At 65.8% G+C, this 51,167-nt stretch carries 47 protein-coding genes and 3 pseudogenes (1 of these 50 running past the window's edge); 28 read left to right on the forward strand and 22 right to left on the reverse strand.

The annotated features are described in order from the left end of the window. Both C7453_RS11085 and C7453_RS11090 read right to left on the reverse strand, forming a co-directional pair. Window positions 1-628 carry the 5' portion of a flavin reductase family protein gene (locus C7453_RS11085; RefSeq protein ID WP_114727590.1) on the reverse strand. Its footprint begins 41 nt before the window's first position, so only the first 628 of its 669 coding nucleotides appear in the window; its start codon is at window positions 626-628; its stop codon lies beyond the left edge, outside the window. A 54-nt stretch (window positions 629-682) separates the two neighbouring features. Then, window positions 683-2,032 carry a cytochrome P450 gene (locus C7453_RS11090; RefSeq protein WP_114727591.1) on the reverse strand — a complete coding sequence of 450 codons (1,350 nt, stop codon included), beginning with the start codon at window positions 2,030-2,032 and terminating at the stop codon, window positions 683-685. Window positions 2,033-2,397: 365 nt separating this feature from the next. On the opposite strand from C7453_RS11090, the gene C7453_RS11095 reads away from it, so the two are divergent. Further along, the gene (locus tag C7453_RS11095; protein WP_245948982.1) at window positions 2,398-3,525 is read left to right on the forward strand and encodes a polyamine ABC transporter substrate-binding protein; all 1,128 of its coding nucleotides are present in this window, start codon (window positions 2,398-2,400) and stop codon (window positions 3,523-3,525) included. After that, window positions 3,512-5,149, forward strand: coding sequence for a GGDEF domain-containing protein (locus C7453_RS11100; RefSeq protein WP_114727593.1), 1,638 nt, complete (start codon window positions 3,512-3,514; stop codon window positions 5,147-5,149). Before C7453_RS11095 ends, C7453_RS11100 begins: the two co-directional genes overlap by 14 nt. Here C7453_RS11100 and C7453_RS11105 read toward each other — a convergent pair. The 4 genes from C7453_RS11105 to C7453_RS11120 form a co-directional block, all read right to left on the reverse strand. Beyond that, window positions 5,082-5,558, reverse strand: coding sequence for a GAF domain-containing protein (locus tag C7453_RS11105; RefSeq protein ID WP_114727594.1), 477 nt, complete (start codon window positions 5,556-5,558; stop codon window positions 5,082-5,084). The genes C7453_RS11100 and C7453_RS11105 overlap by 68 nt on opposite strands. 242 nt (window positions 5,559-5,800) lie before the next feature. Beyond that, window positions 5,801-6,085: a SelT/SelW/SelH family protein gene (locus C7453_RS11110; RefSeq protein WP_114727595.1), complete on the reverse strand. Its 285-nt coding sequence runs from the start codon at window positions 6,083-6,085 to the stop codon at window positions 5,801-5,803. A 126-nt stretch (window positions 6,086-6,211) separates the two neighbouring features. Next, window positions 6,212-6,481 carry an HU family DNA-binding protein gene (locus tag C7453_RS11115; protein ID WP_114727596.1) on the reverse strand — a complete coding sequence of 90 codons (270 nt, stop codon included), beginning with the start codon at window positions 6,479-6,481 and terminating at the stop codon, window positions 6,212-6,214. 162 nt (window positions 6,482-6,643) lie between these two features. Continuing rightward, a complete protein-coding gene (locus tag C7453_RS11120; RefSeq protein ID WP_114727597.1) occupies window positions 6,644-7,411 on the reverse strand; it encodes a glucose 1-dehydrogenase in 768 nt (255 codons plus the stop codon). Window positions 7,412-7,775: 364 nt separating this feature from the next. Here C7453_RS11120 and C7453_RS11125 point away from each other — a divergent pair, with 364 nt between their 5' ends. Then, on the forward strand, window positions 7,776-9,581 hold the full coding sequence (locus C7453_RS11125) for a HAMP domain-containing methyl-accepting chemotaxis protein (RefSeq protein ID WP_220791217.1): 1,806 nt from the start codon (window positions 7,776-7,778) through the stop codon (window positions 9,579-9,581). A gap of 219 nt (window positions 9,582-9,800) precedes the next feature. Here the strand turns inward: C7453_RS11125 and C7453_RS11130 are convergent, their stop codons facing one another. After that, the gene (locus C7453_RS11130) at window positions 9,801-10,370 is read right to left on the reverse strand and encodes an HNH endonuclease (RefSeq protein ID WP_174787979.1); all 570 of its coding nucleotides are present in this window, start codon (window positions 10,368-10,370) and stop codon (window positions 9,801-9,803) included. Between the two features lie 177 nt (window positions 10,371-10,547). Between C7453_RS11130 and gluQRS the strand changes: the two genes are divergently transcribed. From gluQRS to C7453_RS11145, 3 genes are all read left to right on the forward strand, one after another. Further along, window positions 10,548-11,468 (forward strand): tRNA glutamyl-Q(34) synthetase GluQRS, encoded by a 921-nt coding sequence (gene gluQRS / locus C7453_RS11135; protein WP_114727599.1) that lies wholly within the window; start codon window positions 10,548-10,550, stop codon window positions 11,466-11,468. A 122-nt stretch (window positions 11,469-11,590) separates the two neighbouring features. Continuing rightward, complete coding sequence (locus tag C7453_RS11140; RefSeq protein ID WP_114727600.1) at window positions 11,591-12,793, forward strand: pyridoxal phosphate-dependent aminotransferase; 1,203 nt, start codon at window positions 11,591-11,593, stop codon at window positions 12,791-12,793. Window positions 12,794-12,804: 11 nt separating this feature from the next. Beyond that, window positions 12,805-14,019 carry a pyridoxal phosphate-dependent aminotransferase gene (locus C7453_RS11145; protein ID WP_114727601.1) on the forward strand — a complete coding sequence of 405 codons (1,215 nt, stop codon included), beginning with the start codon at window positions 12,805-12,807 and terminating at the stop codon, window positions 14,017-14,019. Window positions 14,020-14,115: 96 nt separating this feature from the next. Here the strand turns inward: C7453_RS11145 and C7453_RS11150 are convergent, their stop codons facing one another. Beyond that, on the reverse strand, window positions 14,116-14,991 hold the full coding sequence (locus C7453_RS11150; protein ID WP_245948983.1) for a peptidylprolyl isomerase: 876 nt from the start codon (window positions 14,989-14,991) through the stop codon (window positions 14,116-14,118). Between the two features lie 311 nt (window positions 14,992-15,302). On the opposite strand from C7453_RS11150, the gene C7453_RS11155 reads away from it, so the two are divergent. After that, entirely contained in the window at window positions 15,303-17,669 is a 2,367-nt protein-coding gene (locus C7453_RS11155) for a TonB-dependent receptor (RefSeq protein WP_114727602.1), read from the forward strand. Window positions 17,670-17,687: 18 nt separating this feature from the next. On the opposite strand, the gene C7453_RS11160 is transcribed toward C7453_RS11155, so the two are convergent. Further along, on the reverse strand, window positions 17,688-18,683 hold the full coding sequence (locus tag C7453_RS11160) for a DMT family transporter (protein WP_245948984.1): 996 nt from the start codon (window positions 18,681-18,683) through the stop codon (window positions 17,688-17,690). Between the two features lie 91 nt (window positions 18,684-18,774). Here C7453_RS11160 and C7453_RS11165 point away from each other — a divergent pair, with 91 nt between their 5' ends. Continuing rightward, complete coding sequence (locus C7453_RS11165; protein ID WP_114727603.1) at window positions 18,775-19,257, forward strand: Lrp/AsnC family transcriptional regulator; 483 nt, start codon at window positions 18,775-18,777, stop codon at window positions 19,255-19,257. 43 nt (window positions 19,258-19,300) lie between these two features. Here C7453_RS11165 and C7453_RS11170 read toward each other — a convergent pair whose 3' ends face one another. The 3 genes from C7453_RS11170 to mtnK form a co-directional block, all read right to left on the reverse strand. After that, window positions 19,301-20,923: an ABC-F family ATP-binding cassette domain-containing protein gene (locus C7453_RS11170; RefSeq protein ID WP_114727604.1), complete on the reverse strand. Its 1,623-nt coding sequence runs from the start codon at window positions 20,921-20,923 to the stop codon at window positions 19,301-19,303. Window positions 20,924-21,021: 98 nt separating this feature from the next. After that, complete coding sequence (locus C7453_RS11175; protein ID WP_141288945.1) at window positions 21,022-21,615, reverse strand: hypothetical protein; 594 nt, start codon at window positions 21,613-21,615, stop codon at window positions 21,022-21,024. A gap of 37 nt (window positions 21,616-21,652) precedes the next feature. Further along, window positions 21,653-22,897 carry an S-methyl-5-thioribose kinase gene (mtnK, locus tag C7453_RS11180; RefSeq protein ID WP_114727606.1) on the reverse strand — a complete coding sequence of 415 codons (1,245 nt, stop codon included), beginning with the start codon at window positions 22,895-22,897 and terminating at the stop codon, window positions 21,653-21,655. A gap of 160 nt (window positions 22,898-23,057) precedes the next feature. Between mtnK and C7453_RS11185 the strand changes: the two genes are divergently transcribed. The 10 genes and pseudogenes from C7453_RS11185 to C7453_RS11230 all read left to right on the forward strand — a co-directional run bounded on the left by C7453_RS11185 (window position 23,058) and on the right by C7453_RS11230 (window position 33,407). Further along, window positions 23,058-24,461: an aminotransferase-like domain-containing protein gene (locus C7453_RS11185; RefSeq protein WP_114727607.1), complete on the forward strand. Its 1,404-nt coding sequence runs from the start codon at window positions 23,058-23,060 to the stop codon at window positions 24,459-24,461. A 325-nt stretch (window positions 24,462-24,786) separates the two neighbouring features. Then, the gene (locus C7453_RS11190; RefSeq protein ID WP_114727608.1) at window positions 24,787-25,269 is read left to right on the forward strand and encodes an MSMEG_0572/Sll0783 family nitrogen starvation response protein; all 483 of its coding nucleotides are present in this window, start codon (window positions 24,787-24,789) and stop codon (window positions 25,267-25,269) included. Window positions 25,270-25,296: 27 nt separating this feature from the next. After that, window positions 25,297-26,265 (forward strand): Nit6803 family nitrilase, encoded by a 969-nt coding sequence (locus C7453_RS11195; RefSeq protein WP_114727609.1) that lies wholly within the window; start codon window positions 25,297-25,299, stop codon window positions 26,263-26,265. Beyond that, on the forward strand, window positions 26,262-27,371 hold the full coding sequence (locus C7453_RS11200; RefSeq protein ID WP_114727610.1) for an MSMEG_0568 family radical SAM protein: 1,110 nt from the start codon (window positions 26,262-26,264) through the stop codon (window positions 27,369-27,371). The genes C7453_RS11195 and C7453_RS11200 overlap by 4 nt, the downstream gene beginning before the upstream one ends. A gap of 9 nt (window positions 27,372-27,380) precedes the next feature. Beyond that, window positions 27,381-27,932, forward strand: coding sequence for an MSMEG_0567/Sll0786 family nitrogen starvation N-acetyltransferase (locus C7453_RS11205; RefSeq protein ID WP_114727611.1), 552 nt, complete (start codon window positions 27,381-27,383; stop codon window positions 27,930-27,932). A gap of 2 nt (window positions 27,933-27,934) precedes the next feature. Then, window positions 27,935-28,904: pseudogene (locus C7453_RS11210) on the forward strand (sll0787 family AIR synthase-like protein). Then, window positions 28,901-30,072 (forward strand): annotated as a pseudogene (locus tag C7453_RS11215) (MSMEG_0565 family glycosyltransferase). The pseudogenes C7453_RS11210 and C7453_RS11215 overlap by 4 nt, the downstream one beginning before the upstream one ends. Continuing rightward, entirely contained in the window at window positions 30,065-30,349 is a 285-nt protein-coding gene (locus C7453_RS11220; protein WP_114727612.1) for an MSMEG_0570 family nitrogen starvation response protein, read from the forward strand. Before C7453_RS11215 ends, C7453_RS11220 begins: the two are co-directional and overlap by 8 nt. Window positions 30,350-30,371: 22 nt before the next feature. Beyond that, on the forward strand, window positions 30,372-31,619 hold the full coding sequence (locus C7453_RS11225; RefSeq protein WP_114727613.1) for an MSMEG_0569 family flavin-dependent oxidoreductase: 1,248 nt from the start codon (window positions 30,372-30,374) through the stop codon (window positions 31,617-31,619). Between the two features lie 15 nt (window positions 31,620-31,634). Continuing rightward, entirely contained in the window at window positions 31,635-33,407 is a 1,773-nt protein-coding gene (locus C7453_RS11230) for an AMP-binding protein (protein WP_114727614.1), read from the forward strand. A gap of 31 nt (window positions 33,408-33,438) precedes the next feature. On the opposite strand, the gene C7453_RS11235 is transcribed toward C7453_RS11230, so the two are convergent. The 5 genes from C7453_RS11235 to pip form a co-directional block, all read right to left on the reverse strand. Then, on the reverse strand, window positions 33,439-33,921 hold the full coding sequence (locus C7453_RS11235; protein WP_245948985.1) for a hypothetical protein: 483 nt from the start codon (window positions 33,919-33,921) through the stop codon (window positions 33,439-33,441). Between the two features lie 64 nt (window positions 33,922-33,985). Then, complete coding sequence (locus C7453_RS11240; RefSeq protein WP_114727615.1) at window positions 33,986-34,651, reverse strand: hypothetical protein; 666 nt, start codon at window positions 34,649-34,651, stop codon at window positions 33,986-33,988. Window positions 34,652-35,416: 765 nt separating this feature from the next. Then, window positions 35,417-35,992, reverse strand: a complete 576-nt coding sequence (locus C7453_RS11245; protein ID WP_114727616.1) for a cob(I)yrinic acid a,c-diamide adenosyltransferase — start codon at window positions 35,990-35,992, stop codon at window positions 35,417-35,419. Window positions 35,993-36,004: 12 nt separating this feature from the next. Then, entirely contained in the window at window positions 36,005-36,556 is a 552-nt protein-coding gene (locus C7453_RS11250) for a DUF4142 domain-containing protein (protein WP_114727617.1), read from the reverse strand. Window positions 36,557-36,628: 72 nt separating this feature from the next. Continuing rightward, complete coding sequence (gene pip / locus C7453_RS11255) at window positions 36,629-37,576, reverse strand: prolyl aminopeptidase (RefSeq protein WP_114727618.1); 948 nt, start codon at window positions 37,574-37,576, stop codon at window positions 36,629-36,631. Between the two features lie 54 nt (window positions 37,577-37,630). On the opposite strand from pip, the gene C7453_RS11260 reads away from it, so the two are divergent. Further along, on the forward strand, window positions 37,631-38,032 hold the full coding sequence (locus C7453_RS11260) for a DUF423 domain-containing protein (protein WP_307723116.1): 402 nt from the start codon (window positions 37,631-37,633) through the stop codon (window positions 38,030-38,032). A gap of 8 nt (window positions 38,033-38,040) precedes the next feature. Further along, the gene (locus tag C7453_RS11265; RefSeq protein ID WP_408871602.1) at window positions 38,041-39,021 is read left to right on the forward strand and encodes an SAM-dependent methyltransferase; all 981 of its coding nucleotides are present in this window, start codon (window positions 38,041-38,043) and stop codon (window positions 39,019-39,021) included. Here C7453_RS11265 and C7453_RS11270 read toward each other — a convergent pair. After that, on the reverse strand, window positions 39,007-39,321 hold the full coding sequence (locus tag C7453_RS11270; protein ID WP_114727621.1) for a hypothetical protein: 315 nt from the start codon (window positions 39,319-39,321) through the stop codon (window positions 39,007-39,009). The genes C7453_RS11265 and C7453_RS11270 overlap by 15 nt on opposite strands. 113 nt (window positions 39,322-39,434) lie before the next feature. Between C7453_RS11270 and C7453_RS11275 the strand changes: the two genes are divergently transcribed. Next, window positions 39,435-39,947, forward strand: coding sequence for a thioredoxin family protein (locus C7453_RS11275; RefSeq protein ID WP_114727622.1), 513 nt, complete (start codon window positions 39,435-39,437; stop codon window positions 39,945-39,947). Between the two features lie 44 nt (window positions 39,948-39,991). Here the strand turns inward: C7453_RS11275 and C7453_RS11280 are convergent, their stop codons facing one another. From C7453_RS11280 to C7453_RS11295, 4 genes are all read right to left on the reverse strand, one after another. Further along, window positions 39,992-41,668 (reverse strand): M3 family oligoendopeptidase, encoded by a 1,677-nt coding sequence (locus tag C7453_RS11280; protein WP_114727623.1) that lies wholly within the window; start codon window positions 41,666-41,668, stop codon window positions 39,992-39,994. Window positions 41,669-41,718: 50 nt separating this feature from the next. Beyond that, window positions 41,719-42,714, reverse strand: coding sequence for an LLM class flavin-dependent oxidoreductase (locus tag C7453_RS11285; protein ID WP_114727624.1), 996 nt, complete (start codon window positions 42,712-42,714; stop codon window positions 41,719-41,721). Between the two features lie 105 nt (window positions 42,715-42,819). Beyond that, window positions 42,820-44,763 carry an OPT family oligopeptide transporter gene (locus tag C7453_RS11290; protein ID WP_170143200.1) on the reverse strand — a complete coding sequence of 648 codons (1,944 nt, stop codon included), beginning with the start codon at window positions 44,761-44,763 and terminating at the stop codon, window positions 42,820-42,822. Between the two features lie 109 nt (window positions 44,764-44,872). Continuing rightward, complete coding sequence (locus tag C7453_RS11295; RefSeq protein ID WP_245948986.1) at window positions 44,873-45,469, reverse strand: hypothetical protein; 597 nt, start codon at window positions 45,467-45,469, stop codon at window positions 44,873-44,875. 243 nt (window positions 45,470-45,712) lie between these two features. On the opposite strand from C7453_RS11295, the gene ispH reads away from it, so the two are divergent. The 7 genes and pseudogenes from ispH to pstC form a co-directional block, all read left to right on the forward strand. Beyond that, window positions 45,713-46,726 carry a 4-hydroxy-3-methylbut-2-enyl diphosphate reductase gene (gene ispH, locus C7453_RS11300; RefSeq protein ID WP_114727664.1) on the forward strand — a complete coding sequence of 338 codons (1,014 nt, stop codon included), beginning with the start codon at window positions 45,713-45,715 and terminating at the stop codon, window positions 46,724-46,726. Between the two features lie 15 nt (window positions 46,727-46,741). Then, a complete protein-coding gene (locus C7453_RS11305) occupies window positions 46,742-47,707 on the forward strand; it encodes a homoserine kinase (RefSeq protein WP_114727626.1) in 966 nt (321 codons plus the stop codon). Then, a complete protein-coding gene (gene rnhA / locus C7453_RS11310) occupies window positions 47,697-48,224 on the forward strand; it encodes a ribonuclease HI (protein WP_114727627.1) in 528 nt (175 codons plus the stop codon). The genes C7453_RS11305 and rnhA overlap by 11 nt, the downstream gene beginning before the upstream one ends. Continuing rightward, the gene (locus C7453_RS11315; RefSeq protein WP_114727628.1) at window positions 48,221-48,952 is read left to right on the forward strand and encodes an ABC transporter ATP-binding protein; all 732 of its coding nucleotides are present in this window, start codon (window positions 48,221-48,223) and stop codon (window positions 48,950-48,952) included. The genes rnhA and C7453_RS11315 overlap by 4 nt, the downstream gene beginning before the upstream one ends. Further along, a complete protein-coding gene (locus tag C7453_RS11320; protein WP_114727629.1) occupies window positions 48,949-49,719 on the forward strand; it encodes an ABC transporter permease in 771 nt (256 codons plus the stop codon). The genes C7453_RS11315 and C7453_RS11320 overlap by 4 nt, the downstream gene beginning before the upstream one ends. A gap of 12 nt (window positions 49,720-49,731) precedes the next feature. Next, window positions 49,732-50,685, forward strand: a complete 954-nt coding sequence (locus tag C7453_RS11325; protein ID WP_114727630.1) for a nucleoside hydrolase — start codon at window positions 49,732-49,734, stop codon at window positions 50,683-50,685. Between the two features lie 132 nt (window positions 50,686-50,817). After that, window positions 50,818-51,167: pseudogene (gene pstC / locus C7453_RS11330) on the forward strand (phosphate ABC transporter permease PstC); the annotation flags it as partial.

The following is a 51,167-nucleotide window of genomic DNA, read 5'->3' on the forward strand; positions in this document are numbered from 1 at the left end:
TGGGGCGGCCCATCTCGAACATCGCGTCGCGCCGGATCGCGGCGTAGTCGCCGGAGCCGCCGGCGCGCAGGATGGGCTGCGCCCCGGCGGTGTCGTAACTGCCTTCGGCCAGCAGGGTGCGGCGGATATGCACCGCTACCACTTCGCCGAAGACCATCCAGCTTTCCAGATCCTCGCCCCCGACGGTGCGCAGTTGCAGCATCTGGGTCAGGCGGCATTCGAAATGCACCGGACTGTCCGCCACCCGTGGCGGGCGGACCTGCGTGGAAGGCAGGCGGGCCAGGTTGGCGAGGTCGAATTCGCAGACATCGTGCGGGACGGCGGCGGAGCTCAGATTCATCGAACCGGCCAGGGGCAGGGTGGCGAGGTTCCACACGAATTCGCCCGTGGCCTGGATGTTGGCCACCGTGTCTTTCCAGCCGATGCTGGAAAAGCCGATGATCGGCGGCTGGTAGTTGAAGGCGTTGAAGAAGCTGTAGGGCGCGAGATTGGCCCGGCCTGCCGCGTCGATCGAGGAAATCCAGCCGATCGGGCGTGGCCCCACGATGGCGTTGAACGGGTCATGCTTCAGGCCGTGGCCGGTGGCGGGGCGGTAGGAGTGGAAGGCGTCGGACGGATTGGATGACATGGCTGGCGTCCTCGACGGAAGCTGTGGAGCGTATGGCGTGGCCGGCGCGTGAGGTCAGCGGCGGCGCAGGCGGAAGGCGGGGGCGTGGCTGGGCCGGGTCGACAGGACCCCGACCGGCAGCACCGGCCGGTGGTCGGCGAGGGTGAGCGTGAAATCCTGGAGCAGGCGGGCCAGGACCAGCACGGCCTCGGTCATGGCCAGTTGCGCGCCGATGCAGACATGCGGCCCGGCGCCGAACGGCAGGAAGCTGAAGCGCGGGGGATCGGGGCGGTCCAGAAAACGCTGGGGGTCGAATTGCGCCGGGGCGTGCCACAGGGCGGGATTGCGGTGCAGCATCCAGAAAGGCAGCAGCACCATCGCATTGTCGGGCAGGGGGTGGCCGCACAGGTCGGTTTCGCCCACGGTTTCCCGGCCGCTCATGAAGGCGGGCGGATAGAGGCGCAGGGTTTCGCGCACCACGGCCGTCGTGATGTGCAGGGAGGGTAGCGAGGAGGCCGCGCCATCTGGCGTCAGGTCCTTGTCCCGCACTTCCTGCGCGATCTCGTTCTGCCATCGGGTGGACTGGGCCAGCAGCAGGCAGGACCAGAACAGGACCGATGCCGTCGTTTCGTGCCCGGCCACGATCATGGTGGCGACTTCGTCGATCAGTTCGGACGTGGTGCCGCCGCCCTGGTCGCCGAAAGCCGTCTGCATGAGGTCGAACAGGTCGCGCGGGGCATCGGTGGGGGCCTGCGCGTGGCGCGCGGCGATGATCCGGCCGATCAATGCCACCCAGTGGCGGCGGAAACGCGCGCGGCGCCAGCCCAGCAGGGTCGGCGTGCCGGGTGGCAGCAGGAAATCGGAAGGCCGGGGCGTGCCGATGCCCGTCATGAAACGGGTGACGGAGTCACGCAAGGGCTGGTCGAACGCGCCGATCTCCAGCGAGAACATGGAAACCGCCGCGACATCCAGCGCCAGGCGCCGCATGGCTGAGAACAGGTCGACCGGGCCGCTGGTCTCCAGGTTTCGGCAGCCCCGATCGGCGCAGGCGGCGATATGTCCGGCCAGCACGGGCACCGTGCGCGGGGTGAAGGCCGGGGCCATGGCGCGGCGCTGCCGCCGCCACGTGTCGCCCTCGCTGACCAGCAGGCCGCGCCCGACGATGGGACTGAGCACGCGCTGGCCGACGCGCATGCGGCGATAATGCCCGGCATCCGACGTCAGGATCGCCTGCATGGATTCAGGGGCGGCAGCCAGCACCAACGGGCGGCCCAGTGCGCGCAGGATGACCACCGGCTGGGTGAAGCAGCGCTGTGGAAAGGCCGAATAGCCGTTGCGCCGCAGGGTCGCGAGAACGCGCAGGCCCCCGGCATGTTCCGACAGAAGAGGGGGCATCGGCGGAACGAGAGGGGATGAGTCGAGCACGCGCGGACCTTTGCTGGACGGGTGGACAGCGTAGCCAAACCGGTCGGGGCGGGAAAGCGGGGGGGGGAGGGGCCATGTGCCTGCGGCAGAGAGAAGCCGTTAATTCTCTATCGCAACAAATATCTGTCGTATGCGCGGGTGACCGTGATAGGAAATCGAAGAGAACTGGCCTTGTTTTGCCGGCGCCAGGAGCGTCGCCCGTGGAGAGTTGATTGCGAAAGCGAAATGCGTAATGGCACGTCGCCAATCCTTGGCGATGGCGGCGCGTGGTGTCTGTTGCCGGTCTTTTTTCGGTATGCTGCATGATAGGGCGACGGACATTCAGGCGACGCGGGTATGAGGACCATCGCGCCGGACAAGGCGATTTGGCGACGGATCGGGGGAACGTGCGCGCCTGTGCGAGAGGCCGCTGGAACAGGCGATCTGCCGGGCCGGGGGATAGCCCGCGTTTTCTGGCCGGGATGCTGGGGGTTGGTCTGGCCCTTCTGGCCCTGCGGCCTGTTGCCGCGCAGGCGAATGCCCTGAATTTCCTTGTCTGGGAATGGGGGATCAGCCCCGATGTGGTTCGGGCCTGGACGGCCATGACCGGCATCGCGATCAATCAGATCGTCTTTGACAATGGCGACCGGCGGGACCTGCTGATCGCGAACGTCGATGCGCCGATCGACCTGGCCGTGGTCGATAGTGCCCATGTCCAGGCATTCGGTGAGCGGGGGCTGCTGCTGGATCAGGCCGGCCTGCCCTTGCCCGAGACGTCGCGCAGCGAGGAGCGGTGGCGTGGCATGTGCGGGCGATACGGTGTGCCGTATAGCTGGGGGAATACCGGGATCGTCTATCGCGCTGACCGCATGAAGGTAGCGCCGCAATCGTGGGGTGACCTGCTGAAGCCGGACCTCGCCCTGGCCGGGCATATCGCCATGACTGACGACCAGGAGGAATTGCTGGCTGCCGCCCTGAATTTCATGGGGCGCCCGATGAACAGCGGCGATCCGGGGGATCTGCGACGGGCCTTCGAACTGCTGCGCGCGCAGTCGCCCGCCGTGCTGACCTATGGCCTGCCCTCGACGGCACAGACGCGGCGCGATGTCCGGGGGCAGATCTTTATCGGCCTGGGAGGGACGGGAGACCAGAAGACCCTGAACATGGCCGGCGCGGGGACGGAGACGTGGCGCTTCGTGACGCCGCGCGAGGGCGCGATGGTATGGACCGACTGCCTGGTGGTGCTCAGGCGCACGCGCAATCCGGGCATGGCGGAACGGTTCGTCGCGTTTCTGGCGCAGGCCGACAATGCGGCGGCGAATGCCATGTTCCTGCGCCAGCCGACGACCAACCCGCATGCGGCCGCCCTGCTGCCGGCCAGGATGCGCGAGGACCCGCAGATCTATCCGCCCGCGGATTATCCGATTCTCTATCGCGGGCCTTTCCCGACCGACAGTCTGCCGTTGCGCCGGCATATTCTCAGTGCCCTGCTGGCGATCCATGACGCTCAGTAGGCGAGCGCTCGCGGTTCTGTTCCCTATCGTCCTGCTGGGGCATATCCTGGCGGGCGGGGCGGCGTATCTGGGGTATCGCCATGCGCTGGTCACGCAGAACAGGGCCAGGCTTCAGCAGAATCTGTCGCAGCTTCAGAATGCGTATGCCGACTATGCGTCGCTGGACTCGCAACTGCTGTATGTGGTGCGCAACAGCCCGGCCTTTCTGACCTTTGTCGATGAAAGCGATGCCGAATACCGGACCAGGGTTCTGGCGATCGGTGTGCAGGACAGCCTGCAATCGCTGGTTCCCAATGACGGGACGAGCGTGTCGTGCAGCGTTTTCCAGTCGGATGGAAAGCAGATCTTCTATTTCGACAATGGCGCGGACCCGTTCCAGAGGCTGGGGACCCGCCAGTCGGCCTTTGCGCAGGCGGTGCTGAACGATGACGTGGCATCGCGTTCGGGGCTGGTGACCGAGGGAGATGGTACCACCTATCTGGCGATGGCCGCGAAGGTGCTGGCGCGCACGGGGGGCGTGGGCGTTGCGGGGCCGCAGCCGGATCAGTCGGTCGTCATGCAGGTGGCGGTGCGGCCCCGCCGGTTCGAGACGATCCGCGACACCATGGCCAGGGAGTATGGCGCGCCGGTCGCACTGACGGATTTGCCGCCGGCATCGCACGGGGAATTATCCGCCAGTATCCGGCTGGCGGCTGGTCTTTATGCGCAGGAGACGCCATCCGTCGCCTATCTGCGTGGCCCACTGACGCGCTTTGCCGCCGTGACCGGTCTGTTCGTCATCGTGCTCAGCGTGGTGTCGGTCTCGGTGCTGATGGCGCTGGTGCGCCGCTATATCATCGTGCCGGTCGAGGAACTTGACCGGCAGGTGACGGCGATTACGGAAAATCGCCGACAGGATATCGACGTGCCCGATATGGGGGAGGTCGGCCGGCTGGCGGCGAACGTGCGGCTGCTGCATGGCCAGTTGACGCGATCGCTGCGGCAGATCCGGCAGCTTTACGAGACGGATCTGGTGACGGGGATCGGCAACCGGATCTATTTCAACGACAAGCTCGACCAGTTCTATCAACTCAGCGCCACGACCGGCCGGCCGCTGACCATGCTGTTCATCGATCTGGACAATTTCAAGCAGGTCAATGACGTGCATGGGCACCGGACCGGCGATGCGTTGCTGGAGGCGGTGGCGTGTGCGCTGAGTGCCGCCGTCCGCGATGCGACCGAGGACGGGGCCGAGGCGATGGGGACCGTGGCGCGGCTGTCGGGAGACGAATTCACCGCGCTGATCATGGCCGATCCACGGAGCACGGTGGTCAGGGCGCTGATCGACGCCTTCCTGCTGAAGTTTCGTGGTGGCTTCCAGGTCGATGCGGCGTCTTACCCCGTTACAGCCAGCATCGGGGTCGCGACGGCGCCGGGCGATGCCGGTACGCCGACGCATCTGCTCTGGTGCGCGGACCATGCGATGTATCACGCCAAGGCCGCCGGTCGGAACACGGTGGCCTTTTATGCCGACCTGCCGCGCGATGAAGCGGCAGGGGGCGCGCCGGAGCGGGGCGTTATGCCGGAAGAGCGCGGACGAGCAATGCGGCCACCGCTTCCACAAGCTGCCGGTCCTGCGGTGTGAAGCGGTCGGGGATCGGGCTGTCGATATCCAGCACGCCGATCAGCCGGTCACCGGCGAGCAGCGGGACCACGATTTCCGAGGCGGAGGCGGCGTCGCAGGCGATGTGGCCGGGAAAGGCGTGGACGTCTGCCACCACGATGGTCTCGCGGCTGGTCGCGGCGGCGCCGCATACCCCCTTGCCCAGCGGGATGCGGGTGCAGGCGACCCGGCCCTGGAATGGCCCGAGAACAAGCTGGTCGTCGCGCAGGAAATAGAAGCCGGCCCAGTTGATGTGGGGCAGGGCCTCGAACAGCAGGGCGGCGACATTCGCGGCATTGGCGATCAGGTCGGGTTCGCCGGCCAGGATGGCCTCGACACTGCCCAGCAGGTCGTCCGGCGTGACACGTTGATCGGCAGGCTGGTGGCTCATGGACATGCTCCGGTCGTCGAACGTCCTCTCATACTGCGAAGCGGGACGAAGTGGAATGTGACGTCATTCTAGTGGAGGGAAAGCCTGGCTGGACATGTGGGCTGGTGAGCGAGAGTGCCGCGAAGCGGCACGGCCGTCGTGTGTTTCCGAGCACCGAAGCGGAGCGGCCTTGATGGCCGTGAGCATCGGAGCGCAGGAAACGCGCGTCGGATCGCCGCCAGCACGCATGTCCAGCCAGGCTTTTAGCGGTCGGTGTGGCCTAGGGATCTTTCGGGATCTATCCTGTCTCGCACTCTCTGCTTCAGGTCCTTGGGGCCGGGGAAGCCGCCGTCGCGGGTGCGTTCCCACAACAGGCTGTCATCCAGCATGATTTCGAAACGGCCGCCGCTGTCGTCGGGGATCAGCGCGACCTCGCCCAGCGCGGCGCCGAAGGTCGAGAGAAGTTCCTGCGCCATCCAGGCCGCGCGCAGCAGCCAGTTGCAGCGGACGCAATAGCGGATCGTCAGGCGCGGGGGCTGGGTGGGCATGGAGCGGTCTTTCCCGAGGCAGTGGCCGGGGTGGTGGCGCCCGGCCGGTTCCCGGAGGGAACGCGGGCTGCCTCGCAAAGGATGCATGGGGCGGGCGGGTTGCCCCGCCCAGGTCGGTCGGGACGATCAGACCGTTTTTTTCAGGTTCGGGCTGGCCTTGAAGCGGACGGTCTTGCCGGCCTTGACCTTGACCGGCTCGCCGGTGCGGGGATTGAGAGCCTTGCGGGCCTTTGTCTTGTGCACGGTGAACGTGCCGAAGGAGGGCAGGGTGAAGCCGCCTTCCTTGTGCAGCTCGGCCACGATCGCATCGATCAGGTCGTTCGCGGCCTTGCCGGCGGCGACACCCGTGCAGTTAAGAGAATCCTGAAGAACGGCGGCGATGAAAGCCTTGCTCATGGAGGAGCGTGTCCCAATAGTTAAAGATGCCGGGACGGTAGCAGCGGGATCGGAAAATTGTCTAATCCGATCGTAATGAAATGTGCCAGAAACGCCGTCTTTTTTGGGTAGGTGTGGACGAAAAGCTGCTTGCGGCAGGTTTTCGTCCGGTAAAATCTGCTCTTACTGGGCGGTATAGCCGCCATCGATGACCAGTTCGCTGCCGGTCATGAATTTCGATTCGTCGGAGGCTAGGTAGAGGATTCCGTAGGCGATGTCGTCGGCCTCGCCCAGATGACCGATCGGGTGCAGGGCCTCCAGCCGCTTGCGCGCGGCGACCTGGTCCGGGGTTTCGCCCGTCAGGCCCTGAACCATCGGGGTCCAGATATAGCCGGGATGGACGGAATTGACGCGGACCCGGTAGCCGGAGCGGGCGCAATGCAGGGCGGCCGACTTGGTGAACAGGCGCACGCCGCCCTTGCTGGCGTTGTAGGCGGCCAGGGTCGGGTCGCCGATCAGGCCCTCGATCGAGGACAGGTTGATGATCGAACCGCCATGGTCCTTCATCGCCGCGACGGCGGCCTTCGTGCCCAGGAACACGCCGTCGAGATTGATCGACTGCACGCGGCGCCAGTCGTTCAGGCTGGTGCTTTCCACCGTGCCGGCATAGGCGATGCCGGCATTGTTGACCGCGATGTCCAGCCGGCCGAAGCGGGCCAGGACGGCGGCGATGGCCCGCGTCCAGTCCTCTTCCCGGCTGACATCGAGCGGAACGAAGAGGGCTTCGCCGCCTGCTGCCTCGATTTCGGCGACGACGGCCTGGCCTTCATCGGCCTTCAGGTCGGCGACCGCGACCTTCGCGCCTTCCCTGGCCAGCAGCAGGGCGGTTGCCTTGCCGATGCCGAGGGCGGCGCCTGTGACGATCGCGACTTTTCCGGAAACTCGTGCCATGACGGTGCTCCATGATCAGAAATGGCGTGCACTATGGTGAGGGCGCTGAACGGGATTCCATGATCTGGGTCAAGGCGCGGATGCGGCTCTTTGGCCTTGGCAGGGCCGCGCATGGGGCGGGATGATAGGGCGGCGTGGCGGGGTTTTCCAGGAAATTGGGTGGAGCGGCACCCGTCGCGTCGTGCGCCGCCGACGGTGACGGGGAAAAGTAAATATAAACTTAATAATTCGGGCGGGGGTTCGATTGTAGGGTCGGGCGCCTCTCCCTGCCATTCCGGTTCGGGGCAGGCGCGCACCCATCGCCTGCTGCGGTGGCGAGAGAGCGAAAGGATGGCTTGTGCGATCGCCCGGTATTAAAGGATCGTTGAGTATCGTTCTGTTTTTTATCGCTCTTTCCTGTATCGTTTCGGGATTGTTTTCGATACGGGGGCTGACTTACGTCAACGAACGGGTCGAGGACATCACCAACCGGTCGCTGGCCAGCATCAAGGCGCTCTCGACCCTTCGTACAGAGATCCAGAATTTCCGGGGTATCGAGATCCGGCAGCTTACTGCGGCGTCGCAGGATGATTTCAAGAAGCTTGCCGGCGAAAGCGACGCGGCATCCGACAGGATCGCCCATGCTATCGACCGGTATGTGCCGTTTATCACGACCGATCGGGAGCAGGCGCTGTTCCATAATATTCAGGAGCAGTGGTATCAGTACAAAGACCTGCATGACGATACGTTCAAGGACTGGTTGGTTTCCCAGGACCATGCCCATGCCGTGGTGACGGCCGGCCAGGAGCTGGTTGATGCCGAGGAAACGGTATCGGAGACCCTGACCTCGTTCCTTGATGGCAGCATCAGGGATGCGGCTTCCTATGGTGTTGAGTCGGAGGGTGTTTACAGGACGACGGTTCGTTGGGTTTATGCGGCCTATGCCGTGCTGTTTGTCGTGATGCTGGCGGCTATTCTGGTGGTTCTGTACAAGATCCTGCGGCCGCTTCAGCGGATCAATGCTTCCATTACCCGGTTGGCGGCGGGAGAGACGGATCTGGTCTTTCCCATGGCCCGCCGGAGGGACGAGATCGGTGCGATTTCCCGTTCGCTTGAGGTCTTTCGTGTTGCGGCCATCGCGAAGCAGGCGCTGGAGCGGGATGCGGAGGGCCAGCGCCGCCGCGCGGAGGCCGAGCGCGTGGCCATTCAGGAGCAGGCCGAAGCCGAGGCGCGGGAACGGTTGCTTCAGGCGACCAGCGCGTTGGCCGACGGGCTGAGGCGGATGGCGGGCGGCGACCTTTCCTTTCAGATCGTCACGCCGTTTTCGGCGGAATTCGAATCCCTGCGTCGCGATTTCAACCGGTCGCTGGCGCAGCTTGGCGCGGCGTTCGGCCATATGTCGGGCGCCGTTCGCGTGATCAGCGACGGCACGCATGAGCTGGCGGGCGGCGCGGAGACGCTGGCACGGCGGACCGAGCACCAGGCTGCCGCGCTGGAAGAGACGAATACGGCTGTGGCAGGGATTGCCCGGAGCGTGGCGGATACGGCGGAACGATCGGAGACGGCCCGCGAGATCGGGGCGCGGGCGCGCCGGTCGGCCGCGACGTCGAGCACCATTACGCTGGAGACCGAAGAGGCGATGCGGCGGATCGAGCAGGGATCGGAGAAGATTGCCGCGATCGTCGACATGATCGACGGGATTGCCTTCCAGACCAATATCCTGGCGCTGAATGCCAGCGTCGAGGCGGCCAGGGCGGGGGAGGCCGGCAGGGGCTTTACCGTGGTGGCCAGCGAAGTGCGCTTGCTGGCGCAGAAAAGCGCCGATGCCGCGCGGGATGTGCGCGGCGTGATCCGCGCGACTGCCGCCGACGTGAAGGAAGGGTCCAGCCGGGTCAAGGATTGTAGCGGAACGCTGCGGACGATTTCCGATTTCATCGGCCAGATGGGGCAGCATCTGGATGCCATCGCCGTAGCGGCGAAGGAGCAGTCATCGAGCCTGTCGGAAATCAATGCCGCCATGGGGGCGCTGGACCAGACAACCCAGCAGAATACGAATGTTGCCGACACATTCAACGGAACCTCCAGGCAGTTGGCCGCCGAAGGGCGCAGGCTCAGCGGACTGGTGGAAAAATTCCGGCTGCCGGGGGAAAGTGAGCATGCGTCTCGGCTGGTCGCCATAAGCGGGCGTTAGGACTGCGCGCGTTCGCTCTTGAGAGAGAGCGCCGCCCGCGCGCATTCTCGGTCGGTCTCAGAGAGGTTGTTTGCAAAGAAGGCCTGCTGGACGAGCGTGCCGCGAAGCGGCGTGGCCGGCATGTATCTTCCCGCATCGGAGCGGCCTGCATGGCTGTGGGTACCGAAGCGCAGGAAACGCGCGCTGGATCGCCGCCCGTGCGTGTTTTCGGTCAGGCTCTCAGGTATCCAGTTCGCTGTCCCAGTAGAGATAGTCGCGCCAGCTTTCATGCAGGTAGTTCGGCGGGAAGGAGCGGCCGTTTTCCTGGAGTTCCCAGGTTGAAGGCTGGGCGGGGGTCCGGCGCGGATACATATGGAGTTCGTGCGGCATCCGCGAGCCCTTCATCAGATTGCAGGGGCTACAGGCGGTGACGACATTTTCCCAGGTGGTGCGGCCGCCCTTGCAGCGGGGCACGACGTGATCGAACGTCAGTTCGTGGGTCGGCAGGCGGTCGAGACAATATTGGCAGGCAAAATTGTCGCGCAGGAAAACATTGAAACGGGTAAAGGCCGGTCGGCGCGCGGTCGGGATGTAATCCTTCAGGGCGATGACGCTGGGTAATCGAAGCGACCGGCTGGGAGAGCGGACTTCTTCGTCATATTCACTGAGGACCGAGACCCGGTCGAGGAATACGGCCTTGATGGCATCCTGCCATGACCAGAGCGAGAGCGGGAAATAGGAAAGCGGCCTGAAATCAGCATTCAGGACCAGGGCCGGATAATGTGGACTGCCAGCAAGCAAGGGGCGCATCCTTTCGCGATGCCGCCACACCATCATCAGGCGTTGTTACTCAAAATCGGAACGCCGAATGATATGCGCCGTTGAGAACCTTCAATCCATATCGCAAATATTCGGTGTTTCCGCAAGGGAGAGCGGGGGATTCGTGCCGGTTATGCGGCATGGTGGCGTGCGAGAGGATGTGAAGGCATGACGGCATCCTGCTGTTTTCAGGATGGAAATCCGCAGGGTGGCCGTGGGTGGGTGACGCGCTTTGCGCCCAGCCCGACCGGTTTTCTGCATCTGGGGCATGCCGCTGCCGCGCTGGTGGCCTGGAATGCGGCCCGCGATTCGGGCGGGCGCTTCCTGTTGCGGATCGAGGATATTGATCCCGGCCGTTGCCGCGAGGCGTTCGAAGCGGCGATCGTTGAGGATCTTGCCTGGCTGGGCATCGTGCCGGATGGAGTGGTTCGCCGGCAGTCCGATCATATGGCGGATTATCGGGCTGTGCTGGACGAACTGGCGCGGCGCGGGCTGCTTTATCCCTGTTTCTGCACCCGTGCCGATATCAGGCGGGAGACTGCCGAGGCCGCCCATGCGCCGCATCATGCCCCCGACGGTACGCTGGCCTATGGCGGGACCTGTCGCGGCCTGTCGGCGGCGGAGCGGGCCGAACGTATCGCTGCCGGGGTGCCGCATGTGTTGCGGCTGGACATGGCGCGGGCGACCGCCGAGGTGGGCGGCGACGTGATGAACTGGCGGGAGTGGGTCGGGGGCGAGCGGCGGATGGTGTCGGCGCCGGTCGCGCCGTTTGGTGATGTGGTGCTGGCGCGCAAGGATTGCCCGGCGTCCTATCATCTCTGCGTGACGCATGACGATGCGTTGCAGGGGGTCAGTCTGGTGACGCGGGGCGAGGACCTGCGTCCCGCGACGTCGGTGCATCGGCTGTTGCAGGTGCTGATGGGCTGGCCGGCGCCGGAGTATGTCCATCATCCGCTGCTGCTGGATGACGAGGGCCGCCGGTTGGCCAAGCGCGACCGGGCGCAGACCCTGCGGGCGCTGCGGGCGGCGGGGCACGATGCGCAGGCCGTGCGCGACGCCGCGATGGGAAAAGCGGCCCTGCCGGCCTGATCTGCGGCGATCGGCAGTTTCCTCGGCCGGCGCTTCGCATTACGGTGTGCGCCCGCCGGGCCGTCTGTGGTGCCGGCGCGTTCCCCCGTTACTGGTTTCCCCGCTACTGTGGACTTGGTGTCATGGATCTTATCGCCGCCCGTCTGAACAAGGTCAGCCCCAGCCAGACCATCGCCATTTCGACCAAGGCGCGCGCCTTGAAGGCGGCTGGACAGGATATTATCAGCCTGTCGGCCGGCGAGCCCGATTTCGACACGCCGCAGAACATCAAGGACGCGGCGATCCGTGCGATCGCCGAGGGCCAGACCAAATATACCGACGTGGCCGGAACGCTGGCGCTGCGCCGGGCGGTGGCCGAACGGTTCCGCATCGATTCCGGGCTGGATTACACGGCTGACGAGATCATCGTTTCCACCGGCGGCAAGCAGGTGATCTATAACGCGATGGTCGCGACCCTGAATCCGGGGGACGAGGCGATCATTCCCGCGCCGTGCTGGGTGTCGTACCCCGATATCGTGGCGCTGGCCGACGGGGTGCCGGTGATCGTGCCGTGCCCGGCGGAGACCGGTTTCAAGCTGCGGGCCGAGGATCTGGAGGCCGCGATCACGCCGCGGACCAAGTGGTTCTTCCTCAACTCGCCCTGCAACCCGACGGGCGCGGCCTATTCGGCCGAGGATCTGCGGCCGATCTGCGATGTGCTGCTGCGGCACCCGGATGTGTGGATCTTTACCGACGATATCTATGACAAGCTGGTTTATGACGGCTTTGTGCCCGCGACCATCGTGCAGGTGGAGCCGAAGCTGCGCGACCGTACCGTGACGATGAATGGGGTGTCGAAAGCCTATGCCATGACCGGCTGGCGCATCGGTTTTTCGGGCGCGCCGGCGGTGCTGACCAAGGCGATGAACAAGTTGCAGAGCCAGTCGACCTCCGGCACCTGCTCGATCAGCCAGGCGGCGGCGGTGGAGGCCCTTTCCGGCCCGCAGGAGTTCATCGGCGAGATGGTGCGGGCCTATCAGGACCGGCGCGACCTGGTGGTGGGGATGCTCAACCAGGCCAAGGGGCTGAGCTGCCATCGGCCTGAGGGGGCGTTCTATGTCTTCCCGTCGATCGAAGGCTGTCTGGGCAAGGTGAGTGCCGGCGGGCGCACCATTGCCAATGACGAGGATTTCGTCACCGCGCTGCTGGAGGAAGAGGGGGTGGCGGCGGTGCATGGCGCGGCCTTCATGTTTGCCGGGCATTTCCGCATTTCCTACGCCACGGACACCGAGAGCCTGCGCGAAGCCTGTGCCCGTATCCAGCGCTTCTGCGCCGGCCTGCGCTGAGGGGCGGTCCGATGATCCTGGATGAACCCGGCTTTGCCGACCGCACCGGGCGGCTGGAATCGCCTGCCACCATCGCCATGGCGGTGCGGGCGCGGGCGTTGCGGGCCGAGGGGCATCAGGTGCTGTCGCTGGCGCTGGGCGAGCCGGATTTCGCGACCCCGCGCGCCGTGATCGAGGCCGCGCATCAGGCGGCGCTCGACGGGCAGACGAAATATCCGCCCGTCGATGGCACGCCGGCGCTGAAGGCGGCGATCGCGCGCAAATTCGCGCGAGAGAACGGGCTGGATTACAGGCTGTCGGAGATCATGGTCTCCAATGGCGGCAAGCAGGTGATCTTCAACGCCTTTATGGCGACGATCGATGCAGGCGACGAAGTGGTGATCCCGGCGCCGTACTGGGTCAGCTATCCGCTCGCGGCGCGGCTGTTCGGCGGGGTGCCGGTGGTGGCCGAATGCCGCGAGGAAGACGGGTTTCGGCTGACTGCGCCGGCGCTTGGGGCAGCGATGTCGTCGCGCACGCGCTGGGTGGTACTGAACTTCCCCAGCAATCCGACCGGCGCGGTGATGGGGCTGGCGGATCTGGAAGCGGTTGCCGAGGTGCTTCGCCGGTATCCGCAGGCGTGGATTCTTTCTGACGAGATCTATGAACATCTGGTTTTCGACGGGGCGCGGCATCATGCGCTGGCGGCTGTGGCGCCGGATCTGGCATCGCGTATCCTGACGGTGAACGGGGTTTCCAAATCCTATGCCATGACAGGCTGGCGCGTGGGTTATGCGGGTGGTCCTGAGCGGCTGATCCGCATGATGACGCGGATTCAGGGCAATGCGACGTCGGGCATCTGTTCGATCGCGCAGGCGGCGGCTGCGGCGGCGCTGGATGGGCCGGCATCGCTGATCGCGGAGATGCGCGATACCTATGCGCGGCGCCGTACGATGGTGGTGGAGGCCCTGCGTGCCATTCCCGGCGTGACCTGTGCGATGCCGCAGGGGGCGTTCTACGCCTATCCGGGCATTGCCGGTTGCCTGGGACGGACCAGCCAGGGTGGGCAGATGCTGCGGACGGACGAGGATTTTGCTCGTGCGCTGCTGGAAGAACAGCATGTGGCCTGTGTGCATGGCAGCGCGTTCGGGCTGGGGCCTTACCTGCGCCTTTCCTGCGCCACCAGTGACGATGTGCTGGTAGAGGCCTGCGCACGGATCGCCGATTTCGTGAGCGGTCTGCGCTAAGCTATCCGTTCAGGGATATCTTACGCTCCCAGCAAAAAGTCCCTGAACGGATAAAAGTTTTTTGGTTCTTTTTTTCAAAAAAGAACGAATACGGCCTTACGGTTTTGGCCGCACGGGCACTGGCACGTTGCACAACGCGACGCCGTTGGCGGGACGGACGAAGAACGGGTCTGTGCGGTTGGCACGGGCGTTCAGGTATTCCGTGAATGTGGGGCTGTCGGTGCGCATGACCTGAAGATGCGGCTGACTGGCGCGGGGCAGGTCGGCGGCGAGCGATATGTTCCGGATTGCGACGTTCTGATCCTTGCTGGCGTAAAAGCCTAGGGCGGCCGTGCCGCGCGGCAAGGCGCCGAAATGCTCCATGCCGGTGAGAACACGCCCTACGACGGCGAGATTGCGGTCGAGCTGGCGGGGGGCTTCGCTGTTGACGGCGTACAGTTCCTGCCCGTCGCCGGTATCGGGGGGCATGTCGCGGCCGGCGCCGACCATGCCGTAGCAATGGGGAAGCCAGACGCGGTCGCCCTCGGCGGCGATGGGCCACCCTGACCAGAAGCCGGACGACGGCGCGTAGGGATCGGGAAAGCCGAGCGGACGAATGGCGATATCCTGACGCGCGCGATCATATTCCGCTGGCGGATGGGCGACGAAGCCTGCGGGTGGCTTGGCCTTTCCGTCGCGGGTGGTCCATTGCACGACGTAATTGTCCTGCACGCGGACGATCGCGCCGCCGTCCCACCCGTGGGCGCGGGCCTGGCGCACGATATTGCCGGTGTGGACCGGTGCGAACTGGGGGGCGAGTTCGATCGTCACCTGCGCGCCGTCGGCCAGTGTCATGACCAGCAGCCGGTCCGGCGGGACATCGGCCCAGGCGGCATCCGGCGCGTGGGCCACGATTTCGGCGGGGGTGGGGTTTGGCGCTGCGGCGGCGATATTCGGCAGGAGCAGGGTGAGGATCGGCAGGAAACGGCGCATGAAGACGATCATGCCTGCTGCGAAAGGATTACGGCAAGCATGAAAACGGAGGATTGCCGCGTCTGTCCTTGATTGTCGCCGACCTGTCGTATGGTTGCCGGAGTGGACGCATTCCACGGGTGCCGTTGCCGCGCGGTGTTTCCCGCCAGTCATCGGGGCTGCGTTGCACCTGTATTATTCTGGCAACAGTTTGTGATTATATTCCATCGTATATGGATCTATGCATGGCGGTATATAGACAGGCCCGGAATGGTGGTGGCAAAAAAGACACAACTTACGGTCTTTGTTCATAATCCGGGCGCGCCAGATCCATGCATCATCGCTTTTCTCCCTTTTTCATCGCCGGAACATTTGGCGCCTTTCTGTTGACCACTTCGGCGCTGGCCGCGCCGACTGTTTCCACGCAGGGCAAGACCGGTAGCCATGCTCCCGGCAAGACGGCGGCCAAGGCGCGCGCCGCCGGAACGCGGGCTGTCAAGGCACCGGCCGGCGTGGCCCCCATTGCCGGGATACTGGATGGTTCCAACGGTGAAACGGTCACCGTCCTTGGTCATCACGCGGCGGATGGCACGGCCGCCAAATACATGAACAAGACCGTTTATCTGGGGCCGCTGGGCAATCGGGACACGCTGGATACGCCTTATTCCATCATGGGCGTTCCGCATGATGTCGTGGTCAACCAGCAGATCCGCAACATCAACGACATGGCGCAGTACCTGCCTTCGGTGCAGCTCGAGATCCGGGGCGACCCCAATACGTCTCGTCCGCAGTCACGCGGGTTCGAGGCCGATGTGGTTGCCAACTCGCGCCTCGACGGGCTGAACGTGGTCTCCACCACGCCTTATCCGGCGGAATGGGTCGATAACCTGCAAGTCCTCAACGGGTTGGCGGGCGCGATGTATGGGCCGGAGAATCCGGCTGGCGTCTTTGAATATACGCTCAAGCGCCCGACTGACCGGCGGACCGAGCGGCTTTCGGTCGGTGCGGATTCCATCGGCACGCCCATCGTCAATGGCGATATCTCGGGGCGCGTCGGCCGGAATGGCTGGTTCGGCTACCGACTGAACATGCTGCATGCCGATGGCACGGGCTATGCGTCGGGAAGCTCGATCCGGCGTGAGATGGTCAGCGCGGATTTCGATATCCATCTGGATGACAGGACGGTGATCGAACTCGATGCCAGCCATTATACCTATGCCGCGCGTGGCCTTGCCCCCGGCTTTGGTATTCCGGCCGGTACTGCCGCCAATCCGACCGGTATCGGCGGGCAGTTGCCCGAAGCACCGGACCTGGGCAGGCGCCTGGCGCCGGGCTGGAGCGGCTATAACATGGAGACCAATACGTTCCTGGCCAAGGTCCGGCACCAGATCAACGATGACTGGAGCTTTACGCTGGGCGGGCTTTACCAGGATGCCATGCGGCAGTCCTTCGGGATCAGCGATACGCTGACCGCGACCGGCGGTACGGATGGATTCTATTCTTCGCGAGCCACGGCGACCACGACGGCCAATGACTTCCGCGTCGGCAGCAACATGGCGTATTTCAACGGCCGTGTTTATACCGGCCCGGTCAGGCATGATCTGGTGATCGGCACCAATGGCTACATGATGGGGAACTACAATCCTGTCAGGGGGGTGACGCCCGCGCAGAGCCTTGGAACATACAATATGTATGGGGATGCCCCCACCAACGGCAGGCAGCCTTATTATGAGGGGCGCTACAAATCCAGCAGCATCGTCAGCCAGTCCTTTATCGTGGGGGACACGCTGACGATCGATAAACACTGGTCGATCATGGGGACGCTCGCCTGGAGCTGGCTTGACCAGAAGGGTGCGCTGAATGCCAGCAGTGCGCTGCGGAAAACCTTTTCGGCCAATGCGGCCTTTAGCCCGACGACCAGCCTGATGTACAAGCCGACGGACAACCAGACCCTCTATTTTACCTATGGGCGGTCGGTCGAGGCTGGGCCGGTGACGCCGAACAGCCAGTATTATACCAATACGAACATCGCATTGCCGATTGCGCATGCGGAGGAATATGAGGTTGGCTATAAGCTGCGTTATCAGAAAATGCAGCTTAACGTCGCTGGTTTCCGCATGACGTCGCCTTATGCGATGTATGTTGCGGCGGCGAATGGCACATGCGCCGGCGGCACGACCTGCCAGACCTATACTTATGGCGGCACGCAGCGCAATTATGGTGTGGAAGCGCAGGTTTCGGGCGAGGTTCTGCCGAACCTTTCCGTTCTTGCCGGTATGACGTGGCTGGATGCGGAGCTGGTCGGCAGTAAAACCGCTGCCTACAACAACAAGGAGATCGTCGGCGCGGCGCCGTTGCAGGCCAGCCTGCTGCTGGATTATCGCCTGCCGGCACGGTGGGGTTCCTTTGCGTCGGGCTGGGCGTTCAATGCCGGTGTCCATTACATGGGCAACCGCGCGGCCAACGTGACCAATACGCTGCATACCGGGTCTTACACGACGCTGGAACTGGGCACGCGCTATGCCTTCCACGTCGCCCGCTTTCCGTGGGTTGCGCGGTTCGGCGTCAGCAACGTGACCAACGAGCGGTATTGGGCGTCGGTCTATACCGGTGCGCCGAGTGGGACGTCGGGTGCGGCATCGACCCTGTATGCAGGGCTGCCGCGTGTGTATCACTTCACCCTGTCGGCGGAGTTCTGAGGCCCTGGTTCTGGGGCGCTAGACCCCGTTTTCGGGCAGGCAGTCCGCGAGGCCGCGTAGTCTGGCGGACTGCCTCTGGTGAACCGAGACGCATGTCAGCACGCTGAGGACGATAAGCGCGAAGGCTGCCATTTCGGGCATGCGGGGCCACCGGCCTTCCCACAGGAAACCGTAGAGCAGGGCGAACAGGGTTTCGAACAGGATCATCTGTCCCGTCATGGTCAGCGGCACGAGGCGGCTCATGCGGTTCCAGAGGGCATTGCCGAAGAGGGAGGCGGCAATGGCGACCGTCAGCGAGACGCTGCCGAACCTTATCCATTGTTCCGGGCTGTGAAGACGGTGGCCGTCCAGAACGGCCAGCGGAAGCAGCAGGATGGCCTGTGTGCCGGTCATCAGCCCCACGAGCAGGTTCCAGTCATGACCGGACACCGCGGGCAGGCGCGCCAGGCAGCGCGTGTTGCCGACGGCATAGGCGGTCCATGAAGCGAGGGCTGCCAGGGCGCACAGCAGGCCGGTCATGGATTGGCGTGTCGCGCCGGGGGCGGCGAGGGCCTGCCAGCCAATGCAGGCCGCCCCGGCCGCGCAGAGCAGGAGGGAAGGCAGCAGCGCCGCAAGAGAGACGGCCCCCTTGTCCCTGCTGCCGATGATCGTGACCGCGACGGGAAGAAACCCGATGACCAGTGAGGTCAGGGCGATGCCGCCGGTCTGTACCGCCATGGAAAGCAGGATGTAATAAAGCGTGTTGCCGAACAGGGAGAGCCAGAAGAGGGCGAGCCAGTTGCGCCGGTGCATGCCCTGTATCAGGCCATTCCAGCGCGGTGCGATCAGGATGGCGGAGAGAGCGCCGTAGGCCAGGTAGCGACCGGTCGCCAGTTGCAGGGGCGTGAACGTGCCGACGAGTTGCGGGGCGAGGAAGACCAGCCCCCAGAGGGCGCCCGCACCCGCGCCACAAAGCATGCCGAGCGGGATGTTGTGGCCGCTCCCCGCGTGTGTTCCTGCCTCGGCCATGCTCATGACGTTTTTCTCCCTCTGTGGCGAGACATATCATCGCGAAAGTGGGTTTTGTGCTCTTGATCGGCAGTCGGAATGCAACAAAAACTCGGTCATGAGCAGAAAAAACGCACCGGGGTCGCTGGACGCGTTCGACAGGGCCATCCTGCGGATCGTGCAGCGGGACAACAGGATGCCGCAGCGGCAGATCGCGGAGCGGGTCAATCTTTCCGCCGCCGCCGTGCAGCGGCGCATTGCTGCCATGGAGAAGGCCGGCATCATCATCGGCAATCATGCCGTGGTGGATGTTCGTGCCGTCAGTCTGGGCATTACCGCCATCGTCGAGGTCTATCTGAAGGACGAGCGCCTGGAGACGGTCGACAATGCCAAGGCGCTCTTCCGGAACGCGCCGGAAGTGCAGCAATGTTATTATGTGACCGGTGGCGTCAGTTTCATGCTGATTATCGTTTCCGCGGACATGACGTCCTATGAAGCGACCACGCGCCGCCTGTTTGCGCAGAACGATTCGGTCGCCGGCTATCGTTCGCTGATTGCGCTGGACAGGGTGAAGGCAGGAAGCGAAATCGTCATTCCGTGATATCCGCGTCCTGCCTCGGGGTCAGCGATGCTGCGTGGGTGCGTCAGGCATGCAGGCCGGGTGCCTCGCGGCCGGTGCGGGCGACATATTCGGTATAGCCGCCATCATAACGGTGGAGCCCTTCCGGTGTCAGTTCCAGGACGCGGTTGGACAGGGCGGCGAGGAAATGCCGGTCGTGGGAGACGAACAGCATCGTGCCGTCATAATCGGCCAGGGCGGTGATCAGCATTTCCTTGGTCGCGATGTCGAGATGGTTGGTCGGTTCGTCGAGCACCAGGAAGTTCGGCGGGTCGTACAGCATCAGGGCCAGGACCAGCCGGGCCTTCTCGCCGCCGGAGAGCACGCGGCAGACCTTGTCGATATCGTCGCCGGAGAAGCCGAAGCCACCGGCCAGTGCCCGGAGCGAGCCCTGGGGGGCGAGGGGGAAGGCGTCGTTCAGGGTTTCGAAGATGGTCCGGCTGCCGTCGAGCAGATCCATGGCGTGCTGGGCGAAATAGCCCATCTTGACGCTGCCGCCGAGCGTGACCGTGCCGGCATCGGGCTCGGTAGTGCCGGTTACCAGTTTCAGCAGGGTGGATTTACCGGCGCCGTTGACGCCGAGCACGCAGCAGCGTTCCTGCCGGCGGATCAGCAGGTCGAGATCCTTGTAGATCACCCGGCTGCCGTATGATTTGTCCACGCCGCGCAGATTGACGACCGCGTCGCCCGAGCGTGGGGCCTGCGGAAAGGTGAAGGAGAGGGTCTGGCGGCGCTTGGGGGGCTCGACCCGGTCGATCTTGTCGAGTTTCTTCACCCGGCTTTGCACCTGCGCGGCGTGGGAGGCGCGGGCCTTGAAGCGTTCGATGAAGGCGACTTCCTTTGCCAGCATGGCCTGCTGGCGGTCGAACTGCGCCTGCTGCTGCTTTTCGTTCATGGCGCGCTGCTGCTCGTAGAACTCGTAATCGCCCGAGAAGCTGGTCAGCGTGCCGCCGTCGATCTCGATCACCTTGTTGATGATCCTGTTCATGAAGGCGCGGTCATGCGAGGTCATCAGCAGGGCGCCGTCGTAACCGGCGAGGAACTGCTCCAGCCAGATCAGGCTTTCCAGGTCGAGATGGTTGCTGGGTTCGTCGAGCAGCATCACGTCCGGCTTCATCAGCAGGATGCGGGCCAGAGCCACGCGCATCTTCCACCCGCCCGACAGGCGGCCCACGTCGCCGTCCATCATCTCCTGGCTGAAGCCCAGTCCGTGCAGGACTTCGCGCGCGCGGCCTTCCAGCGCGTAGCCGCCCAGTTCCTCGAAGCGGGCCTGGACCTCGCCGAACCGTTCGAGGATGGCATCCAGTTCGTCGAACCGCTCCGGGTCGGCCATCGCGGTTTCCAGTTCGGCCAGTTCCGCCCCGATCTCGGCCACCGGGCCGGCCCCGTTCATCACCTCGGCGACCGCGCTGCGGCCGGACATCTCGCCCACATCCTGGTTGAAGAAGCCGACCGAAACGCCGCGGTCGGTCAGGACCTGGCCTTCATCGGGTTCTTCCTGGCCGGTGATCAGGCGGAACAGCGTCGTCTTGCCCGCGCCGTTCGGCCCGACCAGCCCGATCTTCTCGCCTTTTTGCAGCGCCGCCGAAGCCTCGATGAAGATGACGCGATGGCCGTTATGCTTGCTGATAGTGTCGAGACGGATCATGGGGCCTCAGATGCCGAAGGGGAGGGCGGAACGGGAGCGCCCTTATTGCGCAGCCCTTGCGGGCCGTAAACCGCAGGAGGGCATGTGCAAGGGACGCTTTACAGGAAAGAGAGGACTTCCAGCAGTCCGTTGCTGAGCCCGTGACAGAGGGCGGTGGTGAGATAGGGGCGGTAATGCCGGCGGACGGATTTGTAGTAGGTGAGGCTGAAGAGGCTGCCGGATACCAACCCGATGACGAGGGCATCGGAGAATGAGTGATCGGTGAAAATGCCGTTTTTCTTCTTGGGTAGATGCAGAACGAAGAAAATGAGATCCGACAGGATGATGTAGAATATCAGTCTTGTCCTGTTCGTCTGCTTCCAGTGTGGCGAGAAGATAAGTTTATAGCCGAAATGGAATATTGATGTTTCCATCAAGGGTCCCGTGAAAAGAAAATCCACGAATAATGCGACGAGGCCGGGCTGTTCAGTTTGGGAAGGATCGGCACCCGACTGCGCTGACAGGACAAGGAGACATGGTAAATTCAAGGCGAAGTCGACAAGCGCCATCTTGACGGCGAGTAAATAGCCTATTCGTAGATTTCGTGGCCGGGTTTCGGCTGTCGATGTGTTCGGGAGCAGGGTCTGACCGGGATCGGGGGTTGTGAGGTTCCGCGCGGCGCGGCGGAACGTTGCGGAGAGGCTGGTTGTCATTCAGGCCCCGTCAGGGAACGCATTTCGGGCCGCTTCTTCAGTCGGCACGATCGGCGGCAAGCGTGCCGAGCGCCGCGATGGTGGATGTGTGTTCGGGGTGGGCCAGCAGGTCCTGGGCCAGGCGCAGGGCGGCTTCCTGTCTTGCCGCGCGGGTCGTGCGGTCGGCGATCACGTCGAAATCGGCGACGTGGGCGTAGCCGGTGAGGCGGCGGATGATCTCCAGGGCTGCGAAGGCGATCGTGTCGGTTTCGATGTCGTCGAGAAACTGGGTCTGTACCTGTTGCAGGGATGTGGGATCGTCGCGGAACAGGGGGGCGGCGTAGGCGTCGCCGGATTGGGAATGGGCGACCGCGTTGGTCCAGAGGGTGGTGAAATCCTGCCGGAAATGGGTCCAGAATTGCGTGATGTCGCGTAGTGCGCGGGTGCGGCCTTCTGGCGTGGGGGTGGCGAACAGGTGCATCAGCAGGTTGCCGACGAACAGGCCGCAATCGAAGCCGATCGGGCCGGGGAGGGCGAATTCGCCGTCGATGACGCGGGTATCATGGTTCGCGACCATGACCGAGCCCGTGTGCAGGTCGCCGTGCAGCAGGGCCTGCTGGCAGGTGAGGAAGCGGGCCTGCATCTGGCCGACGCGGCGGCGCACGGCCGGGTCGGCGCGCAGGTTCGCCACGATCGGGTCCAGTTCCGGGCTGAGCCAGTGGTTGCGCGGGTGGGCGTGGTAGGGGTCGGTCAGCACCAGATCGACGGTGATGCGGGTGAGGGTGTGGTTGCGGGCGAAGGGGGCCAGCAGGGCCGATGATGCCTCGAATTTGAGGGCCAGCGGCGAGGTCTGGAACGTGGCGCGGGCCACGAAGCGGCCGATGGCGGCGGCGGCTTCCGGCCAGTCACCGCCCTGCATCAGCCCGTGGCGCAGTACCACATGGTCGTTCAGGCTTTCGACCACCAGCACGAACAGGTCGGGGTCGAAATGCAGCAGTTCGGTCGTGAGATTGCCGACATGGGGGCGGACGGCGCGCAGATAGGCGGCCTCGAATGCCGTGCGGTCCAGCGGCATCTTCCAGTTCGGGTCCACCCGGACGTGGGGCAGGGACTGCTTGAAGCAGACACCGCCGGCCGGGCCGTCGATCAGGAACACATTGTTGAGGTTACCGTCACTGACCTCGCTCACCCGCCAGTCGTCCGGCTGGCCGCCCAGGCGTGTCGCGAGGGCGGGTTGGGCGGCGAGAAACGCGCGGATGCCGGCCGGGTCCAGTGTGCGGTAGGGCGTGGGGGATCGGGTCATGCTCTGTGTCTCGTTGGCGGGTCGTCGGTGTGCGGGGAGCATAGCATGCCGGGCGGGGAAGGGCGTGAGGGAGCATGATGCATACAATATCGCGCCCTGATTGCCGGTATTGTATGGAGGGACACGTTTCAACCGGCTCTTCTGTGAAAGTCCCTGCCCGATGTCGAACCGGCCTTATCTCGCGCACTGGAAAGAGCAGATCGATCATAATGCGGGGGCGATCTATCTCACGCTGGTCGATGCGCTGGCGCTGTCGATCCGCAAGGGGGACCTGCGGGAGGGGGACCGGCTGCCGCCGCAGCGGACGATCGCGGAGTATCTGGGCACCAACCTGACCACCGTGACCCGCGCCTTTACCGAGGCGCGGCGGCGGGGGCTGATCGACGCCACGGTGGGGCGGGGGACGTTTATCCGCGTCGGCGCGGGGGAGAGCCACTGGCGGCATACCGGGCCGGCGGTGATCGACCTGACCATGAACCTGCCGCCGGTGCCGCAGGACCCGCCGCTTCAGAAAATGATCCAGGCCGATATCGCGGCGCTGCTGAAACAGCAGGACCTGAACAGCCTGATGTCCTACCGCGTGACCGGCGGGACGATGGAGGAGCGCCAGCTTGGGGCGAAATGGATCGCGCCCGTGGTCGGGCCGCGCCGGGTGGACGAGGTGCTGGTGGCGCCGGGGGCGCAGAGCGCGCTGGCGGCCATCGTCACCACGCTGACCCAGCCCGGCGATGTGATCGTGACCGACCGGATTGCCTATCCGGGCATCCGGACCATCGCCGCGCAGTTCGGGCTGATTCTCGCCGGGGTGGACAGCGACGTCGAGGGGATGATGCCCGATCAGCTCGACCGGGTGTGCGCGCAGCATCATCCAAGGCTGCTTTACTGCATTCCCACCATTCATAATCCGACCACGGCGACCATGTCGCTGCAACGGCGGCGGGACATTCTGGCGGTGGCCCAGCTTCATCATCTGCATGTGGTGGAGGACGATCCATACAGCCTGCTGATGGACGATCGGCCGCCGGCGCTGGCGGCGCTGGATCATGGGCGCGTTTTCTATGTGGCGACGCTGGCCAAGACGCTCAGCCCCGGTCTGCGCACGGCCTATGTGGCGTTGCCGGGCACGGACATGACGCGCCGCGTGACCGCCGCGATCAGGGCGATCGCGCTGACCAATGCGGGGCTGCTGAGTGCGCTGACCGCGCGCTGGATGCAGACGGGGGAGGCCGACCAGATCCTGCATGCGATCCGCACCGAACTGCGTTTGCGACAGTCCATCGCCCGCCGGATTCTGGGCGACGGACACTGCATGAATCCCGATGGCCCGCATGTGTGGCTGAAATTGCCGGACTGGTGGGGCAGCACGGATTTTGTGGCCTATGCGCGCCGCCGGGGGCTGGCACTGGTGCCCAGCACGGTGTTCACGATCAGCGGCGAACCGCCACAGCGGGCCCGGGTTGCGCTGGGCAGTGCACCGGATGCGGCGAGCCTTGAGGATTCGCTGCGTGGGGTGCTGTCGGTGCTTCAGCATAAACGCTCGCCGGGTTTCGCCGATATCGTGTGAGACTCTGGCCGGACAGGCTTGCTGGTGGTGATCGGGTGCCTTTGGGTGGCATCAGATAAAAGGGTGGTTTGTTCACGAGTTCGTGATTTATGAATCCTGGAATAACAATGGGTTGTGGGGGAGGGACGTTATTGTACCCTGCATGATATGATATTGTATGGAATTGAAATCGGCATTCAGGGGTGGGTCGAAGGGATTGTCTTCATTGTAGTGAAGGCGTGATCCATACAAGATTTTACGTCCCGCCTGATCCCGTGCCACGACATCTCCCGTCAGGGCGGCCTGCCTCGTGCCGCCGGATAGCGATCCATACGGGAGATCCATCATGCCGAAAGTCGAACACGCCCCCCACAAGGATGGCGATATCTTCGTCGATTACGAAAACAAGGTTTTCGAGGACGTCAAAGCCAATCCGGGCGAGAAGGCGCTGGTGACCTTCCATACCGTTGCGTTCGAAGGCTCGATCGGGTTCGTCAATCTGTTGCAGGCGACACGGCTGATCCGCAAGGGGTTCGAGACCTCGGTCCTGCTTTACGGACCCGGTGTGACGCTCGGCATCCAGCGCGGCTTTCCGCGGCTGGGGGATGAAGCCTTTCCGGGGCATATGAACTGCAACAAGCAGGTTGCGAAAATCATCGAAGAGGGCGGCAAGGTCTATGCCTGCCGGTTCGCGCTCCAGGCGCTGTACGGCCACGGCGAGCCGTCGCTGATTCCGGGGATTACGCCGATCAATCCGCAGGATGTGCTGGACCTGGTGCTGCTGCATCGCCGGGACAATGCCTTCATCCTCGATACCTGGACGCTCTGATTTTCGATCGCGGGAAGGACCATCGGCATGTCACGCATCGTGCGCGCTGCGGCCATCCAGATTTCGCCCGTTCTGGGCGATGACGGATCGGGGACCGCGCGGAAAGTCTGCCAGAGTATTCGCGACGCCGCGGAACGGGGCGTGAAGCTGGCGGTCTTTCCCGAAACCCTTGTGCCTTATTATCCCTATTTCTCGTTTATCCAGCCGGCTTTTCGCTTTGGCGGCGAGCATCTGGCGCTATACGAACGCGCGGTCGTCGTTCCCGGTCCGGTAACCGGGATGGTGGCGGAGGCGGCGCGCGAGACCGGGATGGTGGTCGTGCTGGGCGTGAACGAGCGCGATCATGGCACGCTGTATAATACGCAGATCATCTTCGATGCCACCGGTGAGATCCTGCTTCGGCGGCGCAAGATCACCCCGACCTATCACGAGCGGATGGTCTGGGGGCAGGGCGACGGCGCGGGGCTGAAGGTGGTGGACAGCGCGGTGGGGCGCATCGGTGCGCTGGCCTGCTGGGAACATTACAATCCGCTGGCTCGCTACGCGCTGATGACCCAGCATGAGGAGATCCATTGCGCGCAGTTTCCCGGCTCGCTGGTCGGACAGATATTCGCCGACCAGATGGAGGTCACGATCCGGCATCATGCGCTGGAATCCGGCTGTTTCGTCGTGAATGCCACCGGTTGGCTGACCGACGAGCAGATCAGCCAGGTTGCGGGTGATCCGGCTTTGGAAGGTCCGCTGCGGGAGGGCTGTTTTACCGCGATCGTCTCGCCGGAAGGCAAGCTGCTCGGCACCCCGCTGACCGAGGGCGAGGGGATGGTGATCGCCGATCTGGATTTCGCGCTGATTACCAAGCGCAAGCGGATGATGGACTCGGTGGGGCATTATGCGCGGCCTGAACTGCTCAGTCTGCTGATCGACCGGCGTCCGGCGCAGACCGTGCATGCGTATGGTGCGGCGACGGAGCCCGGTGGGGTGGAGGCGCTGTCATGAGTGTTCCGACCATCGGCACCATTGCCGGACGGCAATTGATCACCGACCTGCAATCTTTCGGGTTGCAGATCGGGGGGCAGACGGGGGGCGTGACCCGCAAGGGGGGCGCCGGTCCTTCGGACCACAAGGCGATCACCATCGCCGGCCAGACGGTGATGGTGCCGGTTTATACCGCTGATGCGCGGCGCTCCCCCTTTCAGGCGAGCGTGCCGGGGAATGACGGCACCAGCATGCTGGTGCGCGACGGGCAGGCGGTGGGGCCGATCCGTTTTCCCGCGCCGCCGCGTTTTTACGGGCTGGAGACGGCGGACGGTATTCCGTACTGGAAGATCGCGTTGCTGCATGGGCGCGATACGCTGGCGACTACCGTGCACCAGACCTGCATCCGCTATGCCGACCGGCGGACATCTTGCCAGTTCTGTGCCATCGGCCAGTCGCTGGAGGCCGGCCGGACCATTCCCTACAAGACGCCCGCGCAATTGGCCGAAGTCGCGAAGGCGGCGGTGGAACTGGACCATGTGCGCGACATGGTGCTGACGACCGGCACGCCCAATATCGTGGATCGGGGTGCCGCCGTGCTGGCGGAATCGGCCCGTGCGATCCGGGCGGCGGTCGACCTGCCGTTGCAGGTGCAGTGCGAGCCGCCGCGTGACCATGCCTGGCTCGGGCGGCTGCGTGAGGCCGGTGCGGACAGTCTGGGCATGCATCTGGAAGCCGCGACGCAGGCGGTGCGGGAGCGGATCATGCCCGGCAAGGCGACCGTCAGCGTCGATCGCTATCTGGAGGCTTTTGCCAGCGCGGTGCCGGTTTTCGGGCGCGGGCAGGTGAATACCTATCTGCTGGCCGGGTTGGGGGATACGGCGGAGGAGATCCTGTCGCTGGCGCAGCGGCTGATTGCGCTTGGGGTCTATCCGTTCGTGGTGCCGTTCGTGCCGATTTCGGGCACGCCGCTGGAAAACCATGCGCCGCCTTCGTCCGATTTCATGAAATCCGTTCTGGCCCCGCTGGGTGGGATGCTGCGGGCGGCGAACATGAAATCGACCGATATCCGGGCCGGGTGCGGCCGCTGTGGCGCCTGTTCGTCTCTCTCGGCGTATGAGCAGTGAGGGCGGGTCATGGATGATATCGAGGTTCGCCCTTTCGTTCCGACGGAATATGTCGTGCGGCTTGCGCGCTCGAAATGGGAGCGGGCGGGGCATTATGCCCTGCGGCGTGAAATCTTCTGCCGGGAACAGGGGGTTTTTCAGGATGACGACCGCGATGCCATAGATGCGCAGGCCATGCCCATCATCGCATCCTGCTGCGTGGCCGGGATGCCGGACCGGATTGTCGGGGCGGTGCGTATCCATGAAGCCGAGCCGGGCATCTGGCGCGGTTCGCGGCTGGCGGTGCATGCGGAGCATCGCCGCCTGGGGCGGATCGGGGCGGAACTGATCCGCATGGCGGTGTGTACCGCGCATGGGCTTGGGGCGCGGCGTTTCTTCGCGCAGGTGCAGGAGCAGAATGTGCTGTTCTTCCGCCGCCTGCACTGGACGAGCCTCGGGACCATCACGCTGCATGGTCTGCCGCATCATGAGATGGAGGCCGATCTTTCCCGCTATCCGGCGCACGGGCGGGCGCAGACATGGTTGCTGCGCCCCCAGCCCGTTTTGCGGCGGAGCGCGTGAGGATGCGCGCCCTGGCCGCGATGCTGCATGGCCTGCGGGAGAGCCGCGCGCTGGCCGCGAAACGCGATATCGCCGGGACGGTTGCCGCGCTGGGTTATGGGGGCGCGGAGGCTATCCGGCTGGGGGACGATTGCGCGGCGATTCCGGATGGCGATGGCTATCTTCTTTTTGCCAGCGAGGGATTTCAGGACGGGTTCGTGCGCGCCATGCCCTGGTTTGCCGGCTATTGCGGCGTGATGGTCAATGCCAGCGACATCGCGGCGATGGGCGGGCGGGCGATTGCGGTTGTCGATACGCTGTGGGGCGAGAGCGCCGGGGGTGCCGCGCCGATCCTGCATGGGTTGCGGGATGGGGCGCGGGCTTATGGCATTCCGGTCGTGGGGGGGGCATACCAATCTCGGCAGTGCGCATTGTTCGCTGTCAGTGGCCATTCTCGGGCGGGCGCGGCGGCTGCTGACCAGTTTCGATGCCCGGCCGGGCGAGGTGCTGGTTGCCGCCATCGATCTGCGGGGGAAATGGCATGACCCGCATCCGTTCTGGGACGCCAGTTCGGAAACGGGGGCAGGCGGGGATGCCGCGCGCTTGCGGGCCGACCTTGAGTTGCTGCCGGAAATCGCGGAGGCGGGGCTGAGCCGGGCGGCCAAGGATATCAGCATGGCGGGGATACTGGGCACCGCCGTGATGCTGGCGGAATGTTCGCGGATCGGGGTGACGGTGGATCTGGATGCGATTCCCCGGCCGGATGGCGCGCCGATGGAACGTTGGCTCGGTGCCTTTCCCAGCTATGGTTATCTGCTGACCGCGCGGCCTGCGGATGCGGAGGCCATTCTGGCCCGCTTTCGGGCGCGGGGCATTGCCGCCGCCGTCATTGGCGCCTGTGACCGGTCGCGGACGCTGGATGTGCTGCATGGCGGCGTGCGCGAGACGTTCTGGGATCTGGGGCAGGAGCCTCTGATCGGTTGTGCGCCATGACGCTCTCCATCGGGATTCTCACCCATTCGACCAATCCGCGAGGCGGCGTGGTGCATGGTATGGCGCTGGCCGAGGCGTTGTGCGACGCCGGGTATGAGGCGACGCTGATTGCGCCCGATGCCGGCGGAGAGGGTTTTTTTCGCACGCCGCGCTGTGCCGTGCGCTGCATTCCGGTGCCGGAGGTGCGGGACCTGTCCGCGCGGGTGGAATGCCATGTCGCCGCCATGCGCGAGGCGTTGCGGGATGCGCGGTATAACGTGCTGCATGCGCAGGACCCGATCAGTGCCAATGCGCTGGCGGATCTGGTGGTGGAAGGGCGGATTGCCGGATTTGCGCGCACCGTTCACCATCTCGACCGTTTTGCCGACCCTGGTCTGGCGTTTCGTCAGGCGCGAGGGCTGCGGGCGGCGGCGGAGCTTTTTACCGTCAGCGCATTGTGGGAACGCACGCTGCTTGCGGAGTGGGGGCGGGTGGCGCCGGTCGTTGGCAACGGGGTCGATCCGCTGCGGTTTTCGCCGGAGGTGAATGCGCAGGATTGCTCGTTGTGGGCGCGCCATGGGGTGCCGCCGGATCGGCATCTGATCCTGTCGGTAGGCGGGATCGAGCGGCGGAAGAATACGCTTGTTCTGCTGGAGGCGTTTCTGTGTCTGCGCGCGGTGCGGCCGGATGTGCATCTTGTCGTCGTCGGGGGGGGGCGTCGCTACTGGATCATTCCGATTATCGCGCGGCTTTTGCCGCGCTTCTGTCGGCCAGTGGGCATGCTGAGTCCGTAACGGTGACGGGGCCGGTCGCGGATGCCGATATGGCGGCCTTCTACCGGCAGGCAGCGGTGCTGGCCTATCCCTCGCACTGTGAAGGGTTCGGGCTGTGCCCGGTCGAGGCGCTGGCCTGCGGCACCCCGATCATCGTGCCCGATGCCGCGCCTTTTACCGAACATCTGCGTGGTGACGAGGCCCTGTGGTGTGTGCCGGAGCAGCCCGACACCCTTGCCGATGCCCTGCATGACGCGCTGCGGCCCGGCTGTCGCGACCGTTTCGGGGCCGTTGGCCCTGCGGTCGCGCGCCGCTTCTGCTGGCACGATGTCGCGGCGCGGCACATCCCTGCCTATCGGCGTCTGGCGGCGTTGCCCCGCGCCGGGGTGCTTCAGGAGAGTTCGATCAATGCCTGAAATGATCTTTCGTGTCCGCTGGCCGGACGGGACGGAGAGCGACTGTTATTCGCCCTCGCTGGTGGTGCGCGATCACCTGGTGCCGGGGGCGGATTATCCGGTTGCGGACTTCCTGGCCCGCGCGGACGCGGCGCTGACGGAGGCCAGTGCGCGGGTGCAGGCCCGGTACGGGTTTCCGTGCAGTCGGGCGCTCGGCCAGTTGCAGACCATTCGCACGCTCTGCGCGCGCTTTGCTGTTTCGGAGGATGCGCGGGTGCGTGTCCAGTCGTTCGACTGAAATCCCTTTGCGGAATATCCTTATGTCACAGAATGAAAAAACCATTTCCGTCGTGATCGTCGGCGGCGGGCAGGCCGGGCTTTCGCTGAGCTGGTATCTCTGCCGCGAGGCGGTGGACCATGTTGTGCTGGAGGCTGGAACGGCCTGTCATTCCTGGGATGACGAGCGGTGGGACAATTTCTGCCTCGTTACCCCGAACTGGCAGTGCCAATTGCCGGGGCACCCTTATGCGGGGAGTGATCCGCATGGCTTCATGGTGAAGAACGAGATCATTGATTATGTGCGGTCCTTTCGGGGCTCCTTCACGCCGCCGCTGCGCGAGCACACGCGGGTGACGTCCGTGACCCGTCATGAAGAGGGCGGGTACCGTGTGGTGGCCAACGAGGAGGTGTGGCACGCCCAGCATGTCGTGATCGCCTCTGGTGCCTATCATGATGCGGTGATCCCCGGTTATGCCGGGGCGATTGATCCCGCGATTATCCAGATTCATTCGCAGGATTATCGGAATGCGGCGCAGCTTCCCGAGGGAGCGGTGCTGGTGGTGGGCAGCGGGCAGTCGGGTGCGCAGATTGTCGAAGATCTGCATCTCGAAGGCCGCAAGGTGCATCTGTGCGTCGGCAGCGCGCCGCGTGTCTCGCGCTTCTATCGCGGGCGCGACGTGGTGGACTGGCTGGCGGACATGAAATTCTATGACCTGACGGTGGACCGGCATCCGCTGCGGGATGGGGCGCGTGACAAGACCAACCATTATGTCACCGGCCGCAATGGCGGGCATGATCTCGATCTGCGGCAGTTCGCGAAGGAGGGCGTGGGGCTGCATGGCACGCTGGAGACCATCCGCGACGAGGTTGCGCATTTCCTGCCCGACCTGAAGGAAAATCTCGACGACGCGGACAAGACCAATGCCGACATCAAGGCCTCGATCGACGCGCACATCGCGCGGGCGGGGATCGAGGCGCCGGTCGAAGCCCCTTATGTGCCGGTGTGGGAGCCGGAGCGCGGAAACGCGCCGCTCGACCTGAAGGCGGCGGGGATTACCGCCATCCTGTGGTGCATCGGGTTCCGGCCGGATTATCGCTGGATCGACGTGCCGGTCTTCAACGGGGCGACGAAGCCGGTGTGGGATCGGGGGGTGACCGATGCGCCCGGTTTCTACTTCCTGGGCCTGCCCTGGCTGCACACCTGGGGGTCTGGCCGGTTCTCCGGCATCTCGCGCGATGCTGCGTGGCTTGCCGGCCAGATTACCGGAAAAGAGATCCCGATCGCCTGAAGGAGGACGTGCGCCATGCTTCCGTGGACGACCTACGATGCCATGCGGCATGCGGCTTCGGCCGATCCTGAAGGGTTCTGGCTGGAGGCCGCGCGGCGCATCGCATGGGAGCAGGCGCCCGTTGCCGCCTGTCGGCCACGTGCGGACGGGTGGCATGACTGGTTTGCCGGCGGCACGCTCAATAGCTGCCATAACGCGGTGGACCGGCACGTGGCGGCCGGGCGTGGCGAGCAGCCCGCCCTGATCTGGCATTCCTGCGCGACGCAGGAGACGCGGAGCCTGTCCTACGCCGCACTTCAGCGGCGGGTTGCGGGGTTTGCCGGCGGGTTGCGGGCGCTGGGAGTCGGCAAGGGGGACCGGGTGCTGATCGCGGCGCCCTGCATGGTGGAAACCGCGATCGCCATGCTGGCCTGTGCGCGGCTCGGCGCGGTGCATGTGGTGGTCTTCGCGGGCTATGCGGCGGCGGAACTGGCGCGGCGGATCGATGACGTGACGCCGAAGATCGTTGTCGCAGCCAGTTGCAGTTTTCAGGGACGGACGGTGGTGCCGGCGCAGGCGACGCTGGACGAGGCGCTGGCCGGGGCGGTGCATGTGCCCGATGGCTGCGTCATCGTGCAGCGCGCGTCCTGCCCGATGCGGATGGTGGCGGGGCGGGACCATGATTTTCATGTGCTGGAGCGGTATCCGCCGGTGGCGCCGGTGCCGGTGCGGGCCGAGGACCCGCTCTATGTTCTGCATACGTCCGGGACGACGGGAACGCCCAAGGGGATTGTCCGCGACAATGGCGGCCATGCGGTGGCTCTGAGCCTTTCCATGGAACTGATCTATGGCTGCGGGCCGGGGGATTGTTTCTTTACCACGTCGGATCTCGGCTGGGTGGTCGGGCATTCCTATGGGGTCTACGCGCCTTTGCTGGGCGGCGGGACCAGCGTCATCGTGGAGGGATGTCCCTCTGGCTCGGTGATCGAACGGCTTTGTGCCACGCATGATGTGAAATGCCTGTTCACGACGCCGACGCAGTTGCGGGTGATGCGCCAGGGCGGCGTGGATCTTTCAGGCAGCAGGCTGCCAGCGCTGAAGCGGGTTTTCGTGGCCGGGGAATATGCCGATCCGACCCTGCTGGACTGGGCGCGGGCCTGTTTCGATCGGCCGGTGGTGAATCACTGGTGGCAGACCGAAACCGGATGGAGCATTACCGCGCATTTCTTCGGGCTGCCTGAGGCGGAGCCTGCGGCGATCCTGAATGATATCGGACGGCCCGCTCCCGGTTTTTCGCCGGTGGTTCGCCCGGCGGTGGCAGGGGAGACGAGTGGTGAGATATTGCTGGCGCTGCCGCTGCCGCCGGGTTGCCTCGCCGGGATCTGGAAGGCGGGCGCGTTGCGGCCCCCGACTACGTATCTGGCGGAGGGTGGGGGCTGTTATCGCACCTTCGATGAAGGGCTGATCACGGATGATCGGGCCGTGCATATGCTGGGGCGCTCCGACGATGTCATCAAGGTGGCGGGGCGCCGGGTTTCCGGTGTGCAGATCGAGAAGATCATTGCCGGGCACGAGAAGGTTCATGCCTGTGCGGTCGTGGCCGTATCCGACGGGCTGCGGGGGCAGCGGCCGGTTGCCTATGTGGTGCCGGCCTCGTGGCCGGCGCAGCCGGGATGGGCGGCGGAGATTGCCGAGCGGGTCGCGTGCGGATTGGGGCGGTGGGTGGGGCTGAAGGAGGTGCTGTTCGTACGGCAATTGCCGACGACGGTATCGGGCAAGATCATGCGCCGGACATTGGCGACCGCCTAAGGATGTGGGCAGCCGGCCTGTTCCGCGATCGTTACTGGCCCGGCATTGCATCGCGGGGGCGGGCGGGACGCAGCAGGTAGAGGATTTCGATCATCAGGCCGGGTAGCAGGATCATTCCCGTCGTCAGGCCGCCCAGCCAGAAGGCTACGAGCCCGGTGGCCAGGGAGGCGGCCATGACGCCGCGCCCGGCCGGGCCGAGTGCGACGACGAACAGCACGGCACTGAAGGCGCTGGCGGCGGCGGCGGCCAGCGTTCGCACGGGGTGGGAAAGCAGGTCCGTGCCCATGCCGCCGACGACATTGCCCATGATATGCGCATGGTCCGTCTGTCCGGCCATGCCGAACAGGAAGGAGAACGGCAGGAACAGGATGCCGAAGATATCGCGCAGCAGCAGGAAAAGCCCGTTGACCAGCGGCGCCATCATGAGGATGGCGGCAGCGCCGCCCATGCAGGCGACGACGAGGACGATCGCGAGCCGTTCAAGCACGATGGAAAGGCGTGCCGTGTTCCGCATGTCGCGGATCACGGGCTGGCGCGCCGATCGGCGCGGGCTTGCCGTATGACCAGGGAGAGCCTGCTTATTTCTTCTTGATCCACCATTTCACGGGCTCGGGTTCGTCCTCGATCACCTCGGGGGCAGGAGCGTGGCGGGGGCGGGGAACCGGTGCGGGTTTCGGCTGTCGGGGGAGGGCGGCGCGCGGCTTGGGGGCGGAAAGCTCCGCTGTCAGACGCGCGATTTCGGCACGGGCCGCGGACAGGCTGGCGCGCAGGGCCTGGATTTCCTCGTCACGGCTGACCACGCCGGCCTGGGCTTCGGCCAGAACGATGTCGGCGTGGCCGATACGGGTTTCCAGAGAGCGCAGGGTGGCCTGGGCATCGTGGCAGGCGCGGTCGGCGTCGTCGCGCTGCTTCTGCAACAGCTTTACCTGCAGGCGCAGCCGCTCGACTTCGCCGCCATCCTCCTGCGGTGCATGCATCGCCCGGGCCGCCGGGCGGTTGAGGACATGATGTTCGACCCGGACATCGCCATCCTGGACGAATTTCCGCCGCCGTTGTGCCGCGTCGAAGGGGCGGGCAGCGGCGCGGGGCGTCGCCTGGGAGGAGGAGGCAGGAGCGGATTGTTTCGAACCGAGACGGGATAGGGCGAGACGCAGCGCCTGCTCGTTGACCTCGTCGCGATTATCGTTGTCGGATTGTTCGGTGTCTGCGGCAAAGGGGAAGGTATCGTTATAGGATGCGGACATGGGGGCGTCTCTCAAAGTGGAGATGAAAATCGTGGGGAATGTTTGAAAATATGCCGGCGTGGGGGCGTGTTTTCTGTCTTGTTCATTTCATTCCGAACGAGGCGGGCATTGTTCTGTTGTTTCGCGCCGCGCCGGAATGACCGGATGCCGATTTCACAGGGGCAACCGGCTCGGAACCGGTGAGTGCGAAGCGCATATGGATTAAGAGAATTTGATCCAATAAGTTTCATATACTCTTTTTTCTGAAGAAAACGCAAGACCATGCCGTTTGTAAGTTCTTGTGGCGTTGTGTTGCGGTACCAATGCGGCATGTGTGAAATTTCATGATCGTGTAATGTTGGTCATTAAATTGACGTAAATAACTACGAATATTATAAATATCGATACGAAATCAGTATTATTTTTATGTTATACGTGGATTTTGTGCGGTATTTTCCGAAGTGTATTCTTTTGTATTTTTATAATTTGATAATTTATTGATATTTTCTCCGTTTTGTTTCTCTGATTGCACTGAATTCAGCGGAGTCGAAGGTTTCATGCGTGATAACAGCGAGACATGGAACGGAAGCTGGGCGGTTTTCGTCTTTTCCAGGTTCTGGAATAGGTAGAATAATAGACATCACGTTTCTGTGATGTCCAGTGCGATTCAGACTTTCATGGGTACAGCGTGACCCGGCGCGCCCATGCGTTCGACAGAAATCGAGATGCTGCGTGATCTGGATCGGCCCCGGATTGTCGGGCGATTCATGAAATTGGGCAGGGTTCTCAGGCGTCCCGGCTGCCGGGTTGCCATGGAACGTCGTCCTGCCCGTCGTTATTCAGGTGCCGGGCCAGTACGAACAGGTAATCGGACAGCCGGTTCAGGCAGCGCAGCACGGATGCGCTGACGAATTCTTCCTTGCGGAGCATGACCACCTGGCGTTCCGCCCGGCGGGCCACGGTACGGGCCAGATGGGCATGGGCGGCGCCAGGACTGCCGGCGGGCAGCACGAAACTGCGCAGCGGAGTCTGGCGCGTGCGCAGGCTTTCCGTCGCCTGTTCGAGAAACGCGACCGCCGCGTCGCCGCCGCGAAAATTGTCGGCATCTTCCGGCCCCTGCTCCGGCACGCACAATATACCGCCGATATCGAACAGAAGGGACTGGATCCGTGCGAGGCATGCGGCATCGGGCGACGGGGGCGGCACATGCAGGCGTAGCACGCCGATTGTGGCGTTGGCTTCGTCCACCGCGCCTATTGCTTCGATCCGGGCGCAGGATTTGTCGACCCGTGTTCCGTCGCCCAGCGAAGTCTGGCCGCCATCGCCTCCCCTGGTGACGATGCGGTCGATTCGGATGCTCATGCGGCGTTCCGGTCAGTGATGGAGGCGGTGATGGTGCCTGTGTTGGCCCAATGCTTTCGCCATGTCCAGATGGGACTGAATGTCGGCCTGCATGTCGGTGGCGTAGGCCTTCAGGGCCGGGTCGGTGCCGTTGGTGGCTTCGGCCTGGAACAACTGGGTCGCATTGTCATGGCCGGCGATTTGCAGCGCGGTGAAGTCGCGGTCGAAGGCGCGGCCTTTTTCGGCTTTCAGGCTGTCCAGCACATGCTCTTCGTCCGTGTCCAGGTCGTCGGGCAGGGTGGTGCCGTGCTGGTCGGCGATGGCCTTCAGCCGGTCCTGGCTGGCGGTGTGGTCGGTGACCAGGCGGGCGGCGAAAGTTTTGACATGCGGATCGCGGGCCTGGGTATCGGCCAGCTTCGCCGCTGCGATGATGAAATCGTTGCTGCGGGCGGCCTTGTCGAGGAACGTGATGTCGGTTTCCGTCAGGGAAGGTGGCTGGGGCATGGGGGCGGGCTTCGGCGCGGTGGCGCAGGCGGCCAGCGGCAGGAGCGCCACAACGGGCAGCCAGCGGGTAAATTTCGTCATTCGTCCCTGATCCTTACGGCATGTCGGATAAAGGGGTAACGCGATCGTGCGGGTCGGGTTCTGACCGTGGCGCTAGAGAGCGCGCAACTCTTCCATGCAGGTAACGAGGCGCCGGCGGATTCCTGGTTCCAGCGCGGAGTGCCCGGCATCGGGCACCAGGGTGAGCGTGGCGCCGGGCCAGGCATGGGCCAGGTCCCACGCGGAGGTGCAGGGGCAGATCATGTCGTAGCGGCCCTGGACGATGATTCCGGGAATATGGGCGATCCGCTCCATATGGGCCAGCAGGCCGCCGGGCGGCAGGAACAGGCCATGGCGGAAATAATGCGCCTCGATCCGCGCCAGGCCGATCACCGCGCGGTCGCGGGCGAAGCCGGCGACCGCGGCGGGGGCCGGAAACAGGGTGGAGCAGGTGCCCTCGTAGCTGGACCATGCCCGCGCCGCCGGCAGGTGGATCGCCGGATCGGGGTCGAACAGCAGCCGACAATAGGCGGCCAGCGGGTCGTGTCGGTCCTGTTCGGGGAGATGCGCGAGAAAATCTGTGTGCGCGTCGGGAAAAATCTGGCCCAGGCCATGGAAGAACCAGTCCAGTTCGCTCGGTCGGCCAAGGAATATCCCGCGCAGGACCATCGCGCGAACCCGCTCCGGGTGGGTCTGGGCGTAGGAGAGTGCCAGTGTGGAGCCCCATGAGCCGCCGAACAGCACCCAGTCCGCTATGCCCAGCGTCGTGCGCAGATGTTCGATATCCTGCACCAGATGCGGCGTGGTGTTGGCGGTGACCGATGCATGGGGGCGCGAGCGCCCGGCGCCGCGCTGGTCGAACAGCACGATTCGCCAGTGCGTGGGGTCGAAGAAGCGGCGATGGACCGCCCCGCTGCCGGCGCCGGGGCCGCCATGGAGAAACAGGACCGGCCGGCCGGCCGGGTTGCCTGCCTGTTCCCAATAGATTTCGTGCCCGTCGCCCACAGGCAGATAGCCGCTTTCGTAGGGTGCGATGTCGGGAAACAGGTCGTGGCGTGACATGGGGCGACTATACGGCAACCGGGGCACCCGGCTAGACTACCGGTCGTGATGAATGTGCCTGCTTCCCTTTCGCCTGTGCCGCGCGCGGCCCGGTTTTTCCTTGCATCGGGTGGTCTGCTGGGCCTGCTGTCCGTGGCCGGCGGTGCGTTGGCGGCCCATCTGCCCGATGCGATGTTCGCCACGCCTTCCGGCCGCATGCTGGCGCGCGAGGCGGTGGAGATGGGCATGTGGCATGCGCCCGCGCTGCTGGCGGTCGGCATCCTGCTGTGTGTACGGGGGCGGCGGGTGCCGCTGCTGCTGGCCGGTGCGGCTTTTGCGCTGGGGGTGGTGCTGTTCTGCGGTGCCGTCGGCTGGACGGGGGTGACCGGGCAACATCTGGGCCCGGTCGCGCCCACCGGCGGCAGCCTGCTGATGCTGGCGTGGCTGTTGATGGCGGTGGATGGGCTGCGCCGATGAGAACGGATATGCAGGGTGACGAGGCGCCTGTCGTGCTGCCGCACCCGGTGCGCGCGGCCTATCTGGCGGCGGAGGGGTTCGAGGACGCGCTGGCCGAGGAACTGGGCCGGCAGGGCGTGGAGATCATGGCGTGGCATGGTCGGCTGGCGCTGTCGGCCAGTCCGCCGGTTGCGGCGGCGTGGGCGCTGGATATCTGGCTGGAGCCCGAACTTCATTCCATTGCCTCGATCGGCGCGGCGGCGGCGCTGCTGCGCGGCCGGCAGCGCAACTGGGCCTGCCATGCCGTGCGGCATCATCGTCGCGCGACGCTGATTGCCGACCGTCTGCCGCCGGTTGCCGCGCGGCCGCTGGTCTTTCCCGCAGCGGCGCCGACCGGGCATCTGGGCGGGTGGACGTTGCTGGCGCCGGATATGCTGCTGCTGTCGACACGCAAATCCTCGCCCTTCGTGAACGGGGCGGTGCCGTTTGTCGAGGATCGGGTGAGGCCGCCTTCGCGGGCCTATCTGAAATTATGGGAAGCCTGCGCCCGGCTGGGCGCGTGGCCGATGCCGGGGGAACGCTGCGTCGATCTGGGGGCGTCGCCCGGTGGGTGGACGTGGGCCATCGCGCAATGCGGGGCGGAGGTGGTGGCGGTGGATCGTGCGGACCTCGCACCCCAGGTGGCCGCCATGCCGGGGGTGACGCTGCGCCGCGAAAGCGCGTTCGGGATCGAGCCCGCCGAACTGGGGGCGGTGGACTGGATGTTTTCCGACATCATCGCCTATCCGACGCGCCTGCTGGCGCTGGCCAGGCGCTGGATCGCCGGCGGCACGGCGCGGCGCATCGTGATGACCATCAAGTTCCAGGGCACCACGGACCACGAGACCGCTGCCGCGTTCGCCGCCATTCCGGGCGGGCGGGTGCTGCATCTGTGGCACAACAAGCATGAACTGACATTTCTGTGGGATCGCGAGGCGGCGGCCCCGGCCGGGGCGTTACCGCCCGGCTGAGGCCCGGCGCGCGCGTAGCCGCCGGTCGATCGCCCATTCGCCGATCTGCACGATCGGCAGGGCCAGCAGGAAGCAGGCGACCGCGACGCCCATCACGATGATCCGTTCGCGCGCCTCGGCATCGGAGGCGCCGGTGACGCTGTACAGGCTGCTCCACAGCCGTGTGCCGGCAATGTGATCGACCAGGTAGGCGACATGGGCGCTGTAGCGCAGGGTGGCCATCAGGGCGGCTGTCAGCGCGACCATGGCCACGGTCTTGATCAGGGTGCGGGCGATGCCGGGTTGCGCAGCCTGTGTCATCCGGGAGAAGATCCTTTTATCATCATGTCGGGTCTGTATGGCTTTCGACGTATGAGATCCATCTTAACCTGATATTATGCCTCGTTCATCCTTGGCTTCATGGACCGAATTTCATGCATCTGCGCCGCCTCCTTCCCCTGACCGTCCTGCTGGCCGGTCTGGCTGCCACCCCGGCCCTGGCCGAACTGCCGCCCGTGCCCCAGGTGGGGCAGGAGACGCCGAAGCCGGTCGCTGCACCTTATGGGCCGACCGAGGGCGCGCAGGCGCAGGTCGATGCCGCCTTCAAGACGGCCAAGGAAACGGGCCGCAACGTACTGATCGATTTCGGCGGCAACTGGTGCCCGGACTGCCGCATGCTGGCGGGCGTTCTGGAACTGCCGTCTGTCGCGCCCTGGGTGGCGGCGCATTTCGTCACCGTGTCGGTCAATGTCGGGCGGATCAATACCAACCTGGATATCGCCCAGCATTACGGGGTGACGATCAAGGCCGTGCCGACGGTGCTGATCGTGACGCCGCAGGGCCGGTTGCTGAACCCGGACGGCACGCTGGCGCTGGGTGACGCGCGCCGCATGTCCGCCCAAGCGGTGGTTGACCTGCTGGCCGGCTGGAACGGTCGCGGGGCCTGATTGTAAATGCGCGCCGGCGGTGATCCGGCGCGCATTTTCGGCTTTCAGCGCAGGTGCAGGAAGCGGTCGGCCTCCTGAACGATGTCGGCCAGGGTGCCCTGTTTGAAGGGGCTGATCAGGCCGGCGGCGTCGACCAGGCCGGTGAAGGGCTGCGAGCCGCCCAGCGCGCACAGATCCGCATAGACCGCCATCGCGCCCGCCTGATCGGCCCGGCTGTGCAGCCAGAACTGCATCGCGCAGCACAGGGCCAGCGTATAGTCGATATAATAGAAGGGCGAACGGTAGATATGGCCCTGGGCCTGCCACCGGCCGCCGCCGGCGGGCCAGGACAGGTCGCCGTAATCGCGCCAGGGCAGATACAGCTTTTCCAGCCGCTGCCAGGTCTTGTGGCGCTCGGCGGCCGTCATGCCGGGGTTGGCGTAGACCTCGTGCTGGAAGTGATCGACGCAGACGCCGTAGGGCAGGAAGCTCAATGAGCCGATCAGGTGCATGCGGCGGAAGCGGTCGGCCAGCCCGTCCTCGACCATCAGGTCGATCTGCGGCCAGGTGAGGAATTCCAGCGCCATCGAATGGATTTCGGCGGCGTCCATGGTTGGCCACAGCAGGTCGATCCCCGGCAGGTCGCGGCTTTTCCAGTTCTGGTAGGCGTGGCCCATTTCGTGGGTGAAGACCGTGATGTCGTGCTGCGTGCCGTTGAAATTGGCGAAGATGAACGGCATCCCGACCGTGGGAAAGGCGGTGCAGAAGCCGCCGCCGGCCTTGCCCTCGCGATTGCGCAGGTCGAGGAAGCCGCCTTCGACCATCTGGCGGTAGAACGCGCCGAGATCGCCGCCCATGCGGTCTAACATCGTCTGTGCCCGTTCCAGCAGCAAATCATGCCCGCCGGCCGGCTTGGGGTTGCCCATCGGGTCGATCAGCGATTCGTCCCAGAAATGTACCCGGTCCCAGTTCATGGTCAGGCGGCGGTTTTCCATGATCGCGCCGACCAGCGGCACGACATGGGCCAGCACGTCCTCGCGAAAGCGCGCGACATCCTCGGGGCCGTAATCGACGCGGCGCATCCGCCGGTAGCCCAGGGGGGTGTAGCTGTCATAGCCCAGGGTGCGCGCCATGCCGTGGCGCACCTGCACCAACTGGTCGTAGATCCGGTCCAGTTCCGGCCCGTTGGTGGCGAAGAAATCCCAGCGTGCCTTTTCGGCCTCGTAGCGCACCGCGCGGTCCGGGTGCTCGGCGAAGGGGGCGAGGCCGGACAGATTGACCGTCTGGCCCTGCACCGTCACGCGGGCCGCGGCCAGCAGGGCCGTGTAGTCGGCGCCCAGACGGGCTTCTTCTTCCAGTGCCTCGCGGATGCGTGGGTCGAAGGTGGTGATGTCGGTTTCCCACAGGCGGACGGTGTGGGTGCCGATGGCGGTGGCGAGGCCGGCGCGGTCGGGGTCGTCCAGCAGCCGGCGCTTGATGGCGACTTCAAGCTCGGTCACCAGCGGGGTCAGGCGGTCGGCGAGGTCGCGATCGGTGCGGGCCTGCGGGCTTGTGGTGTCCTGGGAGAAGCGCAGGGCGACCATCGAGGCCCAACTGTCGTACGCCCGGCGTTCGACGTCGAAGCGGGCGAGGGCCTCGGTGCGGTGGCCTTCATCAAGCAGGGTTGAGACGGCACCGAAAGCCGCGTTCAGGCTTTCGGCGGTCGGGGTCGGCAACGTGAGGTCGGAGAATTGGATGGACATGGTTCGTATCATCGCATCCGCGATGGGGAGGCGTCCACGGTTCTGTGCTGTCAGGTTTCCGCCAGTGCGCTTCGGGCTTCCGCGGCGAGGGCGAAGGAGTGCAGGCGGGCCGTGTGGTCGTGGATCGCCCCCACGATCATCAGTTCGTCGGGCTGGTGGCGGGCGATGAAGCGGGCCAGGCCGGTGCGCACGGTCTCGGGGCCGCCCACGACGGCGCAGGCCAGCGCCCGGTCGATCCCGGCCTGTTCGGCGGGTGTCCAGAGGCCGTCCGTCTCGGTGACCGGGGGAGGGAACTGGCCCGGCCGGCCCCGGCGCAGGGCCACGAACTGCTGCTGGTGCGAGGTGAACAGCAGGCGGGCCTGCGCGTCGGAGTCGGCGGCCACCACGTTCAGCCCCAGCATGACATAGGGTTGGGCCTGCCGGGCGGAGGGGGTGAAGCGCTGGCGGTACAGCGCCACGGCCTCTTCCATCATGTCCGGTGCGAAATGCGAGGCGAAGGCGAAGGGCAGGCCCAGATGGGCCGCCAGGTGGGCCGAGAACAGCGACGAGCCCAGCAGCCAGACCGGGATTTCCAGCCCGGCGCCGGGGATGGCCTGCACGCGCTGACCGGGCTGGGGTGGCGCGAAATAATGCAGCAATTCGGCGACATCCTGCGGGAAGCGGTCGGCGCTGGACGGGTCGCGCCGCAGGGCGCGCATCGTTTCCTGGTCCGAGCCGGGGGCGCGGCCCAGCCCGAGGTCGATCCGGCCGGGGAACAGGCTTTCCAGCGTGCCGAACTGTTCGGCGACCATCAGCGGGGCATGGTTGGGCAGCATGATGCCGCCTGCGCCGACCCGGATATGCTGCGTGCCTGCCGCCAGGTGGCCGATCAGAATGGCGGTCGCGGCCGATGCGATGGCCGGCATGGCGTGATGTTCCGCCACCCAGTAGCGGTGAAAGCCCAGCGCCTCGGCATGGCGGGCCAGGTCGAGACTGTTGCGGAAGGCGGTGGCGGCATCGCTGCCACGAACGATCAGGGACAGGTCGAGGACCGAGAAGGGGATCAACGTTGGAAACTCCTTTTTCAGTTCACTCGGGCGATCCGGCCGGCCGTGTCTGGAAATGCGGGCTGGTGAGGGAGCGTGCCGCCGCGCGCATTTCCAGACAGGGAATCAGGCACGGCGGATTTTGTGGCCGAACCATAGGCATATGGCGATAAAAACCAGGGTTCCCAGTATCGACGGCACGGTGCTTGCCTCGGGGAGGATGGCCAGGGCGTCGTCGCGGCCGGTGGCGCCGGCGATGCCGGCCAGCAGCACGCCCGTCAGGCTCTCGCCGACGATGAAGCCGGAGGCGAGCATGGTGGAAACGCCGCCTTCGCTCTGTCGGGCGTGGCGGGTGCAGGCCCAGCCGATGATGGCGCCGATGGCCAGCGTGACACTGACTGCCGGGGGAAGATACAGCCCGATTCCCACTGCTAGCGGTGGCATGGCGCCGCCGACGCGGCGCAGCAGCAGATCGGCCGCGATCAGCACCACGCCCAGCGCGATGCCGATCAGGATCATGGTCCAGTCGAGCTGATGCTGGAAGATGCCCTGCGCGATGGTGGTGAGAAGGGCGGGCTGCGGGGCGGGGAGGGCATGGTCGGGGTTCATGCCGGGATGGGGCATGGCGCCGACGAAGCCGTAGGCCTGGTAGAGCAGTTCCAGCACCGGCGGGATGACGATGGCGCCGCTGACGCAGCCGACCAGCAGCGCCACCTGCTGCCGCCAGGGCGAGGCGCCGACCAGTTGCCCGGTCTTGAGATCCTGGAGGTTGTCGTTGGAAATGGCCGAGGAGGCGACGATGGCCGAGAGGATGTAGAGCGCGAAGGCAATGGCCAGATGGTGCCCGTTGGCCGACATCTCGGCAGGCAGCACGCCCAGCGGCTCCAGCAGGAGCATGAACGATGCGACCAGCACGATGGCGATGATGGCGATCCCCGACAGCGGGGACGAGGACGAGCCGACGATGCCGGCCATGTAGCCGCATGCGGCGGCGACCAGGAAGCCGAACAGCGCGCAGAAGGCGACCGCCGCCAGCGCCGCCGAGACGATGGCGCTACCGTGGGCGAAGGGGGACTGGAAGCTTATGAACAGGACGAACAGGATGGCCAGGCACAGACCCGTCAGCAGCAGGAGGGTGCGGGGTGTGAGGTCGCGGCCGTCCTCGTCGGCGGAACCGTGGGCGCGCATCATGTCGCGGATGCCCGCCGCGACCGGGCGGGCCAGCACCGCCAGGGTCCAGATGGCGGCGATGGCGATGGTGCCCGCGCCCAGGAAGCGCACCTTCTGCGTCCAGATCTGCGTAGCGAAACCGGCGGCGGGGAGATGGGCGGGATTGGGCAGCTGGGCGCTGAGGATCGGGACCGCGACATCCCACGCGATGATGGTGCCGATCAGCATGGCGAGGCCGCCGGCGATGCCGACCAGGTAGCCCGCGCCCAGCAGGGCCAGCGAGAAGCCGGTCGAAGCGCGGAAGATGGCGCCGCCCCAGGTCGCGGTGATCGCCGCGCTGTCGGCCAGTAGCCGCAGGCCGCCGGTGGCGAACGTGACCAGCGCCGACAGCACGCCGCCGGTCAGCAGGGCGCGCAGGCTCTCCGGGCTGCCGCTTTCCGATCCGGCTTTCAGGATTTCGGCCGCCGCGACGCCTTCGGGGTAGGGGAGGTCGCTGTTCGTGACCATCGCGCGGCGCAGCGGCACGGTGAACAGCACGCCGGTCATGCCGCCGGCGAGGGTGAGCAGCGTCGTCTCCAGATAGGGGAAATGCTGCCAGTAGCCGATCATGATCATGCAGGGCAGCGAGACGAACACGCACGACAGCGTGCCGGCCGCCGAGGCCTGCGTCTGGACCATATTGTTTTCGAGGATCGTGGAGCCGCCCATCGCCCGCAGCACGGACATGGAGATCACGGCCGCAGGAATCGACGAGGCGACGGTGAGGCCGATCTTGAGCCCCAGATAGACGTTGGAGGCGGTGAAGACGACGGTGATCAGGGCACCGAGGATAAAACCGCGCAGGGTCATTTCCCGCTGGCTGGCGGTGCGCGCGGTCTGGGAAAGGGCGGTGTCCGTCATGCTGTCTTCATGTCGCTTGTATCGCTTGACCTGTCGGTGGAGTGACCTGTCGGTGGGACCGTGGGCGCGCAGGCCGTCTGCATTGCCGCGCGCCGGCGGCAGGGGAGGATCACATATGGTGGAAGGTGGGGGCGATCAGGTGGGTCTGGTTGTATTCCAGCTGCTCTTTCGTCAACTGGAGGCCGACCTCGAGCCTGTAGCCGTCGATCGTGACGTGCTTGGACACCGGTAGCGTGATCGGCACGATGCGGGTGTGGGTGAGCATCTGGGTGACGTTGGCCGGGAACTGCACATTCTCGACGAACTGCTTCTTGCTCTTGATCTCGTCGCCATAGACCACGGCGATGAAATACGGGACATCCACCGTGCGGCCGGTGCCGGGGCCGCGGGTGACGTTCAGGCCGAGGCTGACCTCGGCGACGACGGAGGCCGTTGTTTTCGGGTTTCCCGAGCCTCTGTGGCACTGGCCGGTAACGCGCGTGACGCTGGCACGCGAGGCCAGGTGGCCGATATCGTGCGACGGGCCGGTGAAGGCCATCTGGTCGGCGGCGGCGCCGAGGACCTCGACGGTCGGGCATGACGGTGCGAAGCCGTCGGGGTTCTCCATGGAGCATGCCGCCAGCGACATGGCGAGCGGCAGGATCGCCAGGCCGCTGAGATGGGCGGGGCGAAAGCGGCGAAGGCCGCTCGGGCTGGCGATGGTCATGCGGGGGATCATGCGGGTTCCGGGGTCTCGTGCTTGCTCATGGTTGCGGGGGCCGCCATGTGGACGGGCTGCTTGTGTGGCTCCGGCTGGACGGCTATGTCCAAATGCACCGGGGTTACAGGAAAATGGCTTGCGCCACGGCCCCGGTTTGCGTAGGGCCGGACCAGCACCGGGATGCGCGGCCGGCCGGTCGCTGCCCCCGGCCCGTATCCTATACCGCTCGCCGGCCGTTTGGGGAACACCATGCCCGACCAGATGATTCAGACCTCCGATTCCGCCCCCGTCGCGACGTCTCCGGCCGAGGCGCCCATGCGGTCGCTGAAGGTTCTGCTGGCGGGGCCGCGCGGCTTCTGCGCCGGGGTGGACCGCGCCATCCGCGTGGTCGAGGAAGCGATCCGCCGCTATGGCGCGCCGGTCTATGTGCGGCACGAGATCGTGCATAACCGCACCGTGGTCGAGGAGCTGGAAGCCCAGGGCGCCATCTTCGTCGAGGAACTGGACGAGGTGCCGGCCGATGCGCATGTCGTGTTCTCGGCCCATGGCGTGCCCAAGACGGTGCCGGCCGAGGCCGAGCGCCGCAACCTGCTGTACCTGGATGCGACCTGCCCGCTGGTCTCCAAGGTGCACCGCGAAGCCGAGCGGCATTTCGCCGATGGTGGCCCGGAAAGCCGCCATATCCTGATGATCGGCCATGCCGGCCACCCCGAAGTGGTGGGCACGATGGGCCAGTTGCCGGCCGGTGCGGTGACGCTGATCAACGATGCGGAAGAGGCGCGGACCGTCCAGCCGGCCGATCCGGCGCGCTTGGCCTTCATTACCCAGACCACGCTTTCGGTCGATGACACCGCCGAGATCGTCGAGATCCTGCGTCGCCGCTTCCCGTTGATCGAGGGGCCGAAGCGCGAGGATATCTGCTACGCCACCACCAACCGCCAGGAAGCGGTGAAGGCGATTGCGCCGGGTTGCGATCTCGTGATCGTGATCGGTTCGCCGAACTCGTCCAATTCCCAGCGCCTGCGCGAAGTGGCGGAACGGTCGGGTGCGCCGCGCGCCCTGCTGGTGCCGCGCCTGAGCAATCTGGACTGGTCGGTGCTGGAGGGGGTGAACACGCTGGGCATCACCGCCGGGGCCTCGGCGCCCGAGGCGCTGGTGCAGGAAATGGTCACGGCGCTGGCCAAGCATTTCTCGCTGGAAATCGAGGAACGGACGGTCAAGGAAGAGAACGTGACCTTCCGCCTGCCGGCTCCGCTGGGCTGATCAGGCCGGGTTCGCATGGCTGTCTATACGGATGTGTCGGACGGGGCGCTGCGCGCGTTCCTGTCCCTTTACGACATTGGTGAACTCACGGCCTATCGGGGCATTGCCGAGGGGGTCGAGAACAGCAATTTCGTCCTGCGGACTACGGACGGCGATTTTATCCTGACCCTGTATGAACGCCGGGTGAATCCTGACGATCTGCCCTGGTTCCTGGGGCTGATGGGGGCGTTGGCCGACCATGGCCTGTCCTGCCCGCGTCCGGTGGCGGGGCGCGATGGCGAGGCCTTGCGCACCCTGGCGGGCCGGCCGGCGGCGATCACGACTTTTCTGCCCGGCGTGTGGCCGCGCGACGTGCGGGTGGAGCATTGCGCGCCGCTGGGTGCCGCGCTGGCGGCGCTGCATGTCGCGGGGCAGGCCTACAAGGCCGAACGCGCGAACGGGCTGGGGCCCGCCGCGTGGGGACCTCTGCTGGAATCCTGCCGGGCGGAGGCGGATTCGGTGTCGGTGGGGCTGGGGGCGGAACTGGATGCCGCCCTGGGGGCGATCCTGCCGGCGTGGCCTTGTGTGGGCGATCTGCCGCGCGGGCAGATCCATGCCGATCTGTTCCCTGACAATGTGTTTTTTCTCGATGGCGCGGTGTCGGGGCTGATCGATTTCTATTTCGCCTGCACCGATTTCCTGGCCTACGACATCGCGATCTGCCTGAATGCCTGGTGTTTCGAGGCCGATGGCGTGTTCGTGCCCGAGCGCGCGCGGGCGCTGATCGCGGGATATGAATCGGTGCGGCCGCTTGATGCCGCCGAACGGCAGGCGATGCCGGTGCTGGCGGCGGGGGCCGCGATGCGCTTTCTGCTGACGCGGCTGTATGACTGGCTGAACACGCCGGCCGGCGCGATGGTGACGCGTAAGGACCCGCTCGATTACCTGCGCCGCCTGCGCTTTCATCGTGCGGCGGGGGATGCGTCGGTCTATGGCGTCTGAGACCGACGAACGGCCGGTGGAGGCCGATGCCGCATGCGAACTGGAGACGCCCAATGCGTCCGCGCCGGTCGAGATCTGGACCGATGGGGGCTGCAAGCCCAATCCGGGGCCGGGCGGCTGGGCGGCGCTGCTGAAATTTCGCGGGACCGAGCGCGAGATTTCGGGGGGCGAGGCCGAGACCACCAACAACCGGATGGAACTGACGGCGGCGGCCGAGGCGCTGGAGGCGCTGAAGCGGCCGTGCGTGGTGGTGCTGCATACCGACAGTGAATATGTGCGCAACGGCATCACCCGTTGGCATACCGGCTGGGTGCGGCGGAACTGGCGCAATGCTTCGGGTGATCCGGTGGCGAACATGGATCTGTGGCGGCGGTTGCTGGAGATCAGCAAGCGGCACCAGGTCGAGTGGCGCTGGGTGCGTGGCCATTCGGGCGACGAAAACAACGAACGGGTCGACCGGCTGGCCACGGCGGCGCGGGACGCGCTGGGGCTGGCCTATCCCGTTCGTCGCCGGTGACGGCTCCGGCGCTGGATCTGCGCGGGCTGGCGGTGGCCCATGGTGGGCGGGAGCTGTTCGCCGGACTGGATCTGACATTGCCGGGCGGGGTGTTCTCCGTGCTGCTGGGGGCCAGCGGCGTGGGCAAGACCAGCCTGCTGCGGGTGATCGCGGGGCTGGATCGTCCGACGGCGGGCATGGTGGTGGCCGATGACGGCGCGCCACTGGCGGGCCGGGTGGCCTGGATGGGGCAGCGCGACCTGCTGCAACCCTGGGCGCGGGTGATCGACAATGTAATGCTGGGCGACCGGCTGCGCGGCCGGCGGCCCGATCGCGACCGGGCGGCGGAACTGCTGCGGCGGATGGGGCTGGCTGACCGGCTGGCGGCGCTGCCGGCGGAACTGTCGGGCGGCATGCGCCAACGTGTGGCGCTGGCCCGGACCCTGTACGAGGATCGTCCGGTCGTACTGATGGACGAACCCTTTTCGGCGCTGGACAGCGTGACGCGGGCGCGGATGCAGGATCTGGCGGCCGAAACGCTGCATGACCGCACGGTGGTGCTGATTACCCATGACCCGCTGGAGGCGTGCCGGCTGGGGCAGGCGATCCTGCTGATGGCGGGGGAGCCGGTGCGTGTGGAGGCGATCGCGGTGCCGGCGGGCGCGGTGCCGCGGCCGGCGGACGACGATTCCGTGCTGCATGCCCAGGGGGTGCTGCTGCGTCGTATGCTGGATGCGGCGGGTTCATGAGCGCCGGACGAATCGTGGCGCGGCTGGGCCGGCCGGTGGGCACGCTGTGCGGGCTGGGCCTGCTGTGGTGGGGGATCGTCCGGCTGGGCGGGGTGCCGCCCTATCTGCTGCCGCCGCCGGGATCGGTCGCACGGGCGTTGTGGGCGCAGCGCGGATTACTGGCCGGCGCGGCGGGAACGACGCTGCTGGAAACCGTGCTGGGGTTGCTGCTGGGCACGGCGGGGGGCGGCGCGCTGGCGCTGCTGATGATGGCCTCGACCCCGGTGCGGCGCTGGATGATGCCTCTGGTGCTGCTCAGTCAGGCGGTGCCGGTCTTCGCGCTGGCGCCGCTGCTGGTGCTGTGGTTCGGATTCGGCATTGCCTCCAAGGTGGTGATGGCGGTGCTGGTGATCTTCTTTCCCATTACCTCGTCCTTTTTCGACGGATTGCGCCGCACGCCGCCTGGGTGGCTGGATCTGGCGCGGAGCATGGATGCGCGGCCGGGACTGGTACTGCTGCGGCTGCGGCTGCCGGCGGCACTGCCGGCCTTCGCCACCGGCCTGCGGGTGGCCGCCGCGATCGCGCCGCTGGGCGCGGTGGTGGGGGAATGGGTGGGGGCGTCGTCCGGGCTTGGCTTCCTGATGCAGACGGCCAATACCCGCTTCGAGACCGACCTGATGTTCGCGGCGCTGCTGGTGCTGGCGTCGATGACAGTGCTGCTCTGGTGGGGGGTGGACCGGGCGCTGGCGCGGATGCTGTACTGGGTGCCGGACGATCGGTCCGACTGAAGGAGTGATATCGTGGCGCGCGCCATCATCATCGACACCGACCCCTCGCCGGACGATGCGGTCGCTTTCCTCATGGCGCTGGCCTCGCCCGACGAACTGGAGGTGCTGGCGCTGACGACGGTGGGGGGCAACGTGCCGCTGGCGCTGACCACGCGCAATGCCCTGATGGCGCTGGAACTGGCCGGACGGGGCGATGTGCCGGTTTATGCCGGGGCGGCGGGCCCGTTGGTGGGGGCACTGCGTACCGCCGAGCATGTGCATGGTGCCACAGGGTTCGACGGCTACGACCTGCCGCCGCCGTCGCTGACGCCGGCCGAGGGATTCGCCCCCGACCGGATCGTGGACCTGGTGATGGCCCGGCCGCGTGACAGCGTGACGCTGTGCGGCCTGGCGCCGCTGACCAATATCGCCCTGGCGATGCTGCGCGAGCCGCGCTTGGCCGGGCACCTGCATGGGATCGTGCTGATGGGCGGCGCGCGGGCCGAGGGCGGGAACATCACCCCGGCGGCGGAATACAACATCCATGTCGACCCGGAGGCGGCGGCGCGGGTGTTCGATTCGGGCGTGCCGATCACGATGATCCCTCTGGATTGCACGCATCGGGCGCTGACGACGGCGGCGCGGATGGCGCGGCTGCGCGCGATCGGCACGCCGCTGGCCGAGGCGTTCTATCACCTGCTGACGTTCAATAAGCGCTTCGATGCGCGCCAGGGAGGGACGGATGGCGGCCCGCTGCATGATCCGACGGTGATTGCGGCGCTGCTGCGGCCGGACCTGTTCAGCGGCCGGCTGGCCCATGTCGGGATCGAGTGCCAGGGCACGCTGACGCGGGGCATGACGGTCATCGACTGGCGGAGCGTGACCGGCCGGCACCCGAATGCGCTGGTACTCAACCGGGTGGATGCCGAGGGATATTTCGATCTGGTGATCGAACGCCTGTCGCGCTTCGGCATCGGATCGCCATAAAGCATCGCCGCGTGCCGATGGAAGGTTGCCCGATCGGGGTGCGCTCCAGTAATGGTCGCGCGTTCGCGCCGGTCGGGCGCGGCCGATCCTGACGTCGCTTCCCTGTGGGGCGTCCTGCTGTCCGGAGTCCGCATGGACCAAACACCGCCCCCGTTTCCGTCGACGCCGCCTGTCGCGTCTTCTCCCGTTCAGCCCCGTGCGGGCGGTGTGGGAGACCCTGTGTTCGCGGGGCTGGTGCGGCTTTCCGGGTGGCTGATCCTGGCGATCCTGGGCGGTCTGATAGCGGTATTGGCGTGGGGTGGGCTGTCGGCGTGGTCGGCGTTTGGGCCTGGCTTTGTGTGGAGCGCGGCGTGGAACCCGGTGACGCAGCATTTCGGTGCGGCGGCCCCGGTGTTCGGCTCGGTGATGACGACGCTGCTGGCGCTGGTGTTTGCGGTGCCGCTGGCGTTCGGGATTGCGTTCTGGCTGGTGGAGATGGCGCC

The organism is Gluconacetobacter liquefaciens (genome assembly GCF_003350405.1).
Taxonomy (GTDB): Bacteria; Pseudomonadota; Alphaproteobacteria; order Acetobacterales; family Acetobacteraceae; genus Gluconacetobacter; species Gluconacetobacter liquefaciens.

What these genes read in the sequence shown, in the direction of transcription:
- C7453_RS11230 (WP_114727614.1), top strand. Translation starts at nt 31,635, where the DNA reads ATGCTTCCGTGGACGACCTACGATGCCATGCGGCATGCGGCTTCGGCC.
- rnhA (WP_114727627.1), top strand. Translation starts at nt 47,697, where the DNA reads ATGGCGTCTGAGACCGACGAACGGCCGGTGGAGGCCGATGCCGCATGC.
- C7453_RS11110 (WP_114727595.1), bottom strand. Translation starts at nt 6,085, where the DNA reads ATGCCCACCCAGCCCCCGCGCCTGACGATCCGCTATTGCGTCCGCTGC.
- C7453_RS11305 (WP_114727626.1), top strand. Translation starts at nt 46,742, where the DNA reads ATGGCTGTCTATACGGATGTGTCGGACGGGGCGCTGCGCGCGTTCCTG.
- C7453_RS11195 (WP_114727609.1), top strand. Translation starts at nt 25,297, where the DNA reads ATGTCACGCATCGTGCGCGCTGCGGCCATCCAGATTTCGCCCGTTCTG.
- C7453_RS11240 (WP_114727615.1), bottom strand. Translation starts at nt 34,651, where the DNA reads ATGTCCGCATCCTATAACGATACCTTCCCCTTTGCCGCAGACACCGAA.
- C7453_RS11155 (WP_114727602.1), top strand. Translation starts at nt 15,303, where the DNA reads ATGCATCATCGCTTTTCTCCCTTTTTCATCGCCGGAACATTTGGCGCC.
- C7453_RS11280 (WP_114727623.1), bottom strand. Translation starts at nt 41,668, where the DNA reads ATGTCCATCCAATTCTCCGACCTCACGTTGCCGACCCCGACCGCCGAA.
- C7453_RS11145 (WP_114727601.1), top strand. Translation starts at nt 12,805, where the DNA reads ATGATCCTGGATGAACCCGGCTTTGCCGACCGCACCGGGCGGCTGGAA.
- C7453_RS11245 (WP_114727616.1), bottom strand. Translation starts at nt 35,992, where the DNA reads ATGAGCATCCGAATCGACCGCATCGTCACCAGGGGAGGCGATGGCGGC.
- C7453_RS11190 (WP_114727608.1), top strand. Translation starts at nt 24,787, where the DNA reads ATGCCGAAAGTCGAACACGCCCCCCACAAGGATGGCGATATCTTCGTC.
- C7453_RS11295 (WP_245948986.1), bottom strand. Translation starts at nt 45,469, where the DNA reads ATGACCATCGCCAGCCCGAGCGGCCTTCGCCGCTTTCGCCCCGCCCAT.
- C7453_RS11250 (WP_114727617.1), bottom strand. Translation starts at nt 36,556, where the DNA reads ATGACGAAATTTACCCGCTGGCTGCCCGTTGTGGCGCTCCTGCCGCTG.
- C7453_RS11140 (WP_114727600.1), top strand. Translation starts at nt 11,591, where the DNA reads ATGGATCTTATCGCCGCCCGTCTGAACAAGGTCAGCCCCAGCCAGACC.
- C7453_RS11200 (WP_114727610.1), top strand. Translation starts at nt 26,262, where the DNA reads ATGAGTGTTCCGACCATCGGCACCATTGCCGGACGGCAATTGATCACC.
- gluQRS (WP_114727599.1), top strand. Translation starts at nt 10,548, where the DNA reads ATGACGGCATCCTGCTGTTTTCAGGATGGAAATCCGCAGGGTGGCCGT.
- C7453_RS11175 (WP_141288945.1), bottom strand. Translation starts at nt 21,615, where the DNA reads ATGACAACCAGCCTCTCCGCAACGTTCCGCCGCGCCGCGCGGAACCTC.
- C7453_RS11320 (WP_114727629.1), top strand. Translation starts at nt 48,949, where the DNA reads ATGAGCGCCGGACGAATCGTGGCGCGGCTGGGCCGGCCGGTGGGCACG.
- C7453_RS11160 (WP_245948984.1), bottom strand. Translation starts at nt 18,683, where the DNA reads ATGAGCATGGCCGAGGCAGGAACACACGCGGGGAGCGGCCACAACATC.
- C7453_RS11220 (WP_114727612.1), top strand. Translation starts at nt 30,065, where the DNA reads ATGCCTGAAATGATCTTTCGTGTCCGCTGGCCGGACGGGACGGAGAGC.
- pip (WP_114727618.1), bottom strand. Translation starts at nt 37,576, where the DNA reads ATGTCACGCCACGACCTGTTTCCCGACATCGCACCCTACGAAAGCGGC.
- C7453_RS11170 (WP_114727604.1), bottom strand. Translation starts at nt 20,923, where the DNA reads ATGATCCGTCTCGACACTATCAGCAAGCATAACGGCCATCGCGTCATC.
- C7453_RS11185 (WP_114727607.1), top strand. Translation starts at nt 23,058, where the DNA reads ATGTCGAACCGGCCTTATCTCGCGCACTGGAAAGAGCAGATCGATCAT.
- mtnK (WP_114727606.1), bottom strand. Translation starts at nt 22,897, where the DNA reads ATGACCCGATCCCCCACGCCCTACCGCACACTGGACCCGGCCGGCATC.
- C7453_RS11165 (WP_114727603.1), top strand. Translation starts at nt 18,775, where the DNA reads ATGAGCAGAAAAAACGCACCGGGGTCGCTGGACGCGTTCGACAGGGCC.
- C7453_RS11205 (WP_114727611.1), top strand. Translation starts at nt 27,381, where the DNA reads ATGGATGATATCGAGGTTCGCCCTTTCGTTCCGACGGAATATGTCGTG.
- C7453_RS11270 (WP_114727621.1), bottom strand. Translation starts at nt 39,321, where the DNA reads ATGACACAGGCTGCGCAACCCGGCATCGCCCGCACCCTGATCAAGACC.
- C7453_RS11290 (WP_170143200.1), bottom strand. Translation starts at nt 44,763, where the DNA reads ATGACGGACACCGCCCTTTCCCAGACCGCGCGCACCGCCAGCCAGCGG.
- C7453_RS11275 (WP_114727622.1), top strand. Translation starts at nt 39,435, where the DNA reads ATGCATCTGCGCCGCCTCCTTCCCCTGACCGTCCTGCTGGCCGGTCTG.
- C7453_RS11120 (WP_114727597.1), bottom strand. Translation starts at nt 7,411, where the DNA reads ATGGCACGAGTTTCCGGAAAAGTCGCGATCGTCACAGGCGCCGCCCTC.
- C7453_RS11130 (WP_174787979.1), bottom strand. Translation starts at nt 10,370, where the DNA reads ATGCGCCCCTTGCTTGCTGGCAGTCCACATTATCCGGCCCTGGTCCTG.
- C7453_RS11150 (WP_245948983.1), bottom strand. Translation starts at nt 14,991, where the DNA reads ATGCGCCGTTTCCTGCCGATCCTCACCCTGCTCCTGCCGAATATCGCC.
- C7453_RS11115 (WP_114727596.1), bottom strand. Translation starts at nt 6,481, where the DNA reads ATGAGCAAGGCTTTCATCGCCGCCGTTCTTCAGGATTCTCTTAACTGC.
- C7453_RS11265 (WP_408871602.1), top strand. Translation starts at nt 38,041, where the DNA reads ATGCAGGGTGACGAGGCGCCTGTCGTGCTGCCGCACCCGGTGCGCGCG.
- C7453_RS11235 (WP_245948985.1), bottom strand. Translation starts at nt 33,921, where the DNA reads ATGCGGAACACGGCACGCCTTTCCATCGTGCTTGAACGGCTCGCGATC.
- ispH (WP_114727664.1), top strand. Translation starts at nt 45,713, where the DNA reads ATGCCCGACCAGATGATTCAGACCTCCGATTCCGCCCCCGTCGCGACG.
- C7453_RS11105 (WP_114727594.1), bottom strand. Translation starts at nt 5,558, where the DNA reads ATGAGCCACCAGCCTGCCGATCAACGTGTCACGCCGGACGACCTGCTG.
- C7453_RS11100 (WP_114727593.1), top strand. Translation starts at nt 3,512, where the DNA reads ATGACGCTCAGTAGGCGAGCGCTCGCGGTTCTGTTCCCTATCGTCCTG.
- C7453_RS11225 (WP_114727613.1), top strand. Translation starts at nt 30,372, where the DNA reads ATGTCACAGAATGAAAAAACCATTTCCGTCGTGATCGTCGGCGGCGGG.